The organism is Mycobacterium sp. NGS51, from assembly GCF_059812525.1.
In genome coordinates this window covers 114,049-167,985 of sequence record NZ_JCALCV010000011.1, presented here as the reverse complement: position 1 = coordinate 167,985, position 53,937 = coordinate 114,049, and the positions used below count along the sequence as shown (strand labels likewise).

Here is a 53,937-nt window from a genome sequence, read left to right as displayed (position 1 = left end):
CACGCAGCACCGGTTTTGCGCACGCTCGCGGCGGCTAAGTCTGCGGCCGAGCGCCCAGCACGTCACGAAACAGCGTCTGGCGCAGCGTAATTTCCCGCGGATCGCTCCACAGGTGAAAACCCAACCGGTTCATCACATATCCGAACCCGATACCGGTGTCCGGGTCGGCGAACCCGAACGAGCCGCCGAGCCCCGGCGTGCCGAACGCCTTGTCGGAGGAGCCGAAGCAGAAGTGTGACACCGGTTTGCAATAGCCCAACGAGAACACCGAGTCGACATGCAGCACCTTGTCGTGGAGCCCGCCGGTGGGAGTGACCGCTGGCTGGGTGAGCGCATCGAGAGCGGTTGCGGCTAAACCCAGTTCGCCGCCTCCGGTCGCCGCGCAACCGTAGGCTTTCGCAACCGAGCGGGCGGTGCCGATTCCGTTGGCGGCCGGTATCTCGACGGTGCGCACGTCTTCGCGGTTGTAGTCGCGCATCGCGTCGACGTCGTGGGGCAGCATAGCGGCTCGGCTGGTGAGGCCGAAGGGATTCAGTAAGCCCAGCGCGACTCGCGGCGGCAGCGTATTGAGGTGCAACAGTGCCTCGGAGCGTCGCCAGCCGTGCAAGTGGGCGACGAGGCCGCGGTCCACTGAGGCGGGCAATCCGATGTGCAGGTCCAGACCAAGCGGAGTGGCGACTTCGTCGGCGAAGAATCGGCCCAACGATCGGCCCGCCGGATCGGCGTGCCGGATCAATTCCGACTCATACCAGCCCAGGGTGATGGCGTGATAGCCGTGCCGCGTTCCCGGCGGCCAGACCGGAGCCTGTGCTGCCAGCACCGCCGACAGCTTGCCCGGATCGGCCAAGTCGGCCAGCCGCAGCGGTGCATCCAGCACGGGTAGCCCAGCTTGATGAGACAGCAGCTGCCGCACGGTTACCTCGGCCTTGCCCGCCCGCGCAAACTCCGGCCAGTAATCGGTCACCTTAGCGTCGTAGTCGAGGAGCCCTCGGGAGGCAGCGACGGCAACCGCAAGGGAGGCAATGCCTTTCGTCGTCGAGAACATGTTGACCATCGTGTCGTGGCGCCACGGTTCCTTGGTGATGCCGTTGCGGTAGCCGCCCCACAGATCGACCACTTTGACGCCGTTGCGGTAGACGGCGACGGCGGCGCCGACCTCGCGGCCGCGGGAGAAATTGGCCCGGAACGCGTCGGCGACCTTGCCGTACCCCTCGTCGACGTTGCCGTCGATCAGGTCGGGGGACACGCTGACTTTGAGAACCATCGGGTGTTTATATCGCGAACTGCCCCCGGGGACCGGAGATTCGTCATTTCTTCCGTGCGCGAAGGTGCGCAAACCCGGAAAATTGGTCGGCGTGTCGACCGGGGACACGCACGCTCGCGCGGATTAGGTGCGCTTTAGGCGATCTGTGGGATCACCTCAGCGGCAAGGCGTTCCATTTGCTCACGGTCTTGCGCGACGTCGTCGCCGACGGGGTTGAGCAGGATCATCTGAGCGCCGGCGTCGATCACTTCCCGCAGTCCGCCGGCGACGTCGTCGGGAGTGCCGCAGACCGGGACCGCGTCGATGCCGCGCATCTGACCGTAGATGCGCCGTAGCCCGGCGAGCACACGTTCGCGGGCGTTGGCGGCGTCGTCGTCGACCATCAGATACACGCGCTTGCCGATGGTGAAGCGCGCGGGATCCTTACCCTGGTCTGCGAGCTCGCGGTGCACAGTTTCCACCGCCTGGGCGAAGTTCGCTGTGGTCGAGGAACCGGCGCCCAGAAACGCATCGCCATGGCGCACCGCCCGAGCCAGGGCTTTGGGCGCCTGTCCACCGAACCAGATCGGTGGGTGGGGCCGCTGCACGGGTTTCGGCTGGATCGGCAGATCGTCAACCTGACGGAACCGGCCGTGAAACGTCACCCTCGGCTGATCGGACCAGGCCGCCTTCATCAATTGCAGACCTTCGGTAAAACTGCGCACGAAGGTCGCCTTCTCCACCCCGAAGGCTGAGAACTGACGAAAGCCGCCGCCGGTTCCGACCCCGACGTCCAGCCGCCCGTGACTGAGTCGATCGACCGCGGTCACCGCCGCGGCCAGTTGCAGTGGATCATGCAGCGACGCAACGAGCACTGCCACACCCAGCCGCAGCCGCTCGGTGCAGCCCGCCGCGAAGGCCAGCAGTTCCAGCGGCGCCAGCAGCGGCGCTTGGCCGACAACCTGCTCCAGCGTCCAACCGCCGTCGAACCCGAGCTCCTCGGCGCGGGCAAGGTAGGACCGCACACCCGCCGCATCGAAGCCGGTCGAGTCCAGTTGGGGGATGGAGATCGAATACTTCATCCTGCTCACCGTAGGCCGCCGCGGTGACCTGGGCCCTCGGTACGCTCGACGACATGCTTGGTTTCCTGCCCGACCCGCCCGGCGCTGACGGGGTGCGCGCTCTAGTACGTCGCGTCGACGCGGCCCGCCACCACGGCATCCCCAACGGGTGCGTACTCGAACTCGACTTGTACGGCGCACCGCCGGAGACGGGCGGCTTCGACCCGCTGGCGATCATCAGCGCCGGTGGCCGGCCACTCGTACTGCGCGAAGCCGTGGCCGCAATTTACCGGGCCGCCGACGACCCTCGGGTCGCCGGCCTGATCGCACGGGTGCAGCTTCCGGCCGCCTCGCCCGGTCCGGTTCAGGAGTTGCGGGACGCCATCACCGCGTTCACCGCCCTCAAGCCGTCGTTGGCCTGGGCCGAGACCTACCCGGGCACGCTGTCGTACTACCTGGCTTCGGCGTTCGGTGAGGTATGGATGCAGCCGGCGGGCAGCGTCGGGCTGATCGGCTTCGCCACCAACGCCCTGTTCCTGCGTGAGGCCCTGGACAAGCTGGGTATCGAAGCCCAGTACGTCGCCCGCGGCGAATACAAGTCGGCGGCCAACCGCTACACCCAGGACCGCTACACCGACGCGCACCGCGAAGCCGACACCCGGCTGTTGGAGAGCCTGCGTGCGCAGGTGTGGCAGGCGGTTTCCGAATCTCGCAAAATCGACCTCGATGCCGTCGATGCACTGGCCGATCGTGCGCCACTGCTGCGCGACGATGCGGTGAGTGCCAACCTCATCGACCGCATTGGCTACCGCGACGAAGCTTACGCGCGGATCGCGGAACTCGTTGGCGCCGATGGCATCTCGCCAGAGACCGGCGATGCCGACAGCGATAACGCGCCGGCACGGCTCTACGTTGCCCGCTATGCTCGTGCGAGCGTTCCGCGGTCGGCGCCCTTGCCGCCGATTCCCGGCCGCCGGCCCAAACCGACCGTCGCCCTGGTCACCGTTGCCGGCATGATCGACAGCGGGCGTGGCGGTCCCCGAGTGTTCCCGTTCGGGACATCCAGCGCCGGCGCCGACACCATCGCGGCGGCGCTGCGCGAAGCCGCGGCCGACGCGTCGGTGTCTGCGATCGTGCTGCGCGTCAATAGCCCGGGCGGCGTGGTCACCGCGTCCGAAGTCATCTGGCGCGAGGTCGCCAAGGCCCGCGGTCGCGGCAAGCCGGTGGTCGCGTCGCTGGGTGCGGTCGCCGCATCCGGCGGCTACTACATCTCGATGGGCGCCGACGCGATCGTGGCGAATCCGGGAACGATCACCGGTTCGATCGGTGTGGTGACCGGAAAGCTGGTCGCCCGGGACCTCAAGGATCGGCTGGGGGTGGGGTCAGATGCGGTGCGCACCAACGCCAATGCCGACGCATGGTCGGTCAATGCGCCGTTCACCCCAGAACAGCATGCCCAGGTCGAAGCGGAGGCCGACCTGATCTACACCGACTTCGTGCAGCGCGTCGCGGAGGGCCGGCATTTGAGCGCGGCGGCGGTCGAGGAAGTGGCCCGGGGCCGGATCTGGACCGGCGCCGACGCCCTCGAGCGTGGCTTGGTCGACGAGCTCGGTGGACTACGTACCGCGCTGCGCCGGGCGAAGGTGCTCGCCGGCCTCGACGAAGATACCGAGGTCCGTATCGTCAGCTACCCAGGATCCTCGTTGTGGGAGTTCCTCCGGCCACGCCCGTCGTCACAACCGGCCGCCGCGTCGCTGCCGGACGCGGTGAGCGCGTTGATCGGCCAGTCGGTCGTCGGGCTTTTGGACCAGGCTGAGCGGACGCTGACCGGCGCAAGCGTGCTATGGCTGGGGGAGTCGCGGCTTTAGCCCGCCAGCGTCCCGCTGACGAAAATGATCTCGCCCAGCGGGTCGTCGTCTTCGATTGCGGGAACTTCGAGTCCGTTGCGCACGAACAATTCCGCGCGCGTGACATCGTTGACTGCCCACCCTTTGTCATGCAGGTATTCGACGACGTGGTTGCGCTCACCGGCGTACACCAACGAGGCCATGTCGATGTCGATGCCTTGTTCCCGCAGCGGCGCGGACATTTCCCGCACCCGGTCAGCGTCGAAATTCCGGATACCCGGCACGTATTCGGTGGCGATGGTGCTGCCCGGCACGCTCAGCGCGGTGATGCTGTCGAACAACCGGTCTTGGGCTTCGGGCGGTAGGTAAATCAGCAGTCCTTCGGCCAGCCAGGCCGTCGGCGCGCTGATGTCCAGGCCGGCCTCCTGCAGCGCCGCCGGCCAATCCGAGCGCAGGTCGATCCGGATGGTGCGCCGCGTCGCGGTCGGATCAGCGTCGATTCCGGCCAGCGTGGTGGTCTTGAAATCGATGACCTGCGGCTGATCGATCTCGTAGACCACCGTCTCGGCCGGCCACGGCAACCGGTAGGCGCGCGAGTCAAGTCCGGAGGCCAGTATCACTGCCTGGCGCACGCCGGTTCCCATGGCGTCCAGGAGGTAGTCGTCGAAGTACTTGGTGCGCACCGCGATTCCGTCGATCATCGCTTGTACACGCGCTGGTGATGCATTCTCGATGGCCGACATATCTAGCTCACCGTCGATCATCTTGACGAAGAAGTCCAGCCCTACTGCGCGCACCAGCGGCTCAGCGAACGGGTCGTTGATCAGCCCGCGGGCATCCTTCGTCGCCATCGCCCGACCCGCGGCGACCATGGTCGCGGTCGCGCCCACGCTGGAGGCCAGATCCCAGCTGTCGTCATGTGTGCGTGCCATCGGTGACCTATCCGAGCGTCGCTGAGACGTAGCTCATCTTGCCGAAGACAGCCATCAAATCGCCGTCTGGATATTCAAAGCCGTTGCGGTCATACAGCTCCCGGATCGGGTAGGGGCTCACTTGCCAATCGTGGTCGGAGAGGTAATCGACGACGATGCTGCGTTCGCCCTGATAGAACAGGTCGGCCATGTCGACGTCGAAACCGAGTCGGCGCCACCGTTCGCTGATCCGCTGCGCATGGTCGCCGGAGAAGGCGTCGGGCTCAGGGAAGTGCTCGGTAGCCAGCCGGCTACCCGGAGCGCTGAGCGCGGTGATGTTGTCGAACAACCGGTCCTGGGCCTCCGGGGGCAGATAGGGCAACAGCCCTTCGGCGCTCCACGCGGTCGGTTGGTCGGGGTCGAAACCGCCCTCTTTCAGGGCTGCCGGCCAGTCGTCGCGCAGGTCGATGCTGATTGTGCGGCGCTGCGCCGACGGCGTGGCGCCGAAATCGGCAAGGGTGCTGGTCTTGAAGTCGATGACCTGCGGCTGGTCGATCTCATAGACCACGGTGCCCGCCGGCCACCGCAGTCGATAGGCCCTGGTGTCCAGGCCGGAGGCCAGGATCACCGCCTGCCGTACGCCGGCCTCTGTGGCGCTGGTGAAGAAGTCGTCGAAAAACCGTGTGCGTACCGCCATTTGCTCCGTGCGCGTTTTGCGGTTGAGCCACGGATCGTCATCCAGGCTGACCTCGCCGTCGATCAGCCGGATGAACGGAGTAAGGCCGACCGCACGGACCAGTGGATCGGCGAACGGATCGTCGAGCAGCGCGTCGGGCCCCTGCGAGGCCAGCGCGCGCGAGGCCGCCACCATCGTCGCGGTGGCACCCACGCTGGAGGCCAGATCCCAGGTGTCGTCGTGAGTGCGTGCCATTGGGTCCTCCTAGGTTGGGCTGTGTCGGCTCGCTGCAATTAGCTCAAGGTGGCGCTGACGTAGCGCAGGTCACCGAACGGCATGTCTTCCTCGTCGATCGGCGGAAGACCGTTGGCGGCGAACAGATCCCGGACGCTGTCGCCGGCGACCTGCCAGCCGTGACCGGAGAGGTAGGGTGCGGCTTCGTTGCGATCGCCGAAGTACACCAACTCGGTCATGTCGAGATCGAGACCGTGGTCGCGCCACCGCTGCGAGGCCTTCTGCATCCGTTCTTTCATCTTTTGCTCGTCGGCGGGGTCGGGGTTGGACACGCTTTCGGTGGCGAACCGGCTACCCGGTGCGCTGAGCGCGGTGATGGTGTCCAGCAGCCGATCTTGTGCTTCCGCAGGCAAATAGCCCAACAAGCCCTCAGCGCTCCACGCCGTCGGCTTGCTCGGATCGAACCCGGCCTCGCGCAGCGCGGTGGGCCAGTCGTCGCGCAAATCGATGGCGACCGCGCGCCGCTCCGCGGTAGGTTCGGCGCCCAACTCGGCCAGCGTGCGGGACTTGAACTCGATGACCTGCGGCTGGTCGACCTCATAGACGACAGTCGCGGCCGGCCACGCCAACCGGTAGGCGCGGGCATCCAGACCGGAGGCCAGAATGACTACCTGGCTGATGCCGGACTTTGTCGCGTCGAGAAAGAATTCGTCGAAGAACTTGGTGCGCACCGCCATGTTGTCGGTCATGCGGTGTGCCCCGGCCCGGTCGTCGTCGTCGTCGGCGAGGTCGGCCGGATTCAGCTCACCGCTGGCCAGCCGGGTGAACAGATCGACACCGACGGCGCCCACCAGCGGTTGAGCGAACGGATCGTTGATCAGTGGCGGCTCGGCACGAGTCGCCATCGCCCGAGCGGCCGCGACCATCGTGGCGGTTGCCCCCACGCTCGAAGCCAGATCCCAGGTGTCGTTATCCGTCCGCGCCATGTCCGCTCCTTCAAAGTCGTTACTTAGCCAATATAACTTGCTTAGCGATGGGCGGCCACTCGAGGCACGTATCTTGCGGTTTTCCGTGTCATAACTGGCCACTCGCGCCACGCTTCGGGTATGGCCTATTCGGTGGCAGGCAAGCGGGTGCTGATTACCGGTGCATCGTCGGGCGTGGGCGCGGCGCTGGCCCGACAGCTCGCTGCCGGCGGCGCGGTTGTCGGACTGCTCGCCCGTCGGCGCGACCGGTTGGAAGCGGTGCTGGCCGGGTGCCGGCGAAGTTCGCCGGCTTCACAGATGTGGGTCGCCGACCTGGCCGACAACGCCGCCATCGATCCGCTGGTCGTTGCGGCATGGGAGGGCCTCGGTGGCATCGATGTGTTGGTCAACAACGCGGCGATCCCGAAGCGCCGGGCGGTCAGCGAGTTGGGACCGGCTGCGGTGGAGGCGGTCATGGGGGTCAACTTCTTCGCGCCGATGCGGCTTGCGCTGGCGGTGCTGCCGCGGATGCTGGCCCGTGGTGACGGCGTCATCGTCAACGTGGCCAGCATGGGTGGACGCCTGGGAATCGTCCACGAGGCCGCCTACTGCGCGAGCAAGTTCGCGCTGTGCGGCTGGAGCGAGGTGATGGCCATCGACCTGCACGGCACCGGCGTCTCGGTGAAGCTGATCGAGCCCGGGCCAGTCGATACCGAGATCTGGGACCGGCCCGACAACGATGATCCGCTCTACGACGGGCCCAAGGCGCCGGCCGAGGAGGTGGCGGCCGGCATCATCGCGGCGCTGGGCAGCGACCGGTTCGAGCATTACCTGCCCGATATGAAGGTCGTCGTCGACGCCAAGAACGCCGATGTGGACGCCTATATCGCCGGTGCGGCCACGATGGCGCGACGATGAGGGCACTGGTTTTCGGAGTGCCACCGGAGCCCGGGTTCGACGACGCCCTCGCCCACAGTCCGGTCGCGCTGCGTGAGGTACCGAAACCCCGCTTGCTGCACGACGATTGGGTGATCACCAAGCCGCGGCTGACCGGCATCTGCGGATCGGATTCCAAGCAGATCCTATTGGATTTCGGTGAAGGCGACGCCGACAACGCCATGTCGGCGTTTTGCTCGTTTCCGCAAGTGATGGGTCACGAGGTGGTGGCCGATGTGCTGACGGTGGGTCCGACGGCCCGCGGCCTGGAGGTCGGCCAGCGGGTGGTGCTCAATCCGTGGCTGTCCTGCGGGCCGCGCGGCGTCGAGCCCCGGTGCCCGGCTTGTGAAAACGGCGATTACAGCCTGTGCTGGAGCTTTTGCGACGGCGACATCAAACCCGGTATCCATACGGGGGTGTCGGCCGATGTGACCGGTGGCTATGCCGAGTCGATGGCCGCTCACGATTCAATGTTGTTTATCGTTCCTGAGTCGGTGCCCGATGAGCTGGCCGTGTTCGCCGACCCGTTTTCGGTTTCACTGCATGCGATTACCCGCAATCCGCCGCCACGGTCGGGCCGGGTTCTGGTGTACGGCGCGGGTTCGTTGGGGTTGTGTGCGGTCGCGGTCTTGCGAGCGCTCTATCCGGATGTGGCGGTCGCGGTGGTGGCGCGCTTCGCTGCCCAGGCCGCATTGGCCCGCCGGCTCGGCGCCGATCTCGTATTGGCCCACGAACCACGCCTGGCGGTGATCGAGGAACTGGTGTCCTGGGGTGGTGGCCGGCTACGGCAACCGCTGCAAGGTTTACCGATGGCCCACCCCGGTGCCGTCGACATCGTTTACGACACCGTCGGTAAGCCGGAAACGTTCGAAGTGGGGGTCAGGGTACTGCGGGCGCGCGGCACGTTGGTGCAGGCCGGTGTCCACGCGCCGGGTCGGTGGGAGTGGAGTCCGTTGTACTTCAAGGAGATCACCTGGGTGGGTTCCAATGCCTTCGGCGTGGAGGAAGTGCACGGCGTGCGCAAGCACGCGATCGACCACTACCTTGATTTGGTCGTCGACGGCGCAATTGACCTGCGTCCCATGTTGACTCACACCTTTGCGTTGGAGCGGTGGCGCGACGCCTTTCTCGCGATTGCCAACCAGGGCGACAGCGACGCCGTCAAGGTGGCGTTTGATCAGCGGTGACGTGCGCTCGAGCCCGGTCGATCTGACCGAGCGCGTATGCCCCGTCGCACCCTCGATATCGGTGAACAGGAAGGTGACGACGCCAGGCCTGTCGTGCCAGCACAGGGCGCATGTTCGCGATGGAGGCAGCCTGCTCCCGGTGCGGCGTACATATAGCGGGCTCAGCGATCCACGGTGTACGTGATTTCACTGATGTTTTCGGCCTGCAGCGTCCACATGCTGGCTAGCATGAGTCAACCTGATCCGTGCACGGATACGCCGCTGTTGAACTGGAGCGACTTGGGTGTGAGCGAGTTGCTGCCGACCGGAACGGTGACATTGCTACTGGCCGATGTCGAGGGTTCAACGCGGCTGTGGGAAACCCAATCCGAGGAGATGACTGCAGCCGTCGCACGCCTGGACCGCGCAGTGGCGGATTTGGTTACCGCTCATGGTGGGGTGCGCCCGGTCGAACAAGGCGAGGGCGACAGCTTTGTGGTCGCATTCGCCCGCGCCAGCGACGCGGTTTCTTGTGCGTTGGAATTGCAACGGGCGCCTTTGGCGCCGATCCGGTTGCGCATCGGAGTGCATACCGGCGAGGTGCAGCTGCGCGACGAAAGCAACTATATCGGCCCGACGATCAATCGGACCGCAAGGCTGCGAGATTTGGCGCACGGTGGCCAGACCGTGGTGTCGGGCACCACCGAAGACCTTGTCGTAGACATACTTCCCACCGATGCGTGGCTGGTCGATCTTGGCCGTCATGAACTGCGCGGCGTTTCCCGTCCGGAGCGGGTAGTCCAGTTATGTCATCCCGATCTGCGCAATGAGTTTCCACCGCTGCGCACAGAGGTCGGCATCTCCCAATATCTTCCAGCGGCCCTGACGAGTTTCGTTGGACGGCAAGAGGAAGCGAAGAATCTTCGCGAGGTCTTGGCCGCTAGCCGTCTCGTCACGTTGACCGGGGCCGGCGGGGTGGGCAAGACGCGGCTGGCCGTGCATATTGCCGCCGAGCTAGCGGGCGGGTTCGACGACGGAGTGCGGTATGTCGATCTGGCACCGATCACGATTCCCGACGTGGTCCCCGTCGCGGTGGCGCGCACACTGGGATTACCCGACCGCCCGGGCTGTTCGACGATGGAAACGCTGCTGAGGTTTGTTCGTGAGCGTCACCTGCTGCTGGTGCTCGACAACTGTGAACACCTGCTCGACGCCAGTGCAACGTTGGCTGTGGCGATACTGGAAGCGGCCTCGCGAATCACGTTGCTTGCGACGAGTCGTGAACCGCTCGGCGTGGCCGGCGAGGCGACTTGGCAAGTGCCGTCGCTGTCTCTTACCGACGAGGCTATCGAATTGTTCGCCGACCGGGCCCGTCTGGCCCGCGCCGACTTCACCATCGCCGAGGACAATGCCGCCGTGGTGACCGAAATTTGCCGTCGCCTCGACGGGATGCCGCTGGCGATAGAGCTCGCGGCGGCACGGGTGCGGGCGTTGTCACTGACCGAAATCGTTGACAGCCTGCATGACCGCTTCCGCTTACTAACCGGTGGTTCCCGCACCGCGGTGCGCCGCCAGCAGACATTGCGAGCCTCAGTTGATTGGTCGCACGCATTGCTGACCGACACCGAACGGATCCTGTTCCGTCGGGTGGCCGTATTCCTGGGCGGCTTCGACCTTGACGCCGCCCAAGCGGTCGCCGGCGCCGGCGAGATCGAGCGCTACCAGGTGTTGGACCAGCTCACTCTGCTCGTCGAGAAATCGCTTGTCGTCGCCGAAAACACCGGTGGCCGAACGCGATATCGGTTGCTGGAGACCGTGCGCCAGTATGCGCTTGAGAAGCTGGGTGAGTCTGGTGAAGCCGATGCCGTGCGTTCACGTCATCGCGACTATTACACAGCGATGACGGTGATGCTGGACGCGCCAGCGCGGACCGACTATGAGGATCGCGGGGTGCAGGCAGAAGTTGAGATGGATAACCTGCGAGCCGCATTCGGGTGGTGCTTGGAAAACTCTGAGACGGAGCAGGCTCTGACGCTTGCATCGTCGCTGCAGCCGTTTTGGATCTCGCGCGGGCGCGTCCGCGAGGGGCGGTCGTGGTTCGATACTGCACTCGCGAACGAAAGCGCGAATCAGCTCGGGTTAACGGCTCCAGTGCGGGTGCGGAGCCTGGCTGACAAGGCCGTTCTTGGGCTGTTGTCGGGCGCCTCCGACTCGAAGGCGCTGGCTGAAGAAGCCTTGGCGCTCGCGCGGGAAGGCGATGACCCGACGTTGCTCGCGCGGGCGTTGACCGCTTGCGGCTACACCGCCGCCTATACGGCCGAGGCGGCGGCGCCGTACTTCGCCGAAGCAGCCAACCTCGCCCGAGAGTCGGGCGACTATTGGAGGCTCAGCCAGACCCTGACCTGGCAGGCGAACGGCCCGATCATGACGGGTGAGCCAGCTGCGGCGCGTGCCGCCGCCGAGGCAGCACGAGACCTGGCCGACGCGATGGGTGACCGATTCGGTTCGCGCAACGGCCGCGTATGCCTGGGTTGGGCGCAGCTATACCAGGGTGATCTGGTCGATGCTGTCGCGCAATTCCGTGCCTTGGCCGCGGATTGCGAAGCGGCTCACGACCCCCTCATTCGGTCGAACGCTCTCGCGGGCGTCGGTTTCGCACTCGCATGGCAGGGCGAGACGTATGCAGCACGCACGGCCGCAGAGGCGGGCATCGAGGTCGCCTCCGAGCTCAGCGGAATCTTCGCGGGCGTCGGCTACGGTGCGCTGACCGCCGCGGCTCTGGCCGCCGGGGATGTCGAAGCGGCTCAGGCCGCGAGCGAGATGGCCTGGCAGCATTTGAATGCGATGCCCGGCACGGTTGTCGGGCTCCGCCCATACATCGTCCAAGCCGCACTGGCGGCGGGGGATTTGACTGGTGCCCGCCGAAAGGCGGACGACGCCATCACAACAACGACCGGTTGGCACCTGATGATGACGCTAACCGCCCGCGCCCGCATCGCGATTGCGCAGGATGATCTCGAAGACCCTGAACGCGATGCACATGAGGCGCTGGCCTGCGCCACCGACGTCGGGGCGTATCTGGGCGTGTCCGACACTTTGGAGTGCCTGGGTGCTGTAGCGAGCCAGCGCGACAGTCACCGCGAAGCGGCCCGGCTATTCGGCGCGGCGCATGGAATTCGCCAGCGTATGGGCGCCGTCCGCTTCAAGGTCTGGGACGCCGATTACGAGACATCGGTCGCCGCTCTGCGGGAAGCTCTGGGTGACACGGCATTTGATGCCGCCTGGGCTGAGGGTGCTGTGTTGTCCATTGAAGAAGCGATTACGTACGCGCAGCGCGGACGGGGCGAGCGCAAACGCCCGTCCAGCGGCTGGGCTTCGCTCACGCCAGCTGAGCGTGACGTCGTGCGCCTCGTGGGCGAAGGACGGGCCAACAAAGAAATTGCCACAAGGCTTTTCGTATCACCACGCACCGTGGAAACTCACCTCAGCCACGTCTATGCCAAATTGAGCCTCAGCTCCCGGGTGCAACTAGCGCAGGAAGCGGCTCGCCACAGCTGAGCCAAATCCGTTCACAGTCGCTGCATCTCGCGTCCCATGCAGGAGCGCTCGAGGAATCCGTAGCGCTTCGGGTAGCGCCGACGCGGTTGACGGCGAGACGGTGTCGAGACGAGCGACATCCGGCGCATCGCGGCGAGGACGATACCCCGCACCTCGGTCCGCCAACGAATAGTGTTCGGCCGCACCGGTATCGCTGCCGCGGTGCCGAAGACAACCTCGTGCTCGCTGATGAGGACCGGCGCCTGGGTAGTCGTGCCGGGGTGTTGCTTGGGGGCCGCGGTGCCGGTGACCACCGCAGCGTTGCCGTTAACGATGTTCATGACAGGTCCTTCCGCTTTCCTCTGGATGCTTCGACTATGCGACTTGGTCGGACGAAGTCCATCGGTGGTTGCGCGTAAATCTGCAGACGGGGGTCGTAGATTTGCGCGACGGCTACGGTGGTCATCCGCGTTTCCGCTGAGAGGCGGCCGGCCTAGTGCGCTGCTCAGTGTCGCCTTGAGGCACGCGGAACCGTGGGTCGCATCTCGCTCGATCAATCGCGATGGTCATGGCAGTCTCCCGAAGGGCGTCGGTGAAGCACCGTCGCCCCACAAAGTCTTGGCGCCGGAGCCACGCACCACACGCGTAGCGGACTACCTGTATTTGGGGCGGCTGGGGTCGTAGATCGCCCGCCCAGCTTGATGCACCACGCGAAAAACCAGTCGATCGCGCGCTGGAGATACATTACAGTTAATGTATGAAGACCATCACGGTCAATGTAAGCGAGCCGGTCTATGAGGACTTCCAGCGTGCTTCGAAACGCCTTGGCCGTCCCACCTCGGAGTTGATTCGCGAAGCCATGGAAGAGTACCGGCGCGAACGCCTTCGCCCGCGTAACGATCTGCGCGACTTTCGGCCGCGCTCGCTCGGCGCGGTGCTCAAGCCGTTGGCAGCCGAGGACGACCTACTGTCGGAGATGCTCGGGTCCGAATCGTGATCGGCGTCGACACGAGCTTCCTGGTCGGTTTGACTGCCGAAGAACATCCCTCGCACCGCACGTGTTGGGCACTATTCGATGGCGAGATTGTCGGCAAACCGGCGTCGATGGCCATTACGGCGCAGGTGCTGACCGAGTTCTGTCACGTCATCACCGACGAACGACGGTTCGAGCGACCACTCCACATGACTGCGGCGCTGGACCTATGCGAGCAGTGGTGGCATGCGCAAGAGTCGCGCGTGGTGGTCGCCGACGCCGAAGTGGGCGCGGTCTGGTTGGTGTGGATGCGTGAGCTGAGATTAGGAAGGAAACGGCTGCTCGACACTATGCTCGCCGCAACTTATTACCGGGCCGGCGTTCGCCGCCTTGCGTCGACCAATTGGCGGGACTTCGCCGGTTACGGAGTCTTCGAGTTGGAGCGTCTGTAGGCCAGCCTGCCCACGAGTCCTGACGCGCTGATACGCGCGGTCCACCCACGTCTACGCAGCTACGGCCAGCAAAGAGCGGAACCGGATGGTCCAAGAAACAGCCCGCCGCTCCTGATCATCCTATCTGCATGCGTTAACATGCATGCATGCGGACGACGGTGGAGATTACCGATCAGCAGCATCGCGCGCTGAGTGCGATTGCTCAGCGTCGCGGGGTCCGCGGTTTCTCGGCGCTCGTCCAGGAGGCGCTGGATGCGTACTTGGGAAGTCTGAACACCGACGAGACAGACCTGCTGTTGGGACTCGAAGGCACGCTCACGGACTCTGAGACACGCGAGGTGCAGTCGCGCATCAATGACGTAAGGGCTAGATGGCGGGCCTCGTAATTGTCGACACCGATCTCGTAGTCGATTTTCTTCGTGGCAAGGGGCCCGGAGTACCGCTGGTGCGCGAGTTGATCGCCGACCACCGCCTTCGGGTGACCGCGGTAACCGCGTTCGAACTGCGCGTCGGTATCGATTTCTTCGCTCGCCGCGATGACATTCTCCGCCTGGTACGTTCACGGGCTTTTCCGCTGGATCCGATTAGCGCATTACGCGCAGGGGATGTGGCCGCAACGCTGCGGGCGGCCGGCCAAGATATCGGCATGGCGGATTGTTTGCAGGCGGGTATTTGCTTGAACTTCGAGTTGCCCTTCGCGACTCGCAACCGCAAGGACTTCGATCGGGTGGCCGGCTTGCGCTTGTTCGACGTCGCCTAACCGGCTACATCGGATTGGCGCGCAGATAGCTGTAAATCCCGGCAAATCCGGCATTGACGTCCTCTGGGATGGGCACCGGCCCGCCGAGAGCTCGTGCACCCCAGACGATTTGGGCGGTGCGCTCAACCAGCGCGGTGACGTGCAGCGCCTTGTCCGGCCGCGGTGCGACGGCCACCATGCCGTGGTTGGCGATCAGCGCCGCCGCGCGGCCCTCCAAAGCCTTGACCGCGTTGGCGCCGACGTCGGGTGTTCCGGAGGCGGCGTACTCGGTGCAGCGGATATCCCCACCGCAGTACACCGCGAACTCGTCGATGCAGGCCGGAATCGATTGATGCGCAACGGCGAACATGGTCGCCCACACCGGATGGCTGTGGATCACGCTGCCGATGTCGTCAAAAGCCTTGAAACAAGCCAGGTGCAGCTGCATTTCCGTCGACGGCGATCGACCGTCGGCGGCCTGCAGCACGCTGCCCTCCGGATCTACCAGCACCAGATCCTCGAGCCTCATCTCGGCGTAGTCGACCGATGACGGGGTGATGACCAGGTTGCCGTCCTTCCGTCGCGCCGAGATGTTGCCCGCCGTTCCTTCGACCAGGCCGCGCCGCAGCATGTCTTTGGCGGCTGCAAGCACCGCGGCTTCCGGGTTGTCGACGGACCTCATGGTCCCAGCACCTCCGGGTTGACGATATGCACCGGCCTCCGACCGGACAGCAGCGCTTCCAGGTCGTCGGCGACCATCTGCGCCTGTCGCGCTTCAGTGTTCCACGTCGCGCCGCCGATATGGGGGGTGAGCACCACATTCGGCAAGCTCACCAGCGGGTGATCGGTCGGCAGCCATTCGCCGACGAAGTGGTCCAGTCCGGCGGCCCCGACCTTGCCGCTGCGCAGCGCCTCGACGAGAGCATCGGTGTCATGCAACTGGGCCCGCGCGGTGTTGAGGAACACCACGCCGTCCCGCATCGCGGCGAACTGCTCGGCGCCGATCAGCCCGGTGGTGTCGTCGGTGACTGGCGCGTGCAGCGAGACGATATCGGCCTCGGCGAGTAGCTCGTCGAGGCTGTGGCGGGCATCGTCGTTGTACGGGTCGTACGCGATCACCCGCATGCCCAATCCGGTCAGCCGCCATTGCACCGCGCGGCCGACCGCTCCGAGGCCGACCAGCCCGGCCGTCAGACCCGCGACTTCGGCCGCCCGGAATCGCTGATACGGAATCACGCCGTCGCGGAACACTTCTCCGGCCCGCACGTCGGCATCGGCGGCCAGCACATGCCGGGTGGCAGCGAACAGCAGCGCCACCGTCATCTCGGCGACCGCGTCGGCGTTGCGGCCCGGCGTGTTGAGCACCGGAATGCCGGCCGCGGTGGCGCCGGCGATGTCGACGTTGTTCGGGTCGCCGCGGGTGGAGGCGATCGCCTGCAAACCAAGCTCGAACACCGGCCCGCTAACTGAATCGCTTTCCACCACAACAATATCGGCGCTCTCAGCAGAAATCCGGTCGGCCAGTTGCTCGGGGGTGTAAATCCGCAGTGGCCGCTGGTCGATCCACGGGTCGTAGACCACGTCGACCAGCCGCCGCAACTTGTCGAGCCCATCGCCACGCAGTGGAGCCGTCACCAAAGCACGCGTCACGACTGCCAATGCTGGCGTACGGTGACGCCCGTGTCACGCGCAGAGGTCACAATCGGCATCGACATCGGCAGCACCGCCGTCAAAGCCGTCGCCGCCGACGAGAACGGCCGGGTGACTGCGCGGGCACGTATCCCGCACCAGCTTCGCGTGCCCGCCCCCGACCGGCTGGAGCACGACGCCGACGCAGCGTGGCGAGTAGGCCCGCTGGCCGCGGTGGACCAACTGGCCCGCCATGACGCCCGCGCGATGGCCGTCTCGGCGATGGTGCCGTCGCTGACCGCGGTCGATGCGGCCGGCCGGCCGATCACGCCCGGCCTGCTCTACGGCGACAGCCGTGGCCGCGTCCCGGTCACCGATACGTCGTTCCCGCCGGCAGGGGAGACGGCCGAGTTCCTGCGCTGGACGGCGGCCCAGGCGCCCAAGGCCGCCGGGTACTGGCCCGCGCCGGCGGTGGCCAACCATGCGCTGGCCGGCGACGCAGTTGTCGATTTCGCCACGGCCTACACGACCCTTCCGCTGTTCGACGGCACCGGCTGGAACGAGCGGGCATGCGCGGAATGTGGTGCCGGCGCCACCCGCATGCCGCGGGTGGACGCCCCGGGCGCGGCGGCGGCGCAGGTGCCCGACACCGGCGCTGTGCTGGCGGTTGGGGCCATCGACGCACTGTGCGAGCAGCTGGTGGCCGGCGCCGACCACGACGGCGACGTGCTGGTGCTGTGTGGCACGACGCTGATCGTGTGGACGACGATTCCCGAGTGGCGGCAGGTGCCAGGTTTGTGGACGATTCCGCACACCGCGACCGGGAAGAGCCAGATCGGCGGCCCAAGCAACGTCGGCGGGCTGTTCCTGAACTGGGTGGATCGCATCCTGGGACCCGGTGACCCGAAAACCGCTGAGCCGCGGCGAGTTCCGGTGTGGTCACCGTATGTACGTGGCGAACGCACGCCCTACCATGATCCGGACCGCCGCGCGGTGCTCGACGGGCTGGATCTCACCCACGACGCCGCGGCGCTGCGACGGGCCGCCTACGAGGCGTCCGGCTTCGTCGTCCGCCAGCTCGTCGAACGCAGCGGTGCCCCGGCCTCGCGCATCGTGGCAGCCGGCGGCGGCACCCGCGTGCTGCCCTGGATGCAGGCCATCGCAGACGCCACCGGCCTGCCGGTGCAGGTCTCGGCGGTCGCCGAGGGCGCGGCGCTGGGAGCGGCTTTCCTGGCCCGGCTGGCCGTCGGCCTGGAATCGTCGATGACCGACGCCGCGCGATGGGCCAGCACCGAATGTGTCGTCGACCCCGATCCGGCATGGACGAGTGCCACCGAGGAGCGCTACCACCGATTTCTAGAGCTGGCCGACCGCCCGTCGACGCCTACCGAACGGCAGTGACCGCGAGGGTGTTTTGGGTGGGTATCGGCGTGTCCGGCAATTCGAGGCCGGCGTCGGTGAACAGGTCGGCGCGACTGCGCGTCGACACCTGCCACCCGCGTTCGGTCAGGTAATCGGTCACCGGGTTGCGTTCGCCGCGGTACACCAGCGTGGACAGGTCGACGTCGAAACCGTGTTTGCCCCACCGCTCGGTCATCGCTTTCGCACGCTCGTCGAGCATCGGTGGACCGTCGGGGTGGTATTCGGTGGCCAGCCGACTGCCCGGCGCGCTGAGCGCGGTCACGGTGTCGAACAGCCGGTCCTGCGCTTCCGGCGGCAGGTACAACAGCAGACCTTCGGCGCTCCAGGCGGTGGGCTTGCTCTCGTCGAACCCGTTGCGGCGCAACGCTGCCGGCCAGTCTTCCCGCAGATCGATGGGCACAGTTCGGCGCTCGGCGGTGGGGCGGGCACCCAGATTGGCCAACGTCGACGTTTTGAACTCGACCACCTCGGGCTGGTCGATCTCATAGACGACGGTGCCGTCGGACCAGGTCAGCCGGTAGGCACGCGAGTCCAGACCGGCGGCCAAAATGACAGCCTGCTGAATTCCTGCGGCGCTGGCGTCGGTGAAGAAGTCGTCGAAAAAGCGGGTGCGCACCGCCATCACATGGGTGAGCCGCTGCACATTGAACTCCGCGTCTTCGTCGGAGCCGGGAACCTCGATCTCACCGTCGAGCAGCCGGGCGAAGAAGTCGACGCCCACCGCCCGCACCAGCGGGTCGGCGAACGGGTCATCGATCAACGGCTCGGGCTCTCTGCTGGCCAATGCGCGGGCCGCGGCGACCATCGTCGCCGTCGCACCCACGCTCGACGCCAGATCCCAGCTGTCACTTTCGCTGCGTGTCACACGAACCCCTCAATACTTAGCCAAGTTAATGAGCCACTGAAACTGTACGCCTGCGTGCGGGCGTTCGCTGCCTGCGCTGTTACTCTCGTAGACTGCTTGACGCGCATATTCTGGCCTGCGGGTCGGCGCGTAATACAGGACAACCCGTTGCTGGCCAGACCAGCCCATTGGCATGCCGCGACCAGAGCCCGGCTGCGCAGGAGGAAGAGTGCTTTCGGCTTTCATCTCATCGCTGCGAACAGTCGACCTGAGACGGAAGATCCTGTTCACGATCGGCGTCATCATTCTCTACCGGGTCGGCGCGTCGCTGCCGTCGCCCGGCGTGAACTACCCGAACGTGCAGAAGTGCATTGCCCAGGTCAGCGGCGGGGAAGCCGCACAAATCTACTCACTGATCAACCTGTTTTCCGGCGGCGCGCTGTTGCAGTTGACGGTGTTCGCAGTCGGGGTGATGCCCTACATCACCGCGAGCATCATCGTGCAGCTGCTCACCGTGGTCATCCCGCGGTTCGAGGAACTGCGCAAGGAAGGCCAGTCCGGCCAGGCCAAGATGACGCAGTACACCCGCTATCTGGCGATCGCGTTGGCCGTCCTGCAGGCCACCAGCATCGTGGCGCTGGCCGCCAATGGCGGGCTGCTGCAGGGCTGCAGCCTGGACATCATCGACGACCAGAGCATCTTCACCCTGGTCGTCATCGTGCTGGTGATGACCGGCGGCGCGGCGTTGGTGATGTGGATGGGCGAGGTGGTCACCGAACGCGGTATCGGCAACGGCATGTCGCTGCTGATCTTCGTCGGCATCGCCGCCCGGATTCCAGCCGAGGGCAAATCGATCCTGGACAGCCGTGGCGGGGTGATCTTCACGGCAGTGTGCGTGGCCGCACTGATCATCATCGTCGGCGTGGTGTTCGTCGAGCAGGGCCAGCGCCGCATCCCGGTGCAATACGCCAAGCGCATGGTGGGCCGGCGGATGTACGGCGGCACGTCGACGTATCTGCCGCTGAAGGTCAACCAGGCCGGCGTCATCCCGGTCATCTTCGCGTCGTCGCTGATCTACATCCCGCATCTGATCACCCAGCTGATCCGCAGCGGCACCGGAGGCGCGGGAAACAGCTGGTGGGACAAGTTCGTCGGCAACTACCTCACCGACCCGGCCAGCCCGGTCTACATCGCCATCTACTTCGGGCTGATCATCTTCTTCACCTACTTCTACGTGTCGATCACCTTCAACCCCGACGAACGTGCCGACGAGATGAAGAAGTTCGGCGGCTTCATTCCCGGTATCCGACCCGGCCGGCCGACCGCTGACTACCTGCGCTTTGTGCTGAGCCGCATCACACTGCCGGGTTCGATCTACCTCGGTGTGATCTCGGTGCTGCCGAACCTGTTCCTGGAGATCGGCAATACCGGACAGGTACAGAACCTGCCGTTCGGCGGCACCGCGGTGCTGATCATGATCGGCGTCGGTTTGGACACCGTCAAACAGATCGAGAGCCAGCTCATGCAGCGCAACTACGAAGGGTTCCTGAAGTGAGAGTGGTTTTGCTCGGACCGCCCGGGGCGGGCAAGGGCACCCAGGCCGTCAAGCTGGCCGACAAATTTGGGGTTCCGCAGATCTCCACCGGCGACCTGTTCCGCGGCAATATCAGCGCGGGCACCAAACTCGGCTTGGAAGCCAAGCGCTACCTCGACGCCGGCGACTTGGTGCCCTCTGAGCTGACCAACGCGCTGGTCGAAGACCGGATCGACCAGCCCGACGCGGCCTCCGGGTTCATCTTGGACGGCTACCCCCGGTCGGTGGAGCAGGCCAGGGCGCTGCACGAGATGCTCGAACGGCGAGGAGCCCCGCTCGATGCGGTACTGGAATTCCGGGTGTCCGAAGAGGTGCTGCTCGAGCGCCTCGAGGGGCGCGGCCGCGCCGACGACACCGAGGAAATCATCCATAACCGGATGAAGGTCTACCGCGACGAGACGGCGCCCTTGCTGGAGTACTACCAGCATGAGCACGAACTGAAAACCGTCGACGCCGTCGGCACTGTCGACGAAGTGTTCGCCCGAGCCTTGCAGGCGCTGGGCAAATAACCGTGATCGGCGGACTGCGAAGTCGCAAGGTCGTGCCGCAGCGCAGCTCCGGTGAACTCGACGCGATGGCCGCCGCGGGCGCCGTCGTGGCTGCCGCGCTGGGCGCAGTGCGGGAGGCCGCCGCACCCGGGGTGTCGACGCTGAACCTCGACGAGATCGCCGAATCGGTGATCCGCGACGCCGGCGGCACGCCGTCGTTTCTGGGCTATCACGGGTACCCGGCATCGATCTGCTCGTCGGTCAACGATCGGGTGGTGCACGGCATCCCATCCGCCACCGAGACCCTGGCCGCCGGCGACCTGGTGTCCATCGACTGCGGCGCCATCCTGGACGGTTGGCACGGCGACGCGGCGATCACCTTGGGCGTCGGGCAGCTCATCCCCGCCGACGAATTGCTGTCCCAGGCGACCAGGGAGTCGATGCAGGCCGGAATCGCGTCCATGGTTGTCGGCAATCGGCTCACCGACGTCTCGCACGCCATCGAAAGCGCCACCCGCGCCGCCGAAGCGCGTTACGGGCGCGCGTTCGGCATCGTCGAGGGCTACGGCGGTCACGGCATCGGTCGGCAGATGCACATGGACCCTTTCCTGCCCAACGAAGGCGCCCCGGGACGCGGACCGCTGCTGGCTGTCGGATCGGTACTGGCCATCGAGCCGATGCTCACACTGGGGACCCGTAAAACCAAAGTGCTTGACGACGAGTGGACGGTCACTACCGCCGACGGCTCGCGTGCTGCACACTGGGAGCACACGGTCGCGGTCACCGAGGACGGGCCCCGCATCCTGACCCTCGGCTAACCGGGACCGGTGCACCGGGTGTGAACCGAATAAGGTCCGCACTCGTGTCACCACCGGAAGGTTGTCGATGGACACTCCGGAAACCGGCCCGGTGCGGCTGCCCTATGCGGAGCACGCCGCGGCTTTGTGGCGCTACGCGTTCCGGCTGACCGGTGACCAGACCCGCGCTCAAGACGTCGTGGACGAGGCCCTGTCACGCGCGCAGCAGCATCCCGGGGTTCTCGACGACGCCGAGCGGTCGGCGCGTGCCTGGCTGTTCAGCCAGGCCCGAAACATGGTCGGCGACGACCGGCGCAGCGCCGGGCTGATGCCATCGGACGGCTCGGGGGCGCTGCAACCGGCGCGCAACCCGGCGCTGGACCGCATGCTGGTCGGCGACGCGATGGCGGAATTGCCCATGGAGCATCGGGCAGTGCTTCGTCGCTCGTTCTACCAGGGGTTGACCACCGGAGAAATCGCCGACGACCTCGGGATTGCCGAGGGTACCGTGAAATTGCGGCTTCACCATGCTCTGCGAACCCTGCGACAAGCCCTGCTAGAAATGGGGGTGGCGCAATGACCGCCTTCGACTGCGCCGAATACTCCACCTGGGACGCCGCATATGCGCTGGGCTCGCTTAGCGGCGCCGATCGGCAGGAGTTCGAGCGGCACATGGGCAGTTGCCCATCATGCCGGGGGGCCGTCGCCGAATTGTCCGGCATGCCCGGTCTGCTAGCACTGCTCGACGGCAACCAGGTACTCGCGATCGAGACGGGCGATGTCCGGTGGGATATCCCGCCGCTGCCCGCGGCGCTGACAACGCCGGAGCGACGGTTGCAAGCCGTCCCAGATCGCGGGGTGCCGCCGGAAACGGTCTTTCCGGTCTTTCGCGCCGGCAACTACGCTCCCGTACATGACGAGCTGACCGCCTTCGATCTGCCGGTCGAGGGAGCCATTCCCGCCGGCTTGGACGGCTGGTATCTGCGCAACGGTCCGAACCCGCGGGTGGACGCCGGCCACTGGTGTGTCGGGGACGGCATGGTGCACGGTGTTCGGCTGGAAAACGGTCGGGCAGCGTGGTACCGCAACCGTTGGCTGCGCACCGAGAGTTTCGAAAATCCCCTCCCGCTGTACAACCCCGACGGCTCTCGGAACCTGCACTCGAGCGTCGCCAACACCCATGTTGTTCGCCATGCCGGCAAAACGCTTGCGCTGATGGAATTCTCGTTACCGTACGAGATCAGCAACGATCTCAAAACGTTGGGTGCCTACGACTTCGGCGGCAAGTTGGCCGATTCGATGACCGCCCACCCCAAGATCTGCCCCGTCACCGGCGAATTGCACTTCTTCGGATCCGGCAACATCCTGGAGCCGCATGTCACCTATCACCGCGCGGATGCCGACGGTCAGCTGGTTGTCAACCGCCCCATCGACGTTCCCGCGCTGACCCTGATGCACGACTTCGCACTGACCGCTGAGCACGTCGTGTTCATGGACCTGCCGCTGGTGTTCGACGCGCGCCTGGCGCTCGCCCAACAGGACGAATTGGACCTGCCCTACCGGTGGGACGACAACCACCCGGCTCGGCTCGGAGTGCTGCGCCGGGACGATCCCTACGGTCCGATGCGCTGGTTCGAGATTGAGCCGTGCTACGTGTTTCACATCGCGAATGCGTACGACAGCGCCAACACAATTGTGCTGGAGGTTGTCCGCTACCCCGAAATGTGGCGCGACACTAGCGAGTTCGGAATCGATGCGGCATTGTGGCGCTGGGCTCTTGATCTGGATAACGGGTCCGTCGCGGCGACCCAGCTCGACGACCGCGGGGTCGAGTTCCCACGCGTCGACGACCGGCTGGTCGGTGCGGCTGCTCGCTACTCGGTCGCGGTCGGCGGTGGCGCCCTGGTGCGCTATGACCTCGAACGTGACAGTGCCTCCGAACACCGGTTCGCCGCCGACGGCCAGCTTGGTGCACCCAGCGAGGCGGTGTTCGCACCGGCCACCGACCACACTGACGAATCGGCCGGCTGGTACCTGACGTACGTGTATGACCCGATACGCGACAGCAGCGACCTGGTCATCATCGATGCTTCCGACTTCGACGGCGAACCCGCTGCGCGCGTACAGCTGCCGCGCAGGGTCCCGCACGGGTTCCACGGCAACTGGCTGCCCGCCTGAGCGGCGCGTTACGACATCCGCGCCTTGAAGTGAACCGAAGCGCAGCCCGACACGTGTCGTTATCAGAGGGTTTGGGAGGTGATCGAGTGCCCGATATTGCTGGCAGATCGGCACCCGAAGCCGCCTTGATGAAGGCCCTTTACGACGAACACGCGGCGGCGTTGTGGCGATACGCGCTGCGGTTGTCCAGCGACCGGAACCGAGCCGAAGACGTTGTTCAGGAGACGCTGTTGCGGGCCTGGCAGCATCCCGAGGTGTTAGACGACACCGCCGGCACTCACCGGTCGGCGCGTGCGTGGCTGTTCACGGTCGCCCGCAACATGATTATCGATGAGAGCCGAAGCGCCCGATTCCGCAAGGAAGTTGGCTCGTTGGACACGGCTCCCGAGCGGGCAGGCCCGGATGACGTGTCCGCGGCGTTGGACCGGATGCTGATCGCTGACGCGATGGCGCAGTTGTCGCCGGAGCACCGCGCGGTGATTTACCGGTCGTATTACAAGGGTTGGACCACCGCGCAGATCGCCGCAGAGCTGGAGATTGCCGAAGGGACCGTGAAGTCGCGGCTGCACTACGCCGTTCGAGCGCTGCGGCTCACACTGCAAGAGTTGGGGGTGACACGATGACGGCGATACAACCGCCGGGAGCGCCCGGCGAAGGATCACCCGGCTACGGCAGCCATGAGTACGCGATGTGGGACGCGGCTTACGTGCTGGGGGCACTATCGGCCGCCGACCGGCGTGAGTTCGAGGCGCACATCAGCGGCTGCCCGTCATGTCGCGAAGCCGTCGGTGAATTGGGCGGCATACCCGCCTTGTTGTCACAACTCGATGGCGATCAAATGGCCGCGATCGCGTCGGATGACGACGCACCGGAGACACCGCAGCTGCGACCGGAAGTCCTGACATCGTTGCTGGCCGCGGTTCGCTGGCGGCGGCGCCGTTCGCGCGTGATGAGCTGGGCCGCTGCGGCTGCCGCCGCGGTCGTGCTGGCGATCGGTGTTTTTGTTGGGGTTGCGGGTCATTCCCCGACATCTTTGCCACCGCAGGCCAGCGTGTCGGCGCTACCGATGGCGCAGGTGGGGACGACCGCGCTGACCTCGACGGTGTCGGTCAGCAGCGAGCGCTGGGGGACCTTCATCGATCTGCAGTGTGTCTGCCTGGCACCGGTGAACGCCCGCCACGACAGGCTGGCGATGGTCGTGGTGGGTCGCGACGGCAGCCGCACCCAGTTGGCCACCTGGGTGGCCGAGCCCGGGCATACTGCGACGCCGGCCGGCAGCATCTCAACATCAGTTGACCAGATCGCCGCAGTGCAGGTGGTGTCTGCCGACAACGGCCAGGTGCTGCTGCAGCGCGCGCTGTGAGTTCCGGCGGCTACCGGCCGCCCATCCAGCTGTGGAATCGGCCATCTGGGTCGTAGATCGAGCGCACCTTATCCAGCCGTGCCAGGTTCGCGTCGGCGATGAATTTCGCCGGTCGCCGCGCGAGGTTCTCGTCGGCGAGTGCGATGCCGGTGGCCAAGTGCGTCATCGCCGCCATGTTGGAACTCGCCCAGTCGCCGTAGCGTTCGTCGTCGGCCGGATCCGGCCAGGCGGTGTAGAGCGCGAGGTAGATCTCGTCCTCCAGGCCGTAGACCATGTCCGCACGATCGGGGGACGGCTGCCATCCCGCGAAGACGAACTGCGACGGGTGCGGTGGCATCGTTTCGATGATCTTGCGGATACCCGGTAGCAGCTCTTCGGCGGACGCCGAAGTGAACATGCTGTCCGCGATATAGCGGTGGCCCGCTGGGTAATTGGTCATCACCGCGGCGTACCAATTGGCCAAGGTTGTGGGCGCATACGGCAGGTTGACGATCGACCGATCGGCGACCGGGCAACTGCCCAGCGGAGCAAGGGCTTTCATCGCCTCGTCCTCCGAATCGGCGAAGACCGGTGCGGCGATGGTGATGCCGGGGTGATCGAGGCCGGCGCCCGGAAAACCGCGGCAGGTGACCATTTGCAGTTCGACGCGATCGTCGAGCTCGGCACAGATCGAGCGTCCCCAGGTGAACACCTCGTCGGCAACATCGATGGGATACATGTACAGGCAAGTGCCCCAAACCGGCGGCCGCCGGTGAATGCGCAAGCTGAAGGAGGTGACCACGCCGAAAAAGCCTGGCCCCGAGCCGCGGGCGGCCCAATACAGGTCCGGGTGGTGCTCGGGATCGCAATAGATCTGCTCACCGTCGGCGGTGATCACCTCCAGCCCGAGCAGGCTCTCACATGCCGGTCCGACCACCTTGCTGTTCCAGCCGTAGCCGCCTTGCAGCAGAAAGCCACCGAGGCCGATGCCTTCGCAATGTCCGGCCGGGAAGAAAAGCCCCACGGCGTCGAGCCCGAGGGCGAAGTCGCTCGCGGCCTTGCCGGGTCCGACGCGCGCGACCATTGCATCCGCGTCGACGATGCAGTGATCGAGGCGACTGACATTCAGCAGCAGGCCGCCGTCGCGCACATGACTGGCCGTCCAGCTGCGCCCGCCCGAACATACGCCGACCTGGTGGCCGTTGGCACGCGCATAGCGGATCGCTTCGACCACGTCGTCGCTGTCATTGGCCAGCACGATCGCATCGGGAAAGCGTTCCGGCACTAAGCCGTTCCATACGGTGTCGCGGCGGGCTGGTTCATATCCGTCCATGCCGCGCAAGAAGATCTGCACCCGTGTTTCCTTTCACCGAGCTGCGGCAGCGCAATGTTCAGCGCGGCTGCTGAGGTAGGCCGCGACCTCGCCGGCGAGCGGCGTGGCGCCTCGACGGATCGCCCGCAGCGGACCGCTGGGCGGAATGCCATACCCGATGGCGAACAATCCGTCACCAAGGTGGCAGGCGAACCCGCCACGCGGGTCGCCTCGCCCGTCCAGGACCCCCAGGTGACCGACCAACGGCTCGAGGTCGGTGGAAAACCCAGTGGCGGCGATGATTACGTCCGGCGACAGCGACGTACCGTCCGCGAGGATCACGTCACCCGTTGCAATTCGCTGCACCGCAGCTACCACCGCAACGCGCCCGGCGCGCACGACATCGACCAGCTCGTCGGCCAGGGTGGGTATGCGCCCGGACAGCTCGACCGTCGCCTTCAGCCCAAGCGGGGGTTGGTGGAATCCGTAGCCCGACAGGTCACCAAACAGTAAGCGGTTGAGGCGTGCGATCAGCGGATCGATCATGCGCGCCGGGACCGGAGCGAACAGTTCCAGAAAGACATCTGACGGCAGACCGCCGATCGAACGGTGCACCAGGTGCGGCGGGGTTCGCACGGCAAGCCAGATTTTGCCGGCGCCGCCGCGGGCGAGCTGGACGGCGATGTCGGCGGCCGAGTTGCCGGCGCCGACTACCAGGACATCGCGCCCCCGGAACGGGCACGCGTTGCGGAAGTCGGCTGAGTGAACGAGTTCGCCGGTGAAGTCCGCGACGCCCGGCCACGGCGGAACCGTAGGTGTGCAGTACCGGCCAGTGGCGAGAACGGCGGCGGCTGCCCGGATTTCGCCCCGTGATGTGTCGAGCAGCCAACCGTCTGGAGTCCGGTCGATACGGTTGACCGCACACCCGAGCGCCGGCGTGATGTTTTGTGTTCGCACGTATCGGTCGAAGTAGCGGACCATGTCGTCCTTCGTCGGCCAACGACCTGCGCCCAGCGGGATCCGTTGCCCGGGAAGATGTGACAAGTAGCCGTTCGTGTTGAGGCGGAAGTTGTCGTAGCGTGCGTGCCAGGACGCCGCAGGCGTCGTCGCGCGGTCGATGACGAGAGCCTCGATCCGATGCCGATGACCAAGCTCACGAGCGACGGCGAGGCCTGCTGGCCCCGCACCGATGACAACGACGTCGTGAGTAGTGAACAACTGGCGCATGACCCCCTATCCACGGGCCCCCTGCGGTAACACGGTCTAGATCCGCGTGCGGTTCACCGGTGGACGGCCACTGGCCGCCGGCGCTGATTGAACTTCTTGTCGCCGTCAAGCGTGTTGGCAGTAGGAGGTGTGTGTTGACGGGCGAACCGCTTCGCGTTGTGGTTGTTGGTGGCGGTGTGGCCGGCGTTTCCATCGCCCGCGGGTTGTTGCGCGACGGGCATGATGTCACGCTCTTCGAGCGGCGGCCGCAACTGACGTCCGGTGGTGGCGCGGTGACCATCTGGTCCAATGGCGCGACGGTGCTGCGTCAGCTGGGCGTCGATATGGACGGGACCGGTCAGCTGTTGTCGGTGGTGCGGGTGTTGACATCCACTGGTCGCCCCTTGGCGACTTTGGACTTGACCGCGATCGAGGACCGGCTCGGGGCACCTGTCCGGATGGTGCCACGCCGGGTGCTGCTGGAACGGCTGCTGAAAGGGTTTCCGGCCGAACGCATCCGGTGTGACTCTCGCGCGGTCGCCGTGGTCAGGACAGCTGGCGGAGCGGTGGTCGAATTCGACGACGGCGGCCGTGCCGAAGCAGATGTGGTGATCGGCGCCGACGGCTTGCACTCGATGGTTCGAAAGACCCTGGGCGCGCCGCACGCGACACCCACCGGGTGGTGCAGCTGGCAGGGGCTGGTCACCCTTACCGACATACCCGACAAACACGCCGCGCTGATGATGATCGGCGAACACGGCAACCTCGGACTGTGGCCGGCCGGCGGGTGCGATCTGCAGTGGTGGTTCGACCTGCCGTGGTCGCCGGGCTTCGTCCGACCGGGTCGCCCTATCGAGGAAATCCGCTCGCACTTCAGCGGGTGGTCCGAATTGGTCGACCGCGTCCTGGAGACCCTGACCGATGCGGACCTCGCTCCGTCCCCGTTTCCGCATTATCGACACCCGATTCCGCGCCGCGGTGACGGCGCGGTGACGTTGCTCGGCGACGCCGCGCACACGATGCCGCCCACCCTGGCGCAGGGAACCAATCAGGCGCTGCTCGACACCATGGTGTTGTGCAAGGCCATCTCGGATTTCGGAAGCGGCGATCTGTGCGCCGCCTTGCGCTGGTATGAGAACACCAGGCGACCGAAGGTCAAGGCCGTGTCGTGGGTGACCACGCAGCAGGTGTCTCGCAGCGAGCCGATGCTGCGGCCGGCGGCGTTGATCTCCGACCGGGTCATGACCTGGGCGCTGACGACGTTTCTGGGTTGGGCAAGCCACCGTCGCATTGCCGCGCAGATCAGCAGAGAAGTCGCGGCCGCCAACCTGAGCGTCGAACTGTCGAGGTGATGTGATGTCCGCGACGGCACCACCGGCCGAGTTGGCTCGCGCCGTCGAATGGCTGCGTCACCACCTGTATCGGGTCCATCAACGGCTGACACCTGCCCCGGCAGCGATGATGGAGATGATCATCGCGACCTGGGCATCGCAGGCGATCACGGTCGCGGCTCAACTCGGTGTCGCCGATGAGCTGGCCAACGGGCCGCTGCCGGTCGACGAATTGGCCGCCCGAGTGGGCGCGGACGCCGACGCGCTGCGTCGGCTGTTGCGGGCGTTGATCGGCCGGGGCATCTTCCGGCGCCGGCGTGACGGCCGCTATGAGCTGAACGCCCTTGCGGCGACGCTGTGTTCCGACGCGGCGGTGTCGATGGTGTGGGCGGCGCGGTTCTACGGCTCGGCCGAGCAGCGCGAACGCTGGACGCTGCTATTGGATTCGATCCGAACCGGCAACGCGGTTGTCCCGGCCCTGCACGGCATGGAGAGCTTCGACTACTTCGCCGAGCACCACGAGCACGCCGAACTCTTCAACCAGACCATGACGAGTGTTTCGCAGCTTACGGACGCGCCCGTCGTCGCCGCTTACGACTTCGGTGCCTTTCCCACGATCGTCGACGTGGGCGGCGGGCAGGGGACGCTGCTGGCCGCCATCCTGGCGGCGGCGCCGTCGTCGCAGGGTGTCCTTTACGACCTGCCCGGCGTCGTCACGAGCGCGCAGGACCTGTTGCGTGAGCGCGATGTCGCCGCGCGGGTGCAGATCGCGGCGGGGTCGTTTTTGGACAGCGTCCCGGGCGGAGCTGACGCCTACGTGCTCAAAAACATCATCCACGACTGGCCCGACGAGAAGGCGGTGCAGATCCTGCGCAATGTTCGCGCGGCGGCCGGGCATCGGGCCACGGTACTGCTGATCGAACTGGTGATCCCCGATCATGACCGTGACTTCCCAGGAAAGTGGGTGGACCTGGAGATGCTGTTGAATCTGGGTGCCCGCGAACGCACCGCGGCCGAGTACCGAGAACTACTCGGCCAGGCCGGATTGCGGACGATCCGGGTGGTGCGAACCGCTTCACCACTGTCCGTGGTGGAGGCCGTGCCAGCCTGAACCGCGAAGCGATGAACTCAATGCGCCCGCGAGTCGTCTATCAGATATGCCTAGCACGTACCGGGTGGTCGATTACCTTGTCGGGCAGCTCGCGGCCATCGGAGTCACCCACATCTTCGGCGTGGATGGCGCCAACATCGAAGATCTTTACGACGCCGCATATTTTCGGTCGGACATCACGGCGGTGCTGGCGAAGCATGAGTTCTCGGCGGCGACGATGGCAGACGGGTACAGCCGCGGCGGGGCCGGCTTGGGGGTGGTGGCGGCCACGTCGGGCGGTGGTGCGCTCAACCTCGTTCCCGGACTTGGAGAATCGCTGACCAGCCGGGTCCCGGTGCTGGCATTGGTGGGTCAGCCGGCCACGACGATGGACGGGCAGGGCAGCTTTCAGGACACCAGCGGCCGCAATGCCTCGCTGGATGCCGAGCGGTTGTTTTCGTCGGTGTCGCTGTTCTGCCGAAGGGTGCTGACACCCGGCGACATCGTTTCCGCGTTGCCGGCGGCACTGGCGGCAGCGCGCACGGGTGGGCCGGCGGTATTGTTGCTGCCCAAGGACATTCAGCAAGACACGATTGGCGTCAACGGCCACCGCTGTGATCTTGAACGGCCGCGTTCCATTGGCGATCCGCATCCGATCGTGCGGGCAGTGCACCAGGCGATCGGGCCGGTCACGATCATCGCCGGTGAGCAGGTGGCCCGCGACGACGCGCGAAGCGAACTGGCGGCGCTCCGGGCGGTGCTGCGCGCGCGGGTGGCGTGTGTACCCGATGCCAAGGATGTCGCCGGGACACCGGGTTTCGGGTCGTCGTCGGCGCTCGGAGTGACCGGCGTCATGGGACATCCCGGGGTCGCGGAGGCGATCGCCCGCAGCGCACTGTGCCTGGTAGTGGGTACCCGACTGCCGGTGACCGCGCGCGCCGGACTCGACGATGCGCTGTCCGGAGTGCGGACGGTGTCGATCGGGTCCGCGCCACCGTACTTTCCCTGCACCCACGTGCACACCGACGATCTGCGGTCATCGTTGCGACTGTTGACCAGCGCGTTGACCGGGCGTGCGCGACCGGTCGGTATCCGCGTACCTGATGCGGTGTCGCACACGGAACTTGGCCCCCCGTCGTTCGACGGGCCGGGAGTGCGCTACCGCGACGCAATGATCGCGCTCGATCGGGCGCTGCCCGACGGGGTGGACATCGTTGTCGATGCCGGCAACACCGGCGCGGCCGCCATCCACTATCTGCCGACGCGGCGCGAAGGCCGATTCATCGTCGCGCTTGGTATGGGCGGCATGGGCTACAGCTTCGGCGCTGGCATCGGCATGGCATTCGCTCGTGGCCGGCGGGTCGTGGTAGTCGCCGGGGACGGCGCCTTCTTCATGCACGGCACCGAGATACACACGGCGGTGCAATACCGGCTTCCGGTGACGTTCGTGTTATTCAACAACAACGCCCACGCCATGTGCGTGACCCGCGAGCAGTTGTTCTATGACGATCGATACAGCTACAACCGATTTGCACCAAGCAATCTCGGAGCCGGTCTGGCGGCGATGTTTCCCCGGCTAACATCCGTCGACGTCACCGACGCCGACGCGTTCTCATCGGCGATGGGCATGGCACTGGATGTCGACGGGCCGTCAGTGGTCAGCGTCGAGTGCGCAGCCGACGAAATCCCGCCGTTCGCGCCATTTCTGGCTCGGCCGACGACCAGTTTGTCGGCGGCTCAGCTGCATTCAACCACGAAGGAGAGCCGCACCCATGTCGCTGTCAGCGCTTGATGATATTGCCGAACCCATCGAGGGAGTGGTGCGCATCGAGACCGCGCCATTGGAGCAGACCGCCCCGATCTTCATGGCGAAGATGCGGTCGGTGTATCCCCACGACGAGGTCTTCGGTCAGTACTGCACGGTCAACGACTACGTCGACTGCCCTCCCGACGAGCTGTTCGCCTGGTTGGCCGACACCCGAAGTCTCGAGGAGTGGACCTATACCCTGCGCGGCTTCACCCCGACCGATGAGCCTGGGCTCTGGCTGGCCTACGACCGGTTACTGCCGGACACCAAGATCTACACCCGAACCGTGGCCAACGCCGATGCCCGTACCGTCGACTACCACTGCGCCTGGGACCAAGGCAGGCACCTGTGGATGATCTATCTGATGCGGGTTCTGGACGCGCAGCTGGTGCTCGACAAGCCGGGATCAGTTGTGCTGTGGACCAATTGCCGACATCCGTTCTACGACCACAACCCACATCCAGACGCTGTCCCGCCAGGCCGCACGGGCTGGGTGGGCGACTTCTGGGACTTGTTCGGCGCCGGGCATGGCCTGGAGCTGAACAACCTCAAGACGATCGCCGAATACCGTCACCGCAGTGGCCTCCCGGTCATTCCGGCCTGGATGAGATGAGCGCCTCATGAGTCCACCCGCTGTCAGCCTGGCCGATGTCTCCAGCTATCTGCCCGGCGCGCCGATCGGCGCGGATTACTACGCTGAATTCGCTGAATCCGACGCCCTGCGTGACAATCTCATGTTCCGCGCACCCAAGTTTCGCCACCACGTCGCCCCGGACGAGACCGCGATCGACATGGTCGAACGGGCCTGTGTGGGGCTGATAGAACGCCATGGCCGGGAGGCCGTCGAAGACGTCGACGTGCTGATCACCCATACTCAGCTGCCAGATATGCCGTTTTACGGCGCAGGCGGCGGCGTGGCGCACCGGTTGGGCATGCGACCGTCATGGGTGCTGGACTTGCACAACGGCGGGTGCGCGGCATTCGTGTTGGCACTGAAGGTGGCTCGTCAACTGTTGGCCACCGGGGCAGGACGGACGGCGCTCATCGCGATCGCGCAGAACGCGGCGGGTCAGGTGTTCGACCAGCCCGGGGTGCGTGGCAAGGCACAGGCGTCGGTTCCCGGCGACGGCGCCGCGGTCGGCCTGGTCACGGTATCGGACCAGTCGCCCATCCTCGATGCGGAGTGCTGCACCTACGGCGAATACGCCGGCGACATGACGTACACGATCGATCCGCCACGCAAGTACTGGCAGCCCGGATCCGGCGAAGGCTGCATCGGTTTCACCGACAGCAAGATCGCCAAGGTGCTCGCCCGCGGGAACCGCCAGGTTCCGGAACTGGCATTGGCCGTGTGCGACCGAATAGGTCTGGTATCCAAGGATATCGGCCTGCTCGTCACCAACCAACCCAATCGGGTGTTCCTGCGGAACTGGCGCGAAGCACTCGAGGTGCCCGAATCGCGACACCTCGATACCTTCGATGAGTGCGGCAACTTGTTCGGTGCCGCGATCCCGGTGAATTTTGATCGCGCGATCAGTAGCGGACAGATCGCGGCCGGCGACGTGGCGCTGATGGCGGCTTTCGCACACGCGGGTGACTTCGCCGGCGCCGCGGCCATCCGATGGGGTGGACGCAACTGATGGCGGCGGTGGCGGATCCGGTGTTCAGTGCGGCGCTGCCGAACCCAGTCGACCCACTTGCCTTGTCGTTGAACGAGAACCCGTTCCCGCCGTTGCCTTCGGTACGGTCGGCCTTGATCCGCTCGATCGACGCCGCCAACCGGTATCCGGAGTTTTTGCCGCAGCAGCTGCGGCGAGTGATCGCCGGACATATCGGTGTGGCGGAAGCCCAGGTGGCGCTCGGCGCCGGTGCGACGGGTGTGGTGATGCAGCTGCTCCAGACGATGACCGCGCCCGGCGATTCGATCGTCATGGCTGCACCGACGTTCGACGGGTATCCGATTTTCGCCCAGCTCGCCGGATTGCGCCCGGTGATCGTCCCGCTCGACAAGCACGGACACCACGACCTGGAGGCCTTCGCCGATGCCGCCGTGAACGCCCGCGTGGCCGTGCTATGCCGGCCGCACAACCCGACCGGCACCATCGAACCCGTCGCCGACGTGCTGCAGTTTCTGCGCCGGATACCGGCGGACACGATCGTCGTGCTCGACGAGGCTTATATCGAGTTCACGGCAGCCGAGCATCGAATCGACGCGGCGACGTTGATCGCACGTTTCCCGAATGTGGTTGTGGTGCGGACATTCTCCAAGGCGTACGGATTGGCGGGGTTGCGGATCGGTTATGGACTCGGATCGACCGAGCTCATCCAGACATTGTGGACAAGTCAGCTGCCGTTCGGCATGGCGATTACCAGCCTGACGGCAGTCGCCGCGTCCTATGATGCCGAAGGCCAACTGCTCCAGCGGATCCGGCTCATCACTGCCGAACGCCGGTATCTGCGGATGCGGCTATCCGCGGTGGGGATCTACAGCACCGACTCGCATGCGAACTTCTTGTACCTGCCGTCGAGGGATCGGCCGTGGCGCGAGGTGTTGGGCGGCGGCGGTCTGCAGATTCGTTGTTACGCCGATGGCGGCGCGCGCATCACCGTTGGTGCTCGAGAGTCCACCCTGGCGGTGTTGGCCGCGATGTGAAAGTCGGCGCGATCGCGCCGAAGTGCGGTAAGAAGGGGCGTGGCCGCTTCTGATAACCGTGACCCGATCGCGGCGGCGCGGACCAACTGGGAGCGCGCCGGATGGGGCGACGTGGCCCAGGGCATGGTCGCGGTGACCTCGGTGATGCGGGCCCACCAGATCCTGCTTGCCCGTGTCGAGACCGCCTTACGGCCCTATGACTTGAGCTTTTCCCGGTTCGAGCTGTTGCGCCTGTTGGCGTTCACCCGCACCGGCGCGCTGCCGATCACCAAGGCGTCCGACCGGCTGCAGGTCCACGTCACCAGCGTCACCCATGCGATCCGGCGGCTGGAAGCCAACGGGCTCGTGCAGCGGATACCGCATCCCACCGACGGGCGGACCACGCTGGTGCAGATCACCGACTTGGGCCGCTCGACGGTCGAAGACGCCACCGTGACACTCAACAAGCAGGTGTTTGTCGACATCGGGATGTCGGACGCCGACTCGCAGGCGTTGGTGTCGTCGATCGAGACGTTGCGGTACAACGCCGGCGACTTTTGATGCGGGGCTTTGGCGCTCAGCACCGTTGGCGCGAGCGTGCGCTATTCCGGGTTTTATTGCGGCGTGTCGGCCGGTGACACGCACGCTCGCGCAGGAAGGGGGCTCACGCGATAAGTGACGGCAGCGGAATTGTTGCGGTGACTGCTGTCCCGGTGCCGGGCCGCGACCGGATGTTCAGCTGCCCGCCGACCAGCTCGGCCCGCTCGGACATCGACAGCACCCCGTAGCCGCCCATCTCGTCGCCGCCCAGCGGATTCTCGAAGGTGTCGAAACCGACTCCGTCGTCGACGATTTCCAGCCGGGCGATGTCGTCGTCCACCGCGAAGCGCACCCGGGCCATCGTGGCGTTGGCGTGTTTGACGATGTTTTGCAAGCCTTCCTGGGCGATGCGATACAGCGCGAGCTCGATGTGCTCGGGCAGCCGGGTGTCGGAGAGGTCGAGCTCCAGATCCATGTGCGGCATCGACCGGGCCAGGCTGGCCAGGCCGCCGGCCAGGCCGAGATCGTCGAGAACGGGCGGACGCAGTCCGCTGATCGCCGCGCGCGCCTCTTGCAGGGTCAGCCTGACGAGTTCGCGGGCTTCGTCGAGTTGTTCGGAGGCTTCCGCCGGGTCGTCGCCGAGCGCCCGGGCCGCGGCGTCGAGCCGGTAGGACAGCGTGATCACCCGCTGCGAGATCCCGTCGTGGATGTCGCCGGCCAGTCGGCGGCGCTCGATTTCCTGTGCCTCGATCACCTGCTCGACGAACAGCTCGTGGGAGCGTTCGCGGGCCACCAACCGACGATGCAAGCGGGCCTGATGCATCGCGCCGGCGATGAGCCTGCCGATGACCCGCAACAGCTCGACGTCACCGTCGCTGAATTCGCGCCGCGCCACGGTGTGCACGTTGAGCACGCCGACCAGGCCGCCGGGATCGGTTTCCATCGGCACCGACACCATCGAGGTGAAGTCGCGACCCCGCAGCGACTGGATCGGCAGATACCGCGGGTCGGCTTCCTTGTCGTGGGTGATCACGACGGGTTCGCGGTGGCTGGCCACCCAGCCGGAAACCCCGGACCCCAACGGCAGCCGGATCTTTCCCACTTGGCCGTCGAACGGCGGTGTTGCGCCGGCCAGGGTCAGTGAGCGCTCGCTGTCGTCGAGGACGTGTACGAAGCACACGTCGGTGCTGGTGGCAGCGGTGATCATCCGCGCGGCCGCCGCGGCCAGGGGTTCCACGCCCGGGCCGCTGGAGGCCGCCTGGATGAGTTCGCGCAGCAGCGCGAGTTCACGGTCGGCGTCGACGAGGTCGCGCACCGCGTTGGACGGCCGGATGCCCTCGGTCACTGGTAGATACCCTCGCGCAGGGCGGTGGCCACGGCGCCAGTCCGGTCGGTGACACCGAGCTTGCGGTAGATCGAACGCAGATGACTCTTCACGGTTTCCTCGCCGATGACGAGCTTGTTGGCGATCCCCCGGTTGGACAGCCCGCTGACCATGTACGCCAGGATCTCGCTCTCCCGCTGGGTGAGGCCCTGGCGGGCACCCGGCCAGAACTCGTCCCGCTGCAGCCGTGCGGCGGTGTCGGCCGCCCGGGCTGCTAGGCCTGGGTCGATCACCGTCTCGCCCCGGTGGGCCAACTCGAGCTGGTGCACCAGGTCGTCACTGCTGATGCTCTTAAGCAAGTAGCCGCTGGCACCCACCCGCAGCGCCTCGAACAGATACTGCTCGTCGTCGTAGACCGAGAGCATCACCACCCTGCGGTCCGGGTCGCGTTCCCGCAGCGCCAGGCAGAGGTCCAGCCCGCTTTCGCCGCGCATCCGCACGTCACACAGCACGATGTCGGGATCGGTGTCGGCGATCACGGCCAGCGCCTGCTCGGCGTTGATCGCCTGCCCGACCACTTCGATCCGGTCGAAGAACGCGGTGAGCATGGCCCGCAGCCCTTCGATCACCATCTCGTGGTCGTCGACGAGGACCAGGCGCACGGGGGGCATAGCAAGACAATAAGGCCGCCCGTGGCGATTACCCCGCCCAGATCCCCCTGTATCCCCCCGCCCAGATCCCCCCGATGGGGGAGGACACCCGGGCCGATTTCCGACAAGGTGCTTGTCATGCCGATCACAACTGAGCTCGCTCGATGGACCAGTCCCGGCCGTCCGTTCTGGTGGGACCACGTGGTGCAACGCGATGCCGAGGTGTACCCCCTGCAAGCGGTGATCTTCGATACCGATGCTCTGGCCGACTCCGACGGTGAGCCGCGTTCCGGACTGGTCGACCTGGTGCTGAGCCTGTTCGTCACTGGCATCTGGGTCGCGGTGGTCGGCGCAGGGTCACGCGACTGGGTGGAGAACCGGGTGCGGGAACTGATCGGGGACGGCATGACCGAGACGGTGATCAGCGCCGATGACTTAACCGGTCCCGCCGGTGACGCCGAGCTCTACCGGCTGGCGCAGTGGGAGCTGGGCATTGTGGCCGGCGAGGCGCTGGTGATAGCCGGGTCCGAGGCCGGCGCGCGGACGGCCGCGGCGATCGGTTTGCCGGCGATCTTCACCGGTGAGGCTGGCTACGACGGGCTGCTGGCCAGCGGGTGCCGGGAGGTGCAGGCGCAGCGGGTGGTGGCCCGGTTCAGCTGCCGCGAAGCTGGTTGATCACCGCGCTGAAGTCCTCAGCGCCGTGTCTGGCGGCGAAGTCGCGATAAATTTCCGCCGCGTGACTGCCCAACGGGGCGGCTGAACCGGTCGAGGCCACCGCATCCATCGCCAGGCCCAGATCCTTGTTCATCAACGCGGTCGCGAAGCCCGGCTTGAAGTCATGGTTGGCCGGTGAGGTCGGCACCGGGCCGGGCACCGGACAGTTGGTGTGCACAGCCCAGCAGTTGCCGGTCGCGCCGGTGATCACGTCGAACAGCGACTGCGCCGACAGCCCGAGTTTCTCGGCCAATACGAACGCCTCGCCGATCGCAATCTGCTCCACGGCCAACACCATGTTGTTGCAGACTTTGGCGGCTTGACCCGCGCCGGCTGCGCCGCAGTGAATGATCTTGCGCGCCATGGGTTCCAAAATAGGATGCGCCTGTTGCAGGGCGTCCTCGTCGCCACCGACCATGAAGGCCAGCGTGCCGGCGACGGCACCCGCCTCGCCGCCGGAGACCGGCGCATCGAGCTGGGTGACGCCGCGCGAGTCGGCCAACGCGTGCACCTCGCGCGCGTCGTCGACGGAGATCGTGGAGCTGTCGATGAACAGCGCGCCCGGTTTAGCGGCGGGCAGGATGTCGGCGTAGCAACGTTTGACCGCATCGCCATGGGGCAGCATGGTGATGACGGCGTCAGCATCGGCCACCGCGGCTGCGGCACTGTCGAATACCGCGACGCCCTTGCCGGCGGCGGTCGTGCACGCAGCGGTCACCGGGTCGTAGCCCCGCACGGTATGGCCGGCGGCAACGAGATTCGCCGACATCGGTCCGCCCATGTGGCCCAGACCCAGAAACGCGATCGTCGACAACTTCCCGCCTTTCTACGCGCCGGCGCGGACCCGTGCGGCTTCTGCCCGGCCGATGACCACCCGCATGATCTCGTTGGTGCCCTCCAGGATGCGGTGCACCCGCAGATCGCGGACGATCTTTTCCAGACCATACTCGCGCAGATAGCCGTAGCCGCCGTGCAACTGCAGCGCCTTGTCCGCCACGTCGAAGCACGCGTCGGTGACATACCGCTTGGCCATCGCGCACAACTCGACTTTGTCCTCGGCGTCGTCGTCCAGCGCAGTAGCCGCACGCCACAACAGCATTCGCGAGGTCTCCAGCGCGGTCGCCATATCAGCCAAGGTAAACCGGATGGTCGGCTCGTCGAGCAGGACATTGCCGAACGCCTCGCGATGCGCAAGGTATGCGGCCGCCTTGTCGAATGCGGCCTGCGCCCCGCCGAGTGAACAGGCGGCGATGTTGATCCGGCCGCCGTTGAGCCCTTTCATCGCGATGCCGAAACCGGCGCCTTCGCCCTCGGCGCCGCCCAGCATGGCGTCGGCGGGCACCCGCACGTCTTCCAGGACCACCTGTGCAGTCGGCTGCGCGTTCCAGCCCATCTTTTCCTCATGGGCACCGAAACTCAGCCCGGCACTGCCCTTCTCGACGATAAAAGCCGAGATGCCGCGGGGGCCCTCGCCGCCCGTGCGTGCCATCACCACGTACACGTCGGAGGCGCCCGCCCCCGAGATGAACTGCTTGACACCGTCAAGCACGTAATCGCCGCCCTGCTTGACAGCACGGGTGCGCAAGGCGCTGGCGTCCGAGCCGGCATTGGGTTCGGTCAGGCAGTAGCTGGCAACGACGTCCATCACAGCCAGCCGCGGCACCCAGGCCTTGCGCTGTTCGGCGGTGCCGAAGGTGTCGATCATCCAGGCGCACATGTTGTGAATGGACAGGAAGGCAGCCGTCGTCGGGTCGGCGATGGCCAGCTGCTCAAAGATCCGCACCCCGTCGAGCCGTCGCAGCGCGCTGCCGCCCACGTCGTCGCGGCAATAGATCGCCGCCATGCCGAGCTGCGCCGCCTCACGCAGCTCGTCGACCGGGAAGTGCTGGCTCGCATCCCATTCCAGGGCGTACGGCGCCAGCCGCTTGCCGGCGAACGCGGCTGCTGTTTCGGTGATCACTCGCTCGTCGTCGTTGAGTTCGAAGAATGGCATTCTGCAGCTACTTCATTGTGGGGATGACGAATTCGGCACCGTCCTTGATGCCCGACGGCCAGCGTGAGGTGACGGTCTTGACCTTGGTGTAGAACTGGATCGATGCCGGTCCGTGCTGGTTGAGGTCGCCGAAGCCGGAGCGTTTCCAACCGCCGAAGCTGTGATAGGCCACCGGAACCGGGATCGGCACGTTGACGCCGACCATGCCGACCTGCACCCGGGAGGTGAAGTCGCGGGCGGTGTCGCCGTCGCGGGTGAAAATCGCCACCCCGTTGCCGTATTCGTGTTCGGTGGGCAGCCGCAAAGCCTCTTCGTAGTCGTGGGCGCGCACGATGCACAACACCGGCCCGAAGATCTCGTCGGTGTAGATCGACATGTCCGCGGTGACATGATCGAACAGGGTGGGGCCGATGAAAAACCCGCCCTCGAGGTTGGCGTCACCGAATGCCAGGTCATCGCTGGCGCGCTCGCGCCCGTCGACGACGAGGTCGGCGCCGGCGGCCACGCCCTGGCCGATGTAGTCGCGCACCCGGTTGAGAGCGGCGCCGGTGACCAGCGGGCCGTAGTCGGCTTTGGGGTCCAGACTGTGCCCGACACGCAGGTTGTTGATGCGCTCAACGAGCCTGCCGCGCAATCGGTCGGCGGTCTGTTCGCCGACCGGCACCGCGACGCTGATGGCCATGCACCGCTCACCGGCGCTGCCGTACCCGGCGCCGATCAGCGCGTCGACCGCCTGATCCAAGTCGGCGTCGGGCATCACGATCATGTGGTTTTTGGCCCCACCGAAGCATTGCGCACGCTTGCCGGTACCCGTCGCCGTGGCATAGATGTACTGGGCGATGTCCGAGCTGCCGACAAACCCAACCGCGGTGATATCGGGGTGGGTCAAGATCGCGTCGACGGCTTCCTTGTCGCCGTGGACCACCTGGAACACCCCGGGCGGCAGGCCGGCCTCCACGAACAACTCGGCCAGGCGTACCGGCACCGAGGGATCGCGCTCAGAAGGCTTGAGAATAAAGGCATTCCCGCACGCCAACGCCGGTCCCGCTTTCCACAGCGGGATCATCGCCGGGAAGTTGAACGGGGTGATGCCGGCCACCACGCCCAACGGCTGGCGCAATGAGTACACGTCGATGCCGGGGCCGGCGCCCTCGCTGTATTCACCCTTGAGCAGATGTGGGATGCCGATGGAAAACTCGATCACCTCGATACCGCGCTGAATGTCGCCGCGGGAATCGGCCAGCGTCTTGCCGTGCTCCAACGACAGCAGCTCGGCCAGTTCGTCGACATTCTGGTTCACCAACTCGATGAAGCGCATCATCACCCGGGCGCGCCGTTGCGGGTTCCAGGCCGCCCAGCCGCGTTGCGCCTGGGCGGCCGATGCCACCGCCGCATCGACGTCGGCTTTGCTCCCCATCGGCACCAGCGATTGCACTTGGCCGGTGTTGGGGTCGAATACCTCCGCGGTGCGACCGGACTGCCCGGCGCAGCGTTGGCCATCGATGAAATGCGAAATCTGAGCGGTCATGGCAGCCCTCGGCTAAAGGAGAAGAACGAGTGGATACTAGGACATCCTAGTAATGACCCGGGGTGCGTGGCAAGCCGGCGGAGGCCGACCTCAGTAGATTCGGCTCCGTGACCTCTGATGCCGCCGGCCGAGTCATCGAGGTGTACGAGCGTCATGCAGGCGCCTGGTCGCGGATCGTGGCGAGTGCGTACCCGAGGCACGGTGGCTGGATCGTTTCCTGGCGCTGCTGCCACCTGATGCCGCTGTGCTTGATGTCGGATGCGGATCCGGCGTGCCGGCTCGATACCTGATCGAGCAGGGCTGCCGGGTGACGGGGGTGGACTCCGCTACCACCATGATCGCGATGTGCCGGAATCGCTTCCCGGAGCAGAATTGGCATGTCGCTGACATGCGGATGTTGGCTCTGGAGTGCACGTTCAACGGAATACTTGCCTGGGACAGCTTCTTTCACCTGCCACCAGTTGATCAGCGACGGATGTTTTCGGTCTTCAAGCAGCACGCAGCGCCTGGCGCCGCGCTGATGTTCACCAGCGGTCCAGCCCACGGCGAGCGGATTGGCAGCTATGCGGGCGAGTCGCTGTATCACGCAAGTCTCGACAGCGCCGAATATCGCGCCCTACTCGAGATGCATGGGTTCCGGGTAGCCGCTCACACAGTCGACGACCCGACGTGCGGATTCCATACCATCTGGCTTGCACTGCTTGAATAGGAGCATGGCTGCGATCACTCGGCGGACGGTACTGGCAGGTGCTGGGACGGCAGCGGGCGCTGCCGCGTTGGGATTCGGCGGATACGAGCTGTTGCGCAAGCCAGGACCGAGCGAATCGTCGATGGCCGGTGGCAACAAACCCAACATCCTGGTAATCGTCGTCGACCAAATGCGCACGCCACAGTGGTTTCCGCAGCGCGAGCAACTCAACGCCATGCTGCCCAATATCGGTCGATTGCAGAGCAGCAGCGTTTCTTTCGAGTCGCACTACACCGCGTCGAACATGTGCACCCCTTCGCGCGGAGTGATGACCACCGGCCTGTACTCGCATCAAACCGGATGCTTGTTCACCGGCGAGGGGCCCAGCGAGTCGACGCTTGCCCCCCGGTTTCCGACCTGGGGCACCATGCTGCGTCAGCAGGGCTATGCGACGTGGTGGTGGGGCAAGTGGCATCTGGGACATACGGGTGATTCGACGCCGGAAGGGCTCGAGGAGCACGGCTTTTCCGGCGGAACCTTCCCCTCGCCGAACGGTTCGCCCAACCAGGGATTGCAGAAAGACCCAGGCATCGTCGACCAGTTCTGTCAATGGTTCGACGACAACGCCGCCACCGGCCCGTGGTGTACGACGGTCTCGCTGGTCAACCCGCATGACATCTGCTGGTGGCCGAAAAACCCATTGCCCGAGGATGTCCCGCACTGGTTCGACGCCGCACCGGTGAACTTCGAAACACCCGAGGACTTGCGTCGCCGGGGCAAGCCACAGCTGCAGATCGACTATCTCAACTTCATGTCTCCGCTGCTGACGGGGATGCTGTCGTATTCGGGACCGGATGCCCCACGCCAATGGGCGCGCTGCCTGGACATGTACCTGTGGCTGCAACAGCAGGTGGATGCTCAGATCGGGCGCGTGCTGGACAAACTGGCGTCACGCCGCGAAATCGACCGCAACACTGTGGTCGTCTTCACGTCCGACCACGGCGAATACGGCGGCTCGCACGGCTTGCGCGGCAAGGGCGCAGCGGCGTACGACGAGTCGATCCGGGTACCGCTCTACATTCGTGACCCGCAGGGGCGCCTCACACCCAGTCCCGGCGACACCCGAACGCAGCTCACTTCCAGCGTCGACTTGGCCGCGCTGCTACTGACCATCGGGTATGGCGGCGACGGATGGCGCGCCGAACCCCGCTACTCGTATCTGGCGGGGCGTGCGGATCTGGCCGCCATCGCCAGAAACGCAACCGCGAAGGGGCGGCCATGGATCGCGCACGTCACCGACGATATGTCGGTCGAGGAGATGACGACCTTGTTGAAGTCGCCGGACATCCGTGCGGTATTCGGGACGGGCGAGTTGCCGACCGACATTCCCACGTCCGCGCCGAATCACATTGTGGCCGTGCGAACCCAGGACGCCAAGCTGAGCATGTACTCGTACTGGAAGCCCGGTGGCATGGACATCGACACGTCTCGAAAGATCGAGCGGGAACTCTACGACTACTCAACGCCGTTGGGCCGTCAGGAAATTGACAACCAGGCCGGCCGCAACGGCAAGCAGTCCGCGTTGCAGGCTCTCATCGACCACGAGGTGCTGCCCGAAGTGCGGGCTCCGCTGCCGGCCTTCCTCAACGACGCGCAGGAACAGGGTCTTGCCGATATGCGTGAGCTGGTCTCCCGTCGCGGAGGCTGAGGCAGACAGGTCCTACGAATTGGCCCGCAACGTGTCGATGAAGGCGCGGGTCGCCTCCCAGGTAGGTAGCAGTCCGGCGCCGCGGACTTCCTCGAGAGTGGGAGCCGCGGCGTCACGCTCCGACAGCACCAGTTCGCTGCCGCCGGGCCAGTCGATTCCCAGCGCTGGATCGGTGGGGCAGATGGTGTGTTCGCGTTGCGGGCTGTACTCCGACGAGCACAGGTACATCACTGTCGAGTTGTCCTGCAACGCAAGGAATCCATGCGCAAGTCCCTCCGAGATGTAGATCGTTCTGCGATCCTGGTCATCGAGTAGCACCGAATCCCACCGACCGAAAGTCGGTGAGCCCAGCCGGATGTCGACGACGACGTCGAACACCGACCCGGACACGCACGTCACATACTTGGCCTGGCTCGGGGGCAACTGGGCGAAATGCAAGCCCCGCAACACCCCTGCTGACGAGACGGAACAGTTGGCCTGCTGCAGGTTGAAGTGGTGGCCGGTGAACGAAGTGAAATCCCGGTCGGTAAGCCACTCGAAGAAGAATCCCCGGGAGTCAGAGTGTAGTTGCGGAGTGATCTCCCAGGCACCTGGGATGTCGAGTTCACGAATCTTCATGTCATTGACCGCGCTGGTCGTAGCGGGCCTCGACGGCGTCCTTCAACGGCCCCCACCAGGACTCGTTGGCGCGATACCAGTCGATGGTGGCGCGCAGACCGTCTTCGAAGTCAGTATGCTTTGGCGCCCAGCACAATTCGCCATGCAACTGAGAGGGGTCGATGGCGTAGCGCAGATCGTGGCCGACGCGGTCTGTCACGTGATCGAAATCGTCGGGGTCGTGGCCCATCATCTGCAATATTGTCCGCAGCACCGACAGGTTGTCGCGTTCGCCCTCCGCACCGATCAGATACGTCCGTCCCGGTTGGCCGGCTTGAAGGATCCGCCGGACCGCGGCGTTGTGGTCGTCGACGTGGATCCAGTCCCGCACGTTGGCTCCGCGGCCGTACAGCTTGGGGCGTCGTCCGGTCAGCAGGTTGGTGATCTGGCGGGGAATGAATTTCTCCACGTGTTGATACGGTCCGTAATTGTTCGAGCAGTTCGAGATCGTCGCGCGCACACCGTAAGAGCGCACCCAGGCCCGCACCAACATGTCAGCGGCAGCCTTGGTCGACGAGTAGGGGCTCGACGGGTTGTAGGGGGTGGATTCGGTGAACCGTCGTGGGTCGTCGAGTGCGAGGTCGCCGTAGACCTCGTCAGTCGAGATGTGGTGCAGGCGCACATCATGGCGGCGAACCGCTTCCAGAATGGTGTACGTGCCGATCACGTTGGTGTGCAAAAACGGCTCTGGATCGGCCAGCGCGTTGTCCACATGGGTTTCGGCGGCGAAGTGCACGACCGCATCGGACTCGGCCACCAGCTGGGAAACCAGCTCGGTGTCGGTGATGTCGCCTTCCACCAGCTGGATGTCGTTGTCGACGGGGGCCAGCGATTCTCGGCTGCCGGCGTAGGTGAGCGCGTCGAGCACGGTGACCACGTCCTCGGGGTTTTCCCGGACCGCGGCATGCACGAAATTGGCGCCGATGAAGCCGGCGCCACCGGTCACCAGTAGCCGCATGCCGCAACCCTAACCGAGCAACGATCGCCTGGTGCGGAGCCGGTGCGGCCCGCTGCTTAGCCGCGGGAAGTCAAGCCAAGCGCTGCGGCGAGTTCGGTCAGCGCTTCGAGCACCTTCTCGGGCCGCGTCAGCACCTGGATCGCCACGTGGTCGGCACCGGCCTGCAGATGCTCGTCGAGCCGAGCGGCGATGGCGTCGGGGGAGCCGTGGGCGACCAACGCGTCGATCAGTTTGTCGCTGCCGGGCTCGCGGACATCTTTCTCGGTGAATCCCAGCCGGTGCCAGTTGTTCACGTAGTTGCTCAGCCCGAGGTAAAAGCCGACGCTCTTGCGGCCGACCCGGCGAGCCTCCTCCGCGTCACCGGTCCACACCACCTTGTGTTCGGGCGCCAAAAACACCGTGTTGCCCACCAGCTCGCGGGCCTGTGCCGTGTGCTCCGGCGTGGTCAGATACGGGTGAGCGCCGGCGCTTCGCTGCGCCGCCAGCGCGAGCACCTTCGGACCCAGCGCCGCGATCACTCGCCGACTGGTCGGCACCGTTGCGGCGTCGAGTTCGTCGAGATAGCTCACCAGCGCCTCGTAGGGCTTGCGGTACTGCTCGGTGTGTTCCGGGTGCCCGACCCCAACGCCGAGCAAAAACCTTCCTGGGTAAGCCTTTTCGATGCGCTGGTAGGACTCGGCGACGGCTGCGGCCGGCGCCGACCAGATATTGACGATCCCGGTGGCCAGTTGCAGCGAGGTGGTCTGCGCGAGTGCGGGCTCCACCCACGACAAGTCGGCATCGGGTGAACCACCGATCCACGCTGCGCCATAGCCCAGCGATTCAATCTCGCTGGCCAGGTCGGGGGAGATGCTGCGGGTGCCCAACCACACGCCGTAGCGGCCCAGGTCGGGTTTGAGGGAAACGGCCTCGCTCATCTGCGTCCTTAATCGTGTGTCTGTCGCCGCGCTCAGGTGGAGTTCAGTCTTAGTGCGTCGGCCAGTTCCGCCAGCGCCGTCACCAGCTTGTCAGGTCGAGTCAGCACTTGGATAGCGACGTGGTCAGCGCCCGCGGCGACGTGCTCGTTGATTCGCGCCGCGATCGTCTCGGCAGCGCCGTAGGCGACCAGGGCATCGACCAGGCGGTCACTGCCCGGGCGGGTGATGTCGTCGTCGGTGAACCCGATCCGCTTCCAATTGTTCAAGTAGTTGGCCAGGTTGAGGTAGATGTCGAGGGCCTTGCGGCCGACAGCCCGTGCGCTATCGGCATCCGTGGTCAACACCACTTTGTGCTCGGGTGCCAACAGCGCCGACGGGCCGAGCAGCTCGCGGGCCTGTGCGGTGTGTTCGGGGGTGGTCAGGTACGGATGCGCGCCGGCGCTGCGTTCTGCCGAGAGTTTCAACACCCGCGGGCCCAGCGCGGCCACCACCCGACGCTCGGCCGGCACGCCGTAGTCGTCGAGGCGGTCCAGGTATTCCACCAGCGCGTCGTAGGGCTTGCGGTATTCGCTGATGGCTTCGGGGTGGCCGACGCCGATGCCGAGCAGAAAGCGGCCCGGGTAGGCCTTGTCGATGCGGTGAAACGACTCGGCCACCGGCTTGGCCGGCGCCGACCAGATATTGACGATGCCGGTGGCCACCTGCAGCGTGGTCGTCTGCTCGAGGATGGGCTCCACCCATTCCAGCTCGGCCGGCGGTGAGCCACCCACCCAGACAGTGCCGTAGCCCAGCGCCTCGATCTCCCTGGCTTGCTGTGGGGTGACGCCGCGGCCGAAGGATCCGAAACGACCGAGGTTGGGCTTGGTTGCTGCTGCTGCGTCCGTCATGGTGGCTCCAACCTGCGGTCCGGTGTCGCTATTCCGGCTGACCATGCGGCCCCGGCCGGCACCGTCGGCCCCAGCGGTATGGACGCCCGGCGACAGAACGCCCCGGTCAGGCGTCCGGCACGGCCCCGCGGGGACGGCAGGATTTTCTCTCGCGGCGATTTTGGCCAGGCCGAATGAGCGAGTATCGTGGAGCAACGGTGCGTCATCCGCGCCGGCTTTTTTGCGTGCCCAGTCCTAGGAATCTCGGAATTTTCCTAACACCGGCTCACGTTTCAAGTCGAGCGAATGCTGCGCTGATTCGGGCGCACACCCGGACGAAACCAATGACAAGGATTTCTGGAAGGTTATGGCCAAGAAGGACGGTGCCATCGAGGTCGAGGGCCGCGTGGTCGAGCCCCTGCCGAATGCGATGTTTCGCATTGAGCTGGAAAACGGCCACAAGGTGCTCGCCCACATCAGCGGCAAGATGCGGCAGCACTACATCCGCATCCTGCCCGAGGACCGGGTGGTAGTGGAGCTGTCTCCCTACGACCTGTCTCGGGGCCGCATCGTGTACCGATACAAGTAACAAAGCCCGACCCCTACCAGCGAGAAGACAGAACAGGATCGAAACAGCCGTGAAGGTGAACCCGAGCGTCAAGCCGATCTGCGACAAGTGCAGGGTGATCCGCCGGCACGGGCGGGTCATGGTGATCTGCTCCGATCCGCGCCACAAGCAGCGCCAGGGCTAGAGCGGCGATCGCAAGCGCGGCACAGCCGGGCGCTTCACAACTGAATGCAGACCTCCCAGCACCAGTGAGCGGATAGGCCGCTCATCCACGCCCGGAACGGAGGCCGGGCCCCGGAGCAGTCAGCCGGGAACGGACTGGGATCAGACCTCCGCGAAGAAAAGAGGAACGCCACTTATGGCACGTCTAGTGGGCGTCGACCTGCCGCGCGATAAGCGCATGGAGGTCGCGCTGACCTACATCTACGGCATCGGCCGCACCCGGTCGAATGAGATCCTGGCCGCCACCGGCATCGACAAGGATCTGCGCAGCAAGGATCTGACTGACGATCAGTTGGCCCACCTGCGCGACTACATCGAAGGCAATCTGCGGGTCGAGGGAGACCTGCGCCGCGAGGTGCAGGCCGACATTCGTCGCAAGATTGAGATCGGCTGCTACCAGGGCCTGCGACACCGCCGCGGCCTGCCGGTGCGTGGCCAGCGGACCAAGACCAACGCGCGCACCCGCAAGGGCCCCAAGCGCACCATCGCAGGCAAGAAGAAGGCCAGGTAATCAGCCATGCCACCAGCCAAGAAGGCAGCGTCCGCCCCCAAGAAGGGGCAGAAGACCCGTCGCCGGGAGAAGAAGAACGTCCCGCACGGCGCCGCCCACATCAAGAGCACCTTCAACAACACGATCGTGACGATCACCGATCCGCAGGGCAACGTGATCGCCTGGGCGTCCTCGGGTCACGTCGGCTTCAAGGGGTCGCGTAAGTCGACGCCGTTCGCTGCGCAGCTGGCCGCCGAGAACGCCGCGCGCAAAGCCCAGGAGCACGGCGTGAAGAAGGTCGACGTGTTCGTGAAGGGGCCCGGTTCGGGTCGCGAAACCGCCATCCGGTCGTTGCAGGCGGCGGGTCTGGAGGTCGGTGCGATCTCCGACGTCACCCCGCAGCCGCACAACGGTGTCCGTCCGCCCAAGCGGCGCCGGGTCTAGGAGGAGAAACAACCCATGGCTCGTTACACCGGACCCGCCACCCGTAAGTCGCGCCGGTTAGGCGTCGACCTGGTCGGTGGTGACCAGGCATTCGAAAAGCGTCCCTACCCGCCCGGCCAGCACGGTCGCGCGCGGATCAAGGAAAGCGAATACCGGCTGCAGCTGCAGGAGAAGCAGAAGGCCCGCTTCACCTACGGCGTGATGGAAAAGCAGTTCCGCCGCTACTACGCCGAGGCGGTTCGCCGCGGCGGCAAGACCGGCGAGGAACTGCTGCGCATCCTGGAAAGCCGGCTCGACAACGTGATCTACCGCGCCGGGCTGGCGCGGACCCGTCGGATGGCCCGCCAGCTGGTCAGCCACGGCCACTTCACCGTCAACGGCGTCAAGGTGAACATCCCCAGCTACCAGGTGTCGCAGTACGACATCATCGACGTCAAGGACAAGTCGCTGAACACGTTGCCGTTCCAGATCGCGCGGGAAACCGCCGGCGACCGTCCGATCCCCAGCTGGCTGCAGGTGGTCGGGGAACGTCAAAAGATCCTGATCCACCAACTGCCGGAGCGGGCGCAGATCGACGTCCCGCTCACCGAGCAGCTGATCGTCGAGTTCTACTCGAAGTAGTACCTGCACCACCCGGTGCAGGTCTGCGGCGATCGCAAGCGCGGCGAAGCCGGGCGAAGCGGGTCGCCGCGATGTAACAAAGCGGCATCAAATAGCGGGTGCCGAGAAGGAGAAGAAAACAGATGCTGATCTCACAGCGTCCCACCCTGTCCGAAGAGACCGTCAGCGACAACCGTTCGCAGTTCGTCATCGAGCCGCTGGAGCCGGGTTTCGGCTACACGCTGGGCAACTCGCTGCGCCGCACGCTGCTGTCGTCGATCCCCGGCGCGGCGGTCACCAGCATCCGCATCGACGGTGTGCTGCACGAGTTCACCACCGTGCCCGGTGTCAAGGAAGACGTCACCGACATCATCTTGAATCTCAAGAGTCTGGTGGTGTCTTCGGAGGAAGACGAGCCGGTGACGATGTATCTGCGCAAGCAGGGTCCGGGTGAGGTCACGGCGGGGGACATCGTGCCGCCCGCCGGTGTCACTGTGCACAACCCGGATATGCAGATCGCGACGCTCAACGACAAGGGCAAACTCGAGGTGGAGCTCGTCGTCGAGCGTGGCCGCGGCTACGTGCCGGCGGTGCAGAACAAGGCGTCCGGTGCTGAAATCGGCCGTATTCCAGTCGATTCCATCTACTCGCCGGTGCTCAAGGTCACCTACAAGGTGGATGCCACCCGTGTCGAGCAGCGCACCGACTTCGACAAGCTGATCCTGGACGTGGAGACCAAGAACTCGATCACCCCGCGCGACGCGTTGGCGTCGGCCGGTAAGACCCTGGTGGAGTTGTTCGGCCTGGCACGTGAACTCAACGTTGAGGCCGAAGGCATCGAGATCGGGCCGTCGCCGGCCGAAGCCGATCACATCGCCTCGTTCGCCCTGCCGATCGACGACCTGGATCTGACCGTGCGGTCCTACAACTGCCTCAAGCGCGAAGGTGTGCACACCGTCGGCGAGCTGGTGTCGCGCACCGAGTCGGATCTGCTCGACATCCGCAACTTCGGTCAAAAGTCCATCGACGAGGTCAAGGTCAAGCTGCACCAGCTGGGCCTGTCGCTCAAGGACAGTCCGGCCAGCTTCGACCCGTCGGAGGTCGCTGGCTACGACGTCGCCACCGGAACCTGGTCCAGCGACGCCAACTACGACGACCAGGACTACGCCGAAACCGAACAGCTCTGATAGCCGGACTCAAGACAGGAGCGTCCAATGCCTAAGCCCACCAAGGGGCCTCGTCTCGGCGGGTCGTCGTCGCACCAGAAGGCGATTCTGGCCAACCTGGCCACGGCGCTGTTCGAGCATGGCCGGATCAAGACCACCGAGCCCAAGGCGCGGGCACTGCGGCCCTACGCCGAGAAGCTGATCACCCACGCCAAGAAGGGCACGCTGCACAACCGGCGCGAGGTGCTCAAGAAGATCCGCGACAAGGACGTGGTGCACACCTTGTTCGCCGAGATCGGACCGTTCTTTGCCGACCGCAACGGCGGATACACCCGCATCATCAAAGTCGAGGCGCGCAAGGGTGATAACGCTCCGATGGCGGTGATCGAGCTGGTGCAAGAGAAGACGGTGACCTCGGAAGCCAACCGGGCCCGCCGGGCAGCCGGATCCAAGGCGGCGCCCGCGGTTGCCGCGGCCGCCCCGCAGGCCGCCGTCGAACCGGAGGCGGCGGTGGGGCCGGAGGCTCAGGAGGTGGCTGACGCCGAAGCCGGCGAAGCTACCGACACCGGCGCCACCGAGGAGGCCACCGACGCCGTGGCGGACGACGAGGAAGCCAAGGCTGACTCCGACGACTCCTGAAAATCTCGTGAACGGGCCCGCCATCGACGCCGGTGGCGGGCGCGTTCGTCTTCGGTTCGATATCGCCTACGACGGAACAGAATTCGCGGGCTGGGCCGTGCAGGCGGGCCTGCGCACCGTCGCCGGTGTCCTCGACGAGGCGCTGTCGACGGTGTTCCGCACGCCGGTGCGGCTGCGCGCGGCCGGACGCACCGACACCGGCGTGCACGCCACCGGTCAGGTGGCCCATGCCGATGTCCCCATCGAGGCGCTACCCAACGCCTATCCGCGCTCGCCGCGACCGGCTGAACCGGAATTCTTGCCGCTGATCCGGCGACTCGGTCGGCTGATACCCGCAGACGTCCGTATCCGCCGAATCATCCGCGCACCGGCGGCTTTCGATGCCCGCTTCTCGGCGCTACGCCGCCATTACATCTATCGGTTATCGACTGCGCCGTACGGCGTGGAGCCACACCAGGCCCGTTACGTCACGGGTTGGCCGCGGGCGCTGGATGTGGAGGCGATGACGGAGGGCTCGCGGGAGCTGGTGGGACTGCACGACTTTGCCGCGTTCTGTCGTCACCGCGACGGCGCCACCACTATTCGTGATCTGCAGCGGCTGGACTGGTCGCGCGAGGGCGAACTGGTCACTGCCCACGTCACCGCCGACGCGTTCTGCTGGTCGATGGTGCGTTCGTTGGTCGGGGCGTTGCTGGCCGTCGGCGAACACCGCCGCAGCGCCGCATGGTGTCGTGATCTGCTCACCGTTACTCACCGGTCCAGCGACTTCGCGGCGGCGCCGGCGCGGGGGTTGACGTTGGTCGGCGTGGATTACCCGCCGGACGACCAGTTGGCGGCGCGATCACTGGTGACTCGCGATCTCCGATCGCGTGACTGAGCGTATGGCTAGCGCAACCGGTCTGCGACGAAATCTGCGGCCTGATCGACCATGCCCGCCTTGATGTAGGCGGGAGCCATGTGCTCCGGCCAGTTGGTCCGCCAGGTGTTTGGGTCGGCGGGATTGCAGATCGGATCGGCGCCGTGACACAACTCGATGGTCCGGTCGTTGTAGATCGGGTTGAAACTCGTGATCGGTCCGACCCATTGGCTTCCGTTGCCGAATAGCGCCACCGCGGCGACGTGTTCGTCGGTGCCCGCAGGCAGCGGATTGCTGAACCCGAAAATAGCGGTCGGAACGGCGAGTACCACATCGGTGACGGCGGCGCCCAGCGAATAGCCGCCGAGCACGAGTCGAGTGTCGGGGCAATTGTCAGTCATGTACTGAACGTGCCCGCTCATATCATTGGCGCCCCGTTGAACATCGGTGTTGGCTGCGTAGTTGACGGCGTACAGGCCGATGTTCTTCTCCGGCACCCTCGACCGCAGCGCGCTGAGCAAGGCAGTGCCGATCTGGCCGGCGCCGGCCGGCTCCAACCGGCCACGGGCGAACACCAGCTGGGCATCCGAGCAGGATGCCGCGGTGGCCGCCGGTGCGGGTGCAGTGACCAGCACGGCCGCGGCGAGCAACACCGCAACGACGAGCGGCCGTGGATCCACCGAGAGAATGCTCACGGCACGATATTAGCCGCTCTAATTGATGTGCACGCCGTATTGCATGTGCGGCTGCCCTACCAGCAGCTTGGCAGCGACGAACGTCGCGGCCTGGGTGGTGTAGGTGGGCACGTAGCCGTCGGTGTGGTCGCTCCACTCGTTGCCAGGGCCGGCGTGGCAGATGGGGTCGCCGGGGTTGCACAGGTCGATGGTCTTCGATCCGAGCAGTGCGCTCTGACTGGAAAGCGGGCTGCCCGACCGGCCGACGATATTGCCGAAGGTGGCCACCGCCGCAATGTTGTCGGCGTATTGGGCGGGCAACGGGCTGCCCCACGAAACGCCGCCCACCGGAACTCCGGCGACGATGTCGATCACCGACGCGCCCTGCGAGTATCCGCCCAGCACGATCTTGGTGTCCGGGCACTCTTGAACGACCTTCTTGACCCGCGAAATGGTGTCGTTGGCGCCGTCGCCCCCGCCCAGTTGGAGCTTGCCGGCCGGATAGTTCACGCCGTAGGTGTCGATGTTCATCCCGGTCTGCTGGCGCAGCGAGCCGACCAGGGCATCACCCACACGTCCCAGGCCGCGCGGCTCGCCAGTACCGCGGGCGAAGATCACCTCGGCGTCGGGGCAGTCGGTGGCTGCGGCCGAGGGGACAGTGGCCGGGAACACGCTCGGTGCGATCACCATTGCGGCGGCGGCCAGTACTGCAGCGCTCAGGCTTGCCCAGCGACGGTATCGGGATGCCAGCTGACTCATCTGGTGGTAGTGCACGTGGAGATATTACCGTTAGCCTGCCAAATCTTCATTTCGGCGAATGTCGACTGTGGATCGAAGGGCACGGCAACACCGCTCGGCGGCCTATCGTGACGCCAACCCCGGGGGGCCGCATGGCATCACGAGCATCCACTCGATTGCACGTCAGCGGGTACCGATTTCTGCTGCGTCGCATCGAATGCGCGCTGCTGGGCAGAGATATCCGCATCGCCGACGAACCGTTCCGTACCCCGGCGCAGGCCTTGGCGACAGGGGCCGTGCTGGCGGTCGTGGTGATTACCGCGTGCGCGGGGCTTGCCGTGCTGCGCCCGCAGCCATCGTTGGGCGACGGGCCGATTCTGATGGGCCAACAGTCCGGAGCGCTCTACGTCCGGGTTGGTGACGTCGTGCATCCGGTGCTGAACCTGGCCTCGGCGCGGTTGATCACGGCAACCGCGAGCAATCCGCAGCCGGTACCGGAGTTGGTGTTGAGCCACACCAAACGCGGCCCCGCGATGGGTATTCCCGGTGCTCCGCAGTTCTTGGCGCCGCCGCTACCGGCCGACC

Annotated in this window: 57 protein-coding genes (1 of these 57 only partly in view); 35 read left to right on the top strand and 22 right to left on the bottom strand. The window is 65.9% G+C overall.

The features are described from left to right. Positions 1-34 precede the first annotated feature (34 nt). Together AC5Y5W_RS15450 and AC5Y5W_RS15445 are read right to left on the bottom strand one after the other, a co-directional pair. Entirely contained in the window at positions 35-1,264 is a 1,230-nt protein-coding gene (locus AC5Y5W_RS15450; RefSeq protein ID WP_500010971.1) for a serine hydrolase domain-containing protein, read from the bottom strand. A 134-nt stretch (positions 1,265-1,398) separates the two neighbouring features. Continuing rightward, a complete protein-coding gene (locus tag AC5Y5W_RS15445; RefSeq protein ID WP_500010969.1) occupies positions 1,399-2,325 on the bottom strand; it encodes an LLM class flavin-dependent oxidoreductase in 927 nt (308 codons plus the stop codon). 53 nt (positions 2,326-2,378) lie between these two features. Here AC5Y5W_RS15445 and sppA point away from each other — a divergent pair, with 53 nt between their 5' ends. Further along, the gene (sppA, locus tag AC5Y5W_RS15440; RefSeq protein ID WP_500010967.1) at positions 2,379-4,172 is read left to right on the top strand and encodes a signal peptide peptidase SppA; all 1,794 of its coding nucleotides are present in this window, start codon (positions 2,379-2,381) and stop codon (positions 4,170-4,172) included. Here sppA and AC5Y5W_RS15435 read toward each other — a convergent pair. The 3 genes from AC5Y5W_RS15435 to AC5Y5W_RS15425 are packed head-to-tail and all read right to left on the bottom strand — an operon-like array spanning position 4,169 to position 6,958. After that, the gene (locus tag AC5Y5W_RS15435; RefSeq protein WP_500010965.1) at positions 4,169-5,083 is read right to left on the bottom strand and encodes a class I SAM-dependent methyltransferase; all 915 of its coding nucleotides are present in this window, start codon (positions 5,081-5,083) and stop codon (positions 4,169-4,171) included. The genes sppA and AC5Y5W_RS15435 overlap by 4 nt on opposite strands. A gap of 7 nt (positions 5,084-5,090) precedes the next feature. Continuing rightward, on the bottom strand, positions 5,091-5,993 hold the full coding sequence (locus tag AC5Y5W_RS15430) for a class I SAM-dependent methyltransferase (RefSeq protein WP_500010963.1): 903 nt from the start codon (positions 5,991-5,993) through the stop codon (positions 5,091-5,093). Positions 5,994-6,031: 38 nt separating this feature from the next. Next, the gene (locus tag AC5Y5W_RS15425; RefSeq protein WP_500010961.1) at positions 6,032-6,958 is read right to left on the bottom strand and encodes a class I SAM-dependent methyltransferase; all 927 of its coding nucleotides are present in this window, start codon (positions 6,956-6,958) and stop codon (positions 6,032-6,034) included. Between the two features lie 132 nt (positions 6,959-7,090). On the opposite strand from AC5Y5W_RS15425, the gene AC5Y5W_RS15420 reads away from it, so the two are divergent. The 3 genes from AC5Y5W_RS15420 to AC5Y5W_RS15410 all read left to right on the top strand — a co-directional run bounded on the left by AC5Y5W_RS15420 (position 7,091) and on the right by AC5Y5W_RS15410 (position 12,597). Next, positions 7,091-7,855: an SDR family NAD(P)-dependent oxidoreductase gene (locus AC5Y5W_RS15420; RefSeq protein ID WP_500011000.1), complete on the top strand. Its 765-nt coding sequence runs from the start codon at positions 7,091-7,093 to the stop codon at positions 7,853-7,855. Then, positions 7,852-9,060: a zinc-dependent alcohol dehydrogenase gene (locus tag AC5Y5W_RS15415; RefSeq protein WP_500010959.1), complete on the top strand. Its 1,209-nt coding sequence runs from the start codon at positions 7,852-7,854 to the stop codon at positions 9,058-9,060. The genes AC5Y5W_RS15420 and AC5Y5W_RS15415 overlap by 4 nt, the downstream gene beginning before the upstream one ends. 285 nt (positions 9,061-9,345) lie before the next feature. Next, complete coding sequence (locus tag AC5Y5W_RS15410; RefSeq protein ID WP_500010998.1) at positions 9,346-12,597, top strand: LuxR C-terminal-related transcriptional regulator; 3,252 nt, start codon at positions 9,346-9,348, stop codon at positions 12,595-12,597. 11 nt (positions 12,598-12,608) lie between these two features. Here the strand turns inward: AC5Y5W_RS15410 and AC5Y5W_RS15405 are convergent, their stop codons facing one another. Continuing rightward, a complete protein-coding gene (locus tag AC5Y5W_RS15405) occupies positions 12,609-12,917 on the bottom strand; it encodes a hypothetical protein (RefSeq protein ID WP_500010957.1) in 309 nt (102 codons plus the stop codon). A 416-nt stretch (positions 12,918-13,333) separates the two neighbouring features. On the opposite strand from AC5Y5W_RS15405, the gene AC5Y5W_RS15400 reads away from it, so the two are divergent. From AC5Y5W_RS15400 to AC5Y5W_RS15385, 4 genes are all read left to right on the top strand, one after another. Then, the gene (locus tag AC5Y5W_RS15400) at positions 13,334-13,573 is read left to right on the top strand and encodes a ribbon-helix-helix protein, CopG family (protein WP_500010956.1); all 240 of its coding nucleotides are present in this window, start codon (positions 13,334-13,336) and stop codon (positions 13,571-13,573) included. Next, a complete protein-coding gene (locus tag AC5Y5W_RS15395; protein ID WP_500010954.1) occupies positions 13,570-14,001 on the top strand; it encodes a type II toxin-antitoxin system VapC family toxin in 432 nt (143 codons plus the stop codon). Before AC5Y5W_RS15400 ends, AC5Y5W_RS15395 begins: the two co-directional genes overlap by 4 nt. Positions 14,002-14,147: 146 nt before the next feature. Next, positions 14,148-14,387, top strand: coding sequence for a hypothetical protein (locus AC5Y5W_RS15390; RefSeq protein ID WP_500010952.1), 240 nt, complete (start codon positions 14,148-14,150; stop codon positions 14,385-14,387). Further along, complete coding sequence (locus AC5Y5W_RS15385) at positions 14,372-14,761, top strand: type II toxin-antitoxin system VapC family toxin (protein ID WP_500010950.1); 390 nt, start codon at positions 14,372-14,374, stop codon at positions 14,759-14,761. Before AC5Y5W_RS15390 ends, AC5Y5W_RS15385 begins: the two co-directional genes overlap by 16 nt. Positions 14,762-14,765: 4 nt before the next feature. On the opposite strand, the gene AC5Y5W_RS15380 is transcribed toward AC5Y5W_RS15385, so the two are convergent. Then, positions 14,766-15,422, bottom strand: coding sequence for an L-fuculose-phosphate aldolase (locus tag AC5Y5W_RS15380; RefSeq protein ID WP_500010948.1), 657 nt, complete (start codon positions 15,420-15,422; stop codon positions 14,766-14,768). Continuing rightward, on the bottom strand, positions 15,419-16,399 hold the full coding sequence (locus AC5Y5W_RS15375; RefSeq protein ID WP_500010946.1) for an NAD(P)-dependent oxidoreductase: 981 nt from the start codon (positions 16,397-16,399) through the stop codon (positions 15,419-15,421). The genes AC5Y5W_RS15380 and AC5Y5W_RS15375 overlap by 4 nt, the downstream gene beginning before the upstream one ends. Positions 16,400-16,420: 21 nt before the next feature. On the opposite strand from AC5Y5W_RS15375, the gene AC5Y5W_RS15370 reads away from it, so the two are divergent. Then, the gene (locus AC5Y5W_RS15370) at positions 16,421-17,770 is read left to right on the top strand and encodes a xylulokinase (protein WP_500010944.1); all 1,350 of its coding nucleotides are present in this window, start codon (positions 16,421-16,423) and stop codon (positions 17,768-17,770) included. On the opposite strand, the gene AC5Y5W_RS15365 is transcribed toward AC5Y5W_RS15370, so the two are convergent. Then, entirely contained in the window at positions 17,754-18,656 is a 903-nt protein-coding gene (locus AC5Y5W_RS15365; RefSeq protein WP_500010942.1) for a class I SAM-dependent methyltransferase, read from the bottom strand. The two genes, AC5Y5W_RS15370 and AC5Y5W_RS15365, sit on opposite strands and share 17 nt — an antisense overlap. 208 nt (positions 18,657-18,864) lie before the next feature. On the opposite strand from AC5Y5W_RS15365, the gene secY reads away from it, so the two are divergent. The 7 genes from secY (at position 18,865) to AC5Y5W_RS15330 (ending at position 25,055) form a co-directional block, all read left to right on the top strand. Further along, positions 18,865-20,190 (top strand): preprotein translocase subunit SecY, encoded by a 1,326-nt coding sequence (gene secY, locus AC5Y5W_RS15360; RefSeq protein ID WP_500010940.1) that lies wholly within the window; start codon positions 18,865-18,867, stop codon positions 20,188-20,190. Beyond that, positions 20,187-20,738 carry an adenylate kinase gene (locus AC5Y5W_RS15355; protein ID WP_500010938.1) on the top strand — a complete coding sequence of 184 codons (552 nt, stop codon included), beginning with the start codon at positions 20,187-20,189 and terminating at the stop codon, positions 20,736-20,738. The genes secY and AC5Y5W_RS15355 overlap by 4 nt, the downstream gene beginning before the upstream one ends. Beyond that, on the top strand, positions 20,735-21,535 hold the full coding sequence (gene map, locus AC5Y5W_RS15350; RefSeq protein WP_500010997.1) for a type I methionyl aminopeptidase: 801 nt from the start codon (positions 20,735-20,737) through the stop codon (positions 21,533-21,535). The genes AC5Y5W_RS15355 and map overlap by 4 nt, the downstream gene beginning before the upstream one ends. Before the next feature lie 67 nt (positions 21,536-21,602). Then, positions 21,603-22,094 carry a sigma-70 family RNA polymerase sigma factor gene (locus tag AC5Y5W_RS15345; RefSeq protein ID WP_500010936.1) on the top strand — a complete coding sequence of 164 codons (492 nt, stop codon included), beginning with the start codon at positions 21,603-21,605 and terminating at the stop codon, positions 22,092-22,094. Continuing rightward, positions 22,091-23,692: a carotenoid oxygenase family protein gene (locus AC5Y5W_RS15340; RefSeq protein ID WP_500010934.1), complete on the top strand. Its 1,602-nt coding sequence runs from the start codon at positions 22,091-22,093 to the stop codon at positions 23,690-23,692. The genes AC5Y5W_RS15345 and AC5Y5W_RS15340 overlap by 4 nt, the downstream gene beginning before the upstream one ends. Positions 23,693-23,820: 128 nt before the next feature. Then, entirely contained in the window at positions 23,821-24,315 is a 495-nt protein-coding gene (locus AC5Y5W_RS15335) for a sigma-70 family RNA polymerase sigma factor (RefSeq protein WP_500010995.1), read from the top strand. Positions 24,316-24,380: 65 nt separating this feature from the next. Continuing rightward, positions 24,381-25,055 carry an anti-sigma factor family protein gene (locus AC5Y5W_RS15330; RefSeq protein ID WP_500010993.1) on the top strand — a complete coding sequence of 225 codons (675 nt, stop codon included), beginning with the start codon at positions 24,381-24,383 and terminating at the stop codon, positions 25,053-25,055. Positions 25,056-25,065: 10 nt separating this feature from the next. Here the strand turns inward: AC5Y5W_RS15330 and AC5Y5W_RS15325 are convergent, their stop codons facing one another. Next, positions 25,066-26,367, bottom strand: coding sequence for an FAD-binding oxidoreductase (locus AC5Y5W_RS15325; RefSeq protein WP_500010991.1), 1,302 nt, complete (start codon positions 26,365-26,367; stop codon positions 25,066-25,068). Between the two features lie 33 nt (positions 26,368-26,400). Then, entirely contained in the window at positions 26,401-27,573 is a 1,173-nt protein-coding gene (locus tag AC5Y5W_RS15320; RefSeq protein WP_500010932.1) for a flavin-containing monooxygenase, read from the bottom strand. Between the two features lie 134 nt (positions 27,574-27,707). Between AC5Y5W_RS15320 and AC5Y5W_RS15315 the strand changes: the two genes are divergently transcribed. The 7 genes from AC5Y5W_RS15315 to AC5Y5W_RS15285 are packed head-to-tail and all read left to right on the top strand — an operon-like array spanning position 27,708 to position 34,973. Then, positions 27,708-28,904 carry an FAD-dependent oxidoreductase gene (locus tag AC5Y5W_RS15315; RefSeq protein ID WP_500010930.1) on the top strand — a complete coding sequence of 399 codons (1,197 nt, stop codon included), beginning with the start codon at positions 27,708-27,710 and terminating at the stop codon, positions 28,902-28,904. A 4-nt stretch (positions 28,905-28,908) separates the two neighbouring features. After that, a complete protein-coding gene (locus tag AC5Y5W_RS15310) occupies positions 28,909-29,994 on the top strand; it encodes a methyltransferase (RefSeq protein ID WP_500010928.1) in 1,086 nt (361 codons plus the stop codon). A gap of 46 nt (positions 29,995-30,040) precedes the next feature. After that, positions 30,041-31,765, top strand: a complete 1,725-nt coding sequence (locus AC5Y5W_RS15305; protein ID WP_500010926.1) for a thiamine pyrophosphate-binding protein — start codon at positions 30,041-30,043, stop codon at positions 31,763-31,765. Further along, positions 31,746-32,393 (top strand): SRPBCC family protein, encoded by a 648-nt coding sequence (locus tag AC5Y5W_RS15300; RefSeq protein WP_500010924.1) that lies wholly within the window; start codon positions 31,746-31,748, stop codon positions 32,391-32,393. Before AC5Y5W_RS15305 ends, AC5Y5W_RS15300 begins: the two co-directional genes overlap by 20 nt. A gap of 7 nt (positions 32,394-32,400) precedes the next feature. Then, entirely contained in the window at positions 32,401-33,420 is a 1,020-nt protein-coding gene (locus tag AC5Y5W_RS15295) for a 3-oxoacyl-ACP synthase III family protein (RefSeq protein ID WP_500010922.1), read from the top strand. Further along, positions 33,420-34,433 carry a pyridoxal phosphate-dependent aminotransferase gene (locus tag AC5Y5W_RS15290; protein ID WP_500010920.1) on the top strand — a complete coding sequence of 338 codons (1,014 nt, stop codon included), beginning with the start codon at positions 33,420-33,422 and terminating at the stop codon, positions 34,431-34,433. Before AC5Y5W_RS15295 ends, AC5Y5W_RS15290 begins: the two co-directional genes overlap by 1 nt. A gap of 39 nt (positions 34,434-34,472) precedes the next feature. Then, a complete protein-coding gene (locus AC5Y5W_RS15285; RefSeq protein ID WP_500010918.1) occupies positions 34,473-34,973 on the top strand; it encodes a MarR family transcriptional regulator in 501 nt (166 codons plus the stop codon). Between the two features lie 103 nt (positions 34,974-35,076). Here AC5Y5W_RS15285 and AC5Y5W_RS15280 read toward each other — a convergent pair whose 3' ends face one another. Together AC5Y5W_RS15280 and AC5Y5W_RS15275 are read right to left on the bottom strand one after the other, a co-directional pair. Further along, entirely contained in the window at positions 35,077-36,297 is a 1,221-nt protein-coding gene (locus AC5Y5W_RS15280; RefSeq protein WP_500022393.1) for a GAF domain-containing sensor histidine kinase, read from the bottom strand. Beyond that, positions 36,294-36,947, bottom strand: a complete 654-nt coding sequence (locus AC5Y5W_RS15275; protein WP_500010914.1) for a response regulator — start codon at positions 36,945-36,947, stop codon at positions 36,294-36,296. The genes AC5Y5W_RS15280 and AC5Y5W_RS15275 overlap by 4 nt, the downstream gene beginning before the upstream one ends. Before the next feature lie 117 nt (positions 36,948-37,064). Between AC5Y5W_RS15275 and AC5Y5W_RS15270 the strand changes: the two genes are divergently transcribed. Then, on the top strand, positions 37,065-37,601 hold the full coding sequence (locus tag AC5Y5W_RS15270) for an HAD family hydrolase (RefSeq protein WP_500010913.1): 537 nt from the start codon (positions 37,065-37,067) through the stop codon (positions 37,599-37,601). On the opposite strand, the gene mmsB is transcribed toward AC5Y5W_RS15270, so the two are convergent. The 3 genes from mmsB to AC5Y5W_RS15255 are packed head-to-tail and all read right to left on the bottom strand — an operon-like array spanning position 37,579 to position 41,161. Further along, entirely contained in the window at positions 37,579-38,454 is an 876-nt protein-coding gene (gene mmsB, locus AC5Y5W_RS15265; protein ID WP_500010912.1) for a 3-hydroxyisobutyrate dehydrogenase, read from the bottom strand. The genes AC5Y5W_RS15270 and mmsB overlap by 23 nt on opposite strands. A gap of 12 nt (positions 38,455-38,466) precedes the next feature. Further along, on the bottom strand, positions 38,467-39,633 hold the full coding sequence (locus AC5Y5W_RS15260; RefSeq protein ID WP_500010910.1) for an acyl-CoA dehydrogenase family protein: 1,167 nt from the start codon (positions 39,631-39,633) through the stop codon (positions 38,467-38,469). Positions 39,634-39,640: 7 nt separating this feature from the next. Continuing rightward, complete coding sequence (locus tag AC5Y5W_RS15255) at positions 39,641-41,161, bottom strand: CoA-acylating methylmalonate-semialdehyde dehydrogenase (RefSeq protein ID WP_500010909.1); 1,521 nt, start codon at positions 41,159-41,161, stop codon at positions 39,641-39,643. A gap of 163 nt (positions 41,162-41,324) precedes the next feature. Here AC5Y5W_RS15255 and AC5Y5W_RS15250 point away from each other — a divergent pair, with 163 nt between their 5' ends. After that, positions 41,325-41,870: a class I SAM-dependent methyltransferase gene (locus AC5Y5W_RS15250; protein ID WP_500010990.1), complete on the top strand. Its 546-nt coding sequence runs from the start codon at positions 41,325-41,327 to the stop codon at positions 41,868-41,870. 4 nt (positions 41,871-41,874) lie between these two features. Next, positions 41,875-43,557 carry a sulfatase-like hydrolase/transferase gene (locus tag AC5Y5W_RS15245; protein WP_500010908.1) on the top strand — a complete coding sequence of 561 codons (1,683 nt, stop codon included), beginning with the start codon at positions 41,875-41,877 and terminating at the stop codon, positions 43,555-43,557. Positions 43,558-43,569: 12 nt separating this feature from the next. On the opposite strand, the gene rfbC is transcribed toward AC5Y5W_RS15245, so the two are convergent. Genes rfbC through AC5Y5W_RS15225 form a run of 4 tightly spaced genes read right to left on the bottom strand, consistent with a single transcriptional unit; the run spans position 43,570 to position 46,976 of the window. After that, positions 43,570-44,175: a dTDP-4-dehydrorhamnose 3,5-epimerase gene (gene rfbC / locus AC5Y5W_RS15240; protein WP_500010906.1), complete on the bottom strand. Its 606-nt coding sequence runs from the start codon at positions 44,173-44,175 to the stop codon at positions 43,570-43,572. Between the two features lies 1 nt (position 44,176). After that, on the bottom strand, positions 44,177-45,172 hold the full coding sequence (rfbB, locus tag AC5Y5W_RS15235; protein ID WP_500010904.1) for a dTDP-glucose 4,6-dehydratase: 996 nt from the start codon (positions 45,170-45,172) through the stop codon (positions 44,177-44,179). A 56-nt stretch (positions 45,173-45,228) separates the two neighbouring features. Further along, the gene (locus tag AC5Y5W_RS15230) at positions 45,229-46,089 is read right to left on the bottom strand and encodes an LLM class F420-dependent oxidoreductase (protein WP_500010902.1); all 861 of its coding nucleotides are present in this window, start codon (positions 46,087-46,089) and stop codon (positions 45,229-45,231) included. A gap of 32 nt (positions 46,090-46,121) precedes the next feature. Continuing rightward, positions 46,122-46,976: an LLM class F420-dependent oxidoreductase gene (locus AC5Y5W_RS15225; protein WP_500010900.1), complete on the bottom strand. Its 855-nt coding sequence runs from the start codon at positions 46,974-46,976 to the stop codon at positions 46,122-46,124. A gap of 346 nt (positions 46,977-47,322) precedes the next feature. Here AC5Y5W_RS15225 and infA point away from each other — a divergent pair, with 346 nt between their 5' ends. The 8 genes from infA (at position 47,323) to truA (ending at position 51,961) form a co-directional block, all read left to right on the top strand. Then, entirely contained in the window at positions 47,323-47,544 is a 222-nt protein-coding gene (gene infA / locus AC5Y5W_RS15220) for a translation initiation factor IF-1 (protein ID WP_003418601.1), read from the top strand. Positions 47,545-47,593: 49 nt separating this feature from the next. Continuing rightward, positions 47,594-47,707: a 50S ribosomal protein L36 gene (rpmJ, locus tag AC5Y5W_RS15215; protein ID WP_003879483.1), complete on the top strand. Its 114-nt coding sequence runs from the start codon at positions 47,594-47,596 to the stop codon at positions 47,705-47,707. A gap of 174 nt (positions 47,708-47,881) precedes the next feature. Further along, the gene (gene rpsM, locus AC5Y5W_RS15210) at positions 47,882-48,256 is read left to right on the top strand and encodes a 30S ribosomal protein S13 (protein WP_065013436.1); all 375 of its coding nucleotides are present in this window, start codon (positions 47,882-47,884) and stop codon (positions 48,254-48,256) included. A 6-nt stretch (positions 48,257-48,262) separates the two neighbouring features. Next, positions 48,263-48,679, top strand: coding sequence for a 30S ribosomal protein S11 (gene rpsK / locus AC5Y5W_RS15205; protein ID WP_008260256.1), 417 nt, complete (start codon positions 48,263-48,265; stop codon positions 48,677-48,679). 15 nt (positions 48,680-48,694) lie between these two features. Further along, complete coding sequence (gene rpsD / locus AC5Y5W_RS15200; protein ID WP_499888215.1) at positions 48,695-49,300, top strand: 30S ribosomal protein S4; 606 nt, start codon at positions 48,695-48,697, stop codon at positions 49,298-49,300. A 122-nt stretch (positions 49,301-49,422) separates the two neighbouring features. Next, the gene (locus AC5Y5W_RS15195) at positions 49,423-50,466 is read left to right on the top strand and encodes a DNA-directed RNA polymerase subunit alpha (RefSeq protein WP_500010898.1); all 1,044 of its coding nucleotides are present in this window, start codon (positions 49,423-49,425) and stop codon (positions 50,464-50,466) included. Positions 50,467-50,493: 27 nt separating this feature from the next. Continuing rightward, entirely contained in the window at positions 50,494-51,084 is a 591-nt protein-coding gene (rplQ, locus tag AC5Y5W_RS15190; RefSeq protein WP_500010896.1) for a 50S ribosomal protein L17, read from the top strand. Positions 51,085-51,091: 7 nt separating this feature from the next. Beyond that, a complete protein-coding gene (truA, locus tag AC5Y5W_RS15185; RefSeq protein WP_500010894.1) occupies positions 51,092-51,961 on the top strand; it encodes a tRNA pseudouridine(38-40) synthase TruA in 870 nt (289 codons plus the stop codon). A gap of 8 nt (positions 51,962-51,969) precedes the next feature. On the opposite strand, the gene AC5Y5W_RS15180 is transcribed toward truA, so the two are convergent. Both AC5Y5W_RS15180 and AC5Y5W_RS15175 read right to left on the bottom strand, forming a co-directional pair. Beyond that, a complete protein-coding gene (locus AC5Y5W_RS15180) occupies positions 51,970-52,635 on the bottom strand; it encodes a cutinase family protein (protein WP_500010892.1) in 666 nt (221 codons plus the stop codon). Positions 52,636-52,653: 18 nt separating this feature from the next. Further along, positions 52,654-53,373 (bottom strand): cutinase family protein, encoded by a 720-nt coding sequence (locus AC5Y5W_RS15175; protein WP_500010890.1) that lies wholly within the window; start codon positions 53,371-53,373, stop codon positions 52,654-52,656. Between the two features lie 131 nt (positions 53,374-53,504). Here AC5Y5W_RS15175 and eccB point away from each other — a divergent pair, with 131 nt between their 5' ends. After that, positions 53,505-53,937, top strand: the 5' end (the start) of a protein-coding gene (gene eccB, locus AC5Y5W_RS15170) for a type VII secretion protein EccB (protein WP_500010888.1). 980 nt of this gene lie beyond the right edge of the window; only the first 433 of its 1,413 coding nucleotides appear in the window; its start codon is at positions 53,505-53,507; the stop codon falls past the right edge of the window.

Bases quoted from the DNA above. Each gene is read 5' to 3' on its own strand.
- AC5Y5W_RS15295 (WP_500010922.1), top strand. From the start codon at position 32,401: ATGAGTCCACCCGCTGTCAGCCTGGCCGATGTCTCCAGCTATCTGCCC.
- AC5Y5W_RS15425 (WP_500010961.1), bottom strand. From the start codon at position 6,958: ATGGCGCGGACGGATAACGACACCTGGGATCTGGCTTCGAGCGTGGGG.
- AC5Y5W_RS15260 (WP_500010910.1), bottom strand. From the start codon at position 39,633: ATGCCATTCTTCGAACTCAACGACGACGAGCGAGTGATCACCGAAACA.
- rpsM (WP_065013436.1), top strand. From the start codon at position 47,882: ATGGCACGTCTAGTGGGCGTCGACCTGCCGCGCGATAAGCGCATGGAG.
- rpsK (WP_008260256.1), top strand. From the start codon at position 48,263: ATGCCACCAGCCAAGAAGGCAGCGTCCGCCCCCAAGAAGGGGCAGAAG.
- AC5Y5W_RS15430 (WP_500010963.1), bottom strand. From the start codon at position 5,993: ATGGCACGCACTCACGACGACACCTGGGATCTGGCCTCCAGCGTGGGT.
- AC5Y5W_RS15245 (WP_500010908.1), top strand. From the start codon at position 41,875: ATGGCTGCGATCACTCGGCGGACGGTACTGGCAGGTGCTGGGACGGCA.
- AC5Y5W_RS15335 (WP_500010995.1), top strand. From the start codon at position 23,821: ATGAAGGCCCTTTACGACGAACACGCGGCGGCGTTGTGGCGATACGCG.
- AC5Y5W_RS15270 (WP_500010913.1), top strand. From the start codon at position 37,065: ATGCCGATCACAACTGAGCTCGCTCGATGGACCAGTCCCGGCCGTCCG.
- rpsD (WP_499888215.1), top strand. From the start codon at position 48,695: ATGGCTCGTTACACCGGACCCGCCACCCGTAAGTCGCGCCGGTTAGGC.
- AC5Y5W_RS15450 (WP_500010971.1), bottom strand. From the start codon at position 1,264: ATGGTTCTCAAAGTCAGCGTGTCCCCCGACCTGATCGACGGCAACGTC.
- AC5Y5W_RS15290 (WP_500010920.1), top strand. From the start codon at position 33,420: ATGGCGGCGGTGGCGGATCCGGTGTTCAGTGCGGCGCTGCCGAACCCA.
- AC5Y5W_RS15435 (WP_500010965.1), bottom strand. From the start codon at position 5,083: ATGGCACGCACACATGACGACAGCTGGGATCTGGCCTCCAGCGTGGGC.
- AC5Y5W_RS15380 (WP_500010948.1), bottom strand. From the start codon at position 15,422: ATGAGGTCCGTCGACAACCCGGAAGCCGCGGTGCTTGCAGCCGCCAAA.
- AC5Y5W_RS15405 (WP_500010957.1), bottom strand. From the start codon at position 12,917: ATGAACATCGTTAACGGCAACGCTGCGGTGGTCACCGGCACCGCGGCC.
- AC5Y5W_RS15340 (WP_500010934.1), top strand. From the start codon at position 22,091: ATGACCGCCTTCGACTGCGCCGAATACTCCACCTGGGACGCCGCATAT.
- AC5Y5W_RS15345 (WP_500010936.1), top strand. From the start codon at position 21,603: ATGGACACTCCGGAAACCGGCCCGGTGCGGCTGCCCTATGCGGAGCAC.
- AC5Y5W_RS15300 (WP_500010924.1), top strand. From the start codon at position 31,746: ATGTCGCTGTCAGCGCTTGATGATATTGCCGAACCCATCGAGGGAGTG.
- AC5Y5W_RS15255 (WP_500010909.1), bottom strand. From the start codon at position 41,161: ATGACCGCTCAGATTTCGCATTTCATCGATGGCCAACGCTGCGCCGGG.
- AC5Y5W_RS15400 (WP_500010956.1), top strand. From the start codon at position 13,334: ATGAAGACCATCACGGTCAATGTAAGCGAGCCGGTCTATGAGGACTTC.
- AC5Y5W_RS15305 (WP_500010926.1), top strand. From the start codon at position 30,041: ATGCCTAGCACGTACCGGGTGGTCGATTACCTTGTCGGGCAGCTCGCG.
- AC5Y5W_RS15175 (WP_500010890.1), bottom strand. From the start codon at position 53,373: ATGAGTCAGCTGGCATCCCGATACCGTCGCTGGGCAAGCCTGAGCGCT.
- AC5Y5W_RS15310 (WP_500010928.1), top strand. From the start codon at position 28,909: ATGTCCGCGACGGCACCACCGGCCGAGTTGGCTCGCGCCGTCGAATGG.
- rfbC (WP_500010906.1), bottom strand. From the start codon at position 44,175: ATGAAGATTCGTGAACTCGACATCCCAGGTGCCTGGGAGATCACTCCG.
- rfbB (WP_500010904.1), bottom strand. From the start codon at position 45,172: ATGCGGCTACTGGTGACCGGTGGCGCCGGCTTCATCGGCGCCAATTTC.
- AC5Y5W_RS15225 (WP_500010900.1), bottom strand. From the start codon at position 46,976: ATGACGGACGCAGCAGCAGCAACCAAGCCCAACCTCGGTCGTTTCGGA.
- AC5Y5W_RS15320 (WP_500010932.1), bottom strand. From the start codon at position 27,573: ATGCGCCAGTTGTTCACTACTCACGACGTCGTTGTCATCGGTGCGGGG.
- rplQ (WP_500010896.1), top strand. From the start codon at position 50,494: ATGCCTAAGCCCACCAAGGGGCCTCGTCTCGGCGGGTCGTCGTCGCAC.
- AC5Y5W_RS15390 (WP_500010952.1), top strand. From the start codon at position 14,148: ATGCGGACGACGGTGGAGATTACCGATCAGCAGCATCGCGCGCTGAGT.
- sppA (WP_500010967.1), top strand. From the start codon at position 2,379: ATGCTTGGTTTCCTGCCCGACCCGCCCGGCGCTGACGGGGTGCGCGCT.
- AC5Y5W_RS15275 (WP_500010914.1), bottom strand. From the start codon at position 36,947: ATGCCCCCCGTGCGCCTGGTCCTCGTCGACGACCACGAGATGGTGATC.
- AC5Y5W_RS15385 (WP_500010950.1), top strand. From the start codon at position 14,372: ATGGCGGGCCTCGTAATTGTCGACACCGATCTCGTAGTCGATTTTCTT.
- AC5Y5W_RS15415 (WP_500010959.1), top strand. From the start codon at position 7,852: ATGAGGGCACTGGTTTTCGGAGTGCCACCGGAGCCCGGGTTCGACGAC.
- AC5Y5W_RS15330 (WP_500010993.1), top strand. From the start codon at position 24,381: ATGTGGGACGCGGCTTACGTGCTGGGGGCACTATCGGCCGCCGACCGG.
- AC5Y5W_RS15445 (WP_500010969.1), bottom strand. From the start codon at position 2,325: ATGAAGTATTCGATCTCCATCCCCCAACTGGACTCGACCGGCTTCGAT.
- AC5Y5W_RS15325 (WP_500010991.1), bottom strand. From the start codon at position 26,367: ATGGACGGATATGAACCAGCCCGCCGCGACACCGTATGGAACGGCTTA.
- AC5Y5W_RS15230 (WP_500010902.1), bottom strand. From the start codon at position 46,089: ATGAGCGAGGCCGTTTCCCTCAAACCCGACCTGGGCCGCTACGGCGTG.
- AC5Y5W_RS15195 (WP_500010898.1), top strand. From the start codon at position 49,423: ATGCTGATCTCACAGCGTCCCACCCTGTCCGAAGAGACCGTCAGCGAC.
- infA (WP_003418601.1), top strand. From the start codon at position 47,323: ATGGCCAAGAAGGACGGTGCCATCGAGGTCGAGGGCCGCGTGGTCGAG.